The 56,573-nt window shown below is 62.3% G+C and carries 50 protein-coding genes, 12 tRNA genes and 1 pseudogene (1 of these 63 only partly in view); 47 read left to right on the top strand and 16 right to left on the bottom strand.

Annotation, left to right across the window (positions count from 1 at the left end):
- Positions 1-672, bottom strand: the 5' portion of a protein-coding gene (locus AC3RCM_RS20235) for a hypothetical protein (protein WP_064491457.1). It extends 96 nt beyond the left edge of the window; 672 of the gene's 768 nt are visible here — the first part of the coding sequence; it begins with the start codon at positions 670-672; its stop codon lies beyond the left edge, outside the window.
- 333 nt (positions 673-1,005) lie between these two features.
- On the opposite strand from AC3RCM_RS20235, the gene AC3RCM_RS20230 reads away from it, so the two are divergent.
- From AC3RCM_RS20230 to AC3RCM_RS20210, 5 genes are all read left to right on the top strand, one after another.
- Positions 1,006-1,081: transfer RNA gene (locus AC3RCM_RS20230), tRNA-Glu, on the top strand.
- 2 nt (positions 1,082-1,083) lie between these two features.
- Positions 1,084-1,159: transfer RNA gene (locus AC3RCM_RS20225), tRNA-Gly, on the top strand.
- Between the two features lie 92 nt (positions 1,160-1,251).
- Positions 1,252-1,327: transfer RNA gene (locus AC3RCM_RS20220), tRNA-Glu, on the top strand.
- 3 nt (positions 1,328-1,330) lie between these two features.
- Positions 1,331-1,406: transfer RNA gene (locus tag AC3RCM_RS20215), tRNA-Gly, on the top strand.
- A gap of 85 nt (positions 1,407-1,491) precedes the next feature.
- Positions 1,492-1,567 (top strand) — tRNA-Gly (locus AC3RCM_RS20210).
- A gap of 230 nt (positions 1,568-1,797) precedes the next feature.
- Here the strand turns inward: AC3RCM_RS20210 and AC3RCM_RS20205 are convergent.
- From AC3RCM_RS20205 to AC3RCM_RS20185, 5 genes are all read right to left on the bottom strand, one after another.
- On the bottom strand, positions 1,798-2,082 hold the full coding sequence (locus tag AC3RCM_RS20205; RefSeq protein WP_492629098.1) for a hypothetical protein: 285 nt from the start codon (positions 2,080-2,082) through the stop codon (positions 1,798-1,800).
- A gap of 204 nt (positions 2,083-2,286) precedes the next feature.
- On the bottom strand, positions 2,287-3,033 hold the full coding sequence (locus tag AC3RCM_RS20200; RefSeq protein WP_492629097.1) for a fimbrial biogenesis chaperone: 747 nt from the start codon (positions 3,031-3,033) through the stop codon (positions 2,287-2,289).
- A gap of 61 nt (positions 3,034-3,094) precedes the next feature.
- Positions 3,095-3,640, bottom strand: a complete 546-nt coding sequence (locus AC3RCM_RS20195; protein ID WP_064491462.1) for a fimbrial protein — start codon at positions 3,638-3,640, stop codon at positions 3,095-3,097.
- A gap of 188 nt (positions 3,641-3,828) precedes the next feature.
- Entirely contained in the window at positions 3,829-4,239 is a 411-nt protein-coding gene (locus tag AC3RCM_RS20190) for a PA2817 family protein (protein WP_064491463.1), read from the bottom strand.
- A gap of 79 nt (positions 4,240-4,318) precedes the next feature.
- Complete coding sequence (locus AC3RCM_RS20185; RefSeq protein ID WP_064491464.1) at positions 4,319-6,766, bottom strand: acyl-CoA dehydrogenase; 2,448 nt, start codon at positions 6,764-6,766, stop codon at positions 4,319-4,321.
- A gap of 404 nt (positions 6,767-7,170) precedes the next feature.
- On the opposite strand from AC3RCM_RS20185, the gene AC3RCM_RS20180 reads away from it, so the two are divergent.
- From AC3RCM_RS20180 to AC3RCM_RS20170, 3 genes are all read left to right on the top strand, one after another.
- A complete protein-coding gene (locus AC3RCM_RS20180; protein WP_010952921.1) occupies positions 7,171-7,794 on the top strand; it encodes a glutathione S-transferase in 624 nt (207 codons plus the stop codon).
- A 133-nt stretch (positions 7,795-7,927) separates the two neighbouring features.
- Positions 7,928-8,860, top strand: coding sequence for an ABC transporter ATP-binding protein (locus AC3RCM_RS20175; RefSeq protein WP_010952922.1), 933 nt, complete (start codon positions 7,928-7,930; stop codon positions 8,858-8,860).
- Entirely contained in the window at positions 8,857-9,636 is a 780-nt protein-coding gene (locus tag AC3RCM_RS20170) for an ABC transporter permease (protein WP_003247128.1), read from the top strand. The genes AC3RCM_RS20175 and AC3RCM_RS20170 overlap by 4 nt, the downstream gene beginning before the upstream one ends.
- Before the next feature lie 3 nt (positions 9,637-9,639).
- On the opposite strand, the pseudogene AC3RCM_RS20165 reads toward AC3RCM_RS20170, so the two are convergent.
- Positions 9,640-10,152, bottom strand: a pseudogene (locus tag AC3RCM_RS20165) (DUF2062 domain-containing protein); the annotation flags it as partial.
- 142 nt (positions 10,153-10,294) lie between these two features.
- Here AC3RCM_RS20165 and AC3RCM_RS20160 point away from each other — a divergent pair.
- From AC3RCM_RS20160 to murB, 8 genes are all read left to right on the top strand, one after another.
- Positions 10,295-12,508: a DNA internalization-related competence protein ComEC/Rec2 gene (locus AC3RCM_RS20160; RefSeq protein ID WP_336091730.1), complete on the top strand. Its 2,214-nt coding sequence runs from the start codon at positions 10,295-10,297 to the stop codon at positions 12,506-12,508.
- A 110-nt stretch (positions 12,509-12,618) separates the two neighbouring features.
- Positions 12,619-13,254 carry a MotA/TolQ/ExbB proton channel family protein gene (locus AC3RCM_RS20155; protein ID WP_026031862.1) on the top strand — a complete coding sequence of 212 codons (636 nt, stop codon included), beginning with the start codon at positions 12,619-12,621 and terminating at the stop codon, positions 13,252-13,254.
- On the top strand, positions 13,251-13,685 hold the full coding sequence (locus AC3RCM_RS20150; protein WP_010952926.1) for an ExbD/TolR family protein: 435 nt from the start codon (positions 13,251-13,253) through the stop codon (positions 13,683-13,685). The genes AC3RCM_RS20155 and AC3RCM_RS20150 overlap by 4 nt, the downstream gene beginning before the upstream one ends.
- Positions 13,685-14,686, top strand: a complete 1,002-nt coding sequence (gene lpxK / locus AC3RCM_RS20145) for a tetraacyldisaccharide 4'-kinase (protein WP_064491354.1) — start codon at positions 13,685-13,687, stop codon at positions 14,684-14,686. The genes AC3RCM_RS20150 and lpxK overlap by 1 nt, the downstream gene beginning before the upstream one ends.
- 44 nt (positions 14,687-14,730) lie before the next feature.
- Entirely contained in the window at positions 14,731-14,916 is a 186-nt protein-coding gene (locus AC3RCM_RS20140; RefSeq protein WP_003247142.1) for a Trm112 family protein, read from the top strand.
- The gene (kdsB, locus tag AC3RCM_RS20135) at positions 14,913-15,677 is read left to right on the top strand and encodes a 3-deoxy-manno-octulosonate cytidylyltransferase (protein ID WP_003247143.1); all 765 of its coding nucleotides are present in this window, start codon (positions 14,913-14,915) and stop codon (positions 15,675-15,677) included. The genes AC3RCM_RS20140 and kdsB overlap by 4 nt, the downstream gene beginning before the upstream one ends.
- The gene (locus tag AC3RCM_RS20130) at positions 15,677-16,141 is read left to right on the top strand and encodes a low molecular weight protein-tyrosine-phosphatase (RefSeq protein ID WP_064491353.1); all 465 of its coding nucleotides are present in this window, start codon (positions 15,677-15,679) and stop codon (positions 16,139-16,141) included. The genes kdsB and AC3RCM_RS20130 overlap by 1 nt, the downstream gene beginning before the upstream one ends.
- Positions 16,138-17,157, top strand: coding sequence for a UDP-N-acetylmuramate dehydrogenase (gene murB, locus AC3RCM_RS20125; RefSeq protein WP_064491352.1), 1,020 nt, complete (start codon positions 16,138-16,140; stop codon positions 17,155-17,157). The genes AC3RCM_RS20130 and murB overlap by 4 nt, the downstream gene beginning before the upstream one ends.
- 376 nt (positions 17,158-17,533) lie before the next feature.
- Here murB and AC3RCM_RS20120 read toward each other — a convergent pair whose 3' ends face one another.
- The 4 genes from AC3RCM_RS20120 to rne form a co-directional block, all read right to left on the bottom strand.
- Positions 17,534-18,592 carry an IS110-like element ISPpu11 family transposase gene (locus AC3RCM_RS20120; protein WP_104887826.1) on the bottom strand — a complete coding sequence of 353 codons (1,059 nt, stop codon included), beginning with the start codon at positions 18,590-18,592 and terminating at the stop codon, positions 17,534-17,536.
- 528 nt (positions 18,593-19,120) lie between these two features.
- On the bottom strand, positions 19,121-20,179 hold the full coding sequence (locus AC3RCM_RS20115) for an IS110-like element ISPpu11 family transposase (protein WP_098316384.1): 1,059 nt from the start codon (positions 20,177-20,179) through the stop codon (positions 19,121-19,123).
- Positions 20,180-20,707: 528 nt separating this feature from the next.
- Positions 20,708-21,766, bottom strand: a complete 1,059-nt coding sequence (locus tag AC3RCM_RS20110; RefSeq protein WP_104887826.1) for an IS110-like element ISPpu11 family transposase — start codon at positions 21,764-21,766, stop codon at positions 20,708-20,710.
- Positions 21,767-22,037: 271 nt separating this feature from the next.
- A complete protein-coding gene (rne, locus tag AC3RCM_RS20105; protein WP_492629096.1) occupies positions 22,038-25,304 on the bottom strand; it encodes a ribonuclease E in 3,267 nt (1,088 codons plus the stop codon).
- A 797-nt stretch (positions 25,305-26,101) separates the two neighbouring features.
- On the opposite strand from rne, the gene rluC reads away from it, so the two are divergent.
- The 3 genes from rluC to AC3RCM_RS20090 are packed head-to-tail and all read left to right on the top strand — an operon-like array spanning position 26,102 to position 28,732.
- Entirely contained in the window at positions 26,102-27,058 is a 957-nt protein-coding gene (rluC, locus tag AC3RCM_RS20100; RefSeq protein ID WP_003247149.1) for a 23S rRNA pseudouridine(955/2504/2580) synthase RluC, read from the top strand.
- 3 nt (positions 27,059-27,061) lie between these two features.
- Positions 27,062-27,736 carry an HAD family hydrolase gene (locus tag AC3RCM_RS20095; protein WP_010952931.1) on the top strand — a complete coding sequence of 225 codons (675 nt, stop codon included), beginning with the start codon at positions 27,062-27,064 and terminating at the stop codon, positions 27,734-27,736.
- A gap of 6 nt (positions 27,737-27,742) precedes the next feature.
- Positions 27,743-28,732, top strand: a complete 990-nt coding sequence (locus tag AC3RCM_RS20090) for a S49 family peptidase (protein WP_492629095.1) — start codon at positions 27,743-27,745, stop codon at positions 28,730-28,732.
- Positions 28,733-28,940: 208 nt separating this feature from the next.
- On the opposite strand, the gene AC3RCM_RS20085 is transcribed toward AC3RCM_RS20090, so the two are convergent.
- Positions 28,941-29,519 carry a Maf family protein gene (locus AC3RCM_RS20085; protein ID WP_020192645.1) on the bottom strand — a complete coding sequence of 193 codons (579 nt, stop codon included), beginning with the start codon at positions 29,517-29,519 and terminating at the stop codon, positions 28,941-28,943.
- A gap of 96 nt (positions 29,520-29,615) precedes the next feature.
- On the opposite strand from AC3RCM_RS20085, the gene AC3RCM_RS20080 reads away from it, so the two are divergent.
- From AC3RCM_RS20080 to AC3RCM_RS20005, 16 genes are all read left to right on the top strand, one after another.
- Positions 29,616-30,143, top strand: coding sequence for a YceD family protein (locus AC3RCM_RS20080; protein WP_010952934.1), 528 nt, complete (start codon positions 29,616-29,618; stop codon positions 30,141-30,143).
- Positions 30,144-30,156: 13 nt separating this feature from the next.
- Positions 30,157-30,339: a 50S ribosomal protein L32 gene (gene rpmF / locus AC3RCM_RS20075; protein ID WP_003247154.1), complete on the top strand. Its 183-nt coding sequence runs from the start codon at positions 30,157-30,159 to the stop codon at positions 30,337-30,339.
- A 3-nt stretch (positions 30,340-30,342) separates the two neighbouring features.
- On the top strand, positions 30,343-31,353 hold the full coding sequence (plsX, locus tag AC3RCM_RS20070; RefSeq protein ID WP_019437406.1) for a phosphate acyltransferase PlsX: 1,011 nt from the start codon (positions 30,343-30,345) through the stop codon (positions 31,351-31,353).
- A 127-nt stretch (positions 31,354-31,480) separates the two neighbouring features.
- Positions 31,481-32,419, top strand: coding sequence for an ACP S-malonyltransferase (gene fabD / locus AC3RCM_RS20065; protein WP_010952936.1), 939 nt, complete (start codon positions 31,481-31,483; stop codon positions 32,417-32,419).
- Between the two features lie 15 nt (positions 32,420-32,434).
- Positions 32,435-33,175, top strand: coding sequence for a 3-oxoacyl-ACP reductase FabG (fabG, locus tag AC3RCM_RS20060; RefSeq protein WP_003247160.1), 741 nt, complete (start codon positions 32,435-32,437; stop codon positions 33,173-33,175).
- A 203-nt stretch (positions 33,176-33,378) separates the two neighbouring features.
- Complete coding sequence (acpP, locus tag AC3RCM_RS20055) at positions 33,379-33,615, top strand: acyl carrier protein (RefSeq protein WP_003247161.1); 237 nt, start codon at positions 33,379-33,381, stop codon at positions 33,613-33,615.
- A 187-nt stretch (positions 33,616-33,802) separates the two neighbouring features.
- Entirely contained in the window at positions 33,803-35,047 is a 1,245-nt protein-coding gene (fabF, locus tag AC3RCM_RS20050; RefSeq protein WP_274140108.1) for a beta-ketoacyl-ACP synthase II, read from the top strand.
- Entirely contained in the window at positions 35,047-35,862 is an 816-nt protein-coding gene (gene pabC, locus AC3RCM_RS20045) for an aminodeoxychorismate lyase (protein WP_064491350.1), read from the top strand. Before fabF ends, pabC begins: the two co-directional genes overlap by 1 nt.
- 4 nt (positions 35,863-35,866) lie before the next feature.
- Positions 35,867-37,102 (top strand): endolytic transglycosylase MltG, encoded by a 1,236-nt coding sequence (mltG, locus tag AC3RCM_RS20040; RefSeq protein ID WP_064491349.1) that lies wholly within the window; start codon positions 35,867-35,869, stop codon positions 37,100-37,102.
- Positions 37,103-37,111: 9 nt separating this feature from the next.
- Entirely contained in the window at positions 37,112-37,744 is a 633-nt protein-coding gene (gene tmk, locus AC3RCM_RS20035) for a dTMP kinase (RefSeq protein ID WP_492629094.1), read from the top strand.
- Positions 37,737-38,723 carry a DNA polymerase III subunit delta' gene (locus AC3RCM_RS20030; protein ID WP_020192641.1) on the top strand — a complete coding sequence of 329 codons (987 nt, stop codon included), beginning with the start codon at positions 37,737-37,739 and terminating at the stop codon, positions 38,721-38,723. Before tmk ends, AC3RCM_RS20030 begins: the two co-directional genes overlap by 8 nt.
- 30 nt (positions 38,724-38,753) lie before the next feature.
- Positions 38,754-39,536: a TatD family hydrolase gene (locus AC3RCM_RS20025; protein WP_064491346.1), complete on the top strand. Its 783-nt coding sequence runs from the start codon at positions 38,754-38,756 to the stop codon at positions 39,534-39,536.
- A 973-nt stretch (positions 39,537-40,509) separates the two neighbouring features.
- Positions 40,510-41,145 (top strand): TetR/AcrR family transcriptional regulator, encoded by a 636-nt coding sequence (locus tag AC3RCM_RS20020; RefSeq protein ID WP_003247170.1) that lies wholly within the window; start codon positions 40,510-40,512, stop codon positions 41,143-41,145.
- A gap of 156 nt (positions 41,146-41,301) precedes the next feature.
- Positions 41,302-42,270 (top strand): GTP 3',8-cyclase MoaA, encoded by a 969-nt coding sequence (locus AC3RCM_RS20015; RefSeq protein WP_457251910.1) that lies wholly within the window; start codon positions 41,302-41,304, stop codon positions 42,268-42,270.
- A gap of 66 nt (positions 42,271-42,336) precedes the next feature.
- Positions 42,337-42,942 (top strand): DUF4823 domain-containing protein, encoded by a 606-nt coding sequence (locus AC3RCM_RS20010; protein ID WP_020193440.1) that lies wholly within the window; start codon positions 42,337-42,339, stop codon positions 42,940-42,942.
- 10 nt (positions 42,943-42,952) lie between these two features.
- A complete protein-coding gene (locus AC3RCM_RS20005; protein WP_020193441.1) occupies positions 42,953-43,513 on the top strand; it encodes a DUF1285 domain-containing protein in 561 nt (186 codons plus the stop codon).
- A gap of 230 nt (positions 43,514-43,743) precedes the next feature.
- On the opposite strand, the gene AC3RCM_RS20000 is transcribed toward AC3RCM_RS20005, so the two are convergent.
- Positions 43,744-43,819, bottom strand: a tRNA-Asn gene (locus AC3RCM_RS20000).
- A 62-nt stretch (positions 43,820-43,881) separates the two neighbouring features.
- On the bottom strand, positions 43,882-45,078 hold the full coding sequence (locus tag AC3RCM_RS19995) for an amino acid aminotransferase (RefSeq protein WP_010952990.1): 1,197 nt from the start codon (positions 45,076-45,078) through the stop codon (positions 43,882-43,884).
- A 284-nt stretch (positions 45,079-45,362) separates the two neighbouring features.
- Here AC3RCM_RS19995 and uvrB point away from each other — a divergent pair, with 284 nt between their 5' ends.
- Positions 45,363-47,378 carry an excinuclease ABC subunit UvrB gene (uvrB, locus tag AC3RCM_RS19990; RefSeq protein ID WP_010952992.1) on the top strand — a complete coding sequence of 672 codons (2,016 nt, stop codon included), beginning with the start codon at positions 45,363-45,365 and terminating at the stop codon, positions 47,376-47,378.
- A gap of 127 nt (positions 47,379-47,505) precedes the next feature.
- Here the strand turns inward: uvrB and AC3RCM_RS19985 are convergent, their stop codons facing one another.
- Both AC3RCM_RS19985 and AC3RCM_RS19980 read right to left on the bottom strand, forming a co-directional pair.
- A complete protein-coding gene (locus AC3RCM_RS19985) occupies positions 47,506-49,056 on the bottom strand; it encodes an MDR family MFS transporter (protein WP_492629093.1) in 1,551 nt (516 codons plus the stop codon).
- A complete protein-coding gene (locus tag AC3RCM_RS19980) occupies positions 49,046-50,101 on the bottom strand; it encodes an HlyD family secretion protein (RefSeq protein WP_049586797.1) in 1,056 nt (351 codons plus the stop codon). The genes AC3RCM_RS19985 and AC3RCM_RS19980 overlap by 11 nt, the downstream gene beginning before the upstream one ends.
- A 143-nt stretch (positions 50,102-50,244) precedes the next feature.
- Between AC3RCM_RS19980 and gltX the strand changes: the two genes are divergently transcribed.
- The 11 genes from gltX (at position 50,245) to AC3RCM_RS19925 (ending at position 55,899) form a co-directional block, all read left to right on the top strand.
- Positions 50,245-51,726: a glutamate--tRNA ligase gene (gene gltX / locus AC3RCM_RS19975; protein WP_010952995.1), complete on the top strand. Its 1,482-nt coding sequence runs from the start codon at positions 50,245-50,247 to the stop codon at positions 51,724-51,726.
- 280 nt (positions 51,727-52,006) lie between these two features.
- A tRNA-Ala gene (locus AC3RCM_RS19970) sits at positions 52,007-52,082 on the top strand.
- Positions 52,083-52,154: 72 nt separating this feature from the next.
- Positions 52,155-52,230, top strand: a tRNA-Glu gene (locus AC3RCM_RS19965).
- Between the two features lie 51 nt (positions 52,231-52,281).
- Positions 52,282-52,357, top strand: a tRNA-Ala gene (locus AC3RCM_RS19960).
- A gap of 42 nt (positions 52,358-52,399) precedes the next feature.
- A tRNA-Glu gene (locus AC3RCM_RS19955) sits at positions 52,400-52,475 on the top strand.
- Positions 52,476-52,536: 61 nt separating this feature from the next.
- Positions 52,537-52,612 (top strand) — tRNA-Ala (locus AC3RCM_RS19950).
- Positions 52,613-52,654: 42 nt separating this feature from the next.
- Positions 52,655-52,730 (top strand) — tRNA-Glu (locus tag AC3RCM_RS19945).
- A 170-nt stretch (positions 52,731-52,900) separates the two neighbouring features.
- The gene (locus AC3RCM_RS19940; protein WP_012053280.1) at positions 52,901-53,440 is read left to right on the top strand and encodes a TetR/AcrR family transcriptional regulator; all 540 of its coding nucleotides are present in this window, start codon (positions 52,901-52,903) and stop codon (positions 53,438-53,440) included.
- 15 nt (positions 53,441-53,455) lie between these two features.
- On the top strand, positions 53,456-54,337 hold the full coding sequence (locus tag AC3RCM_RS19935; RefSeq protein ID WP_020192857.1) for an alpha/beta fold hydrolase: 882 nt from the start codon (positions 53,456-53,458) through the stop codon (positions 54,335-54,337).
- Between the two features lie 104 nt (positions 54,338-54,441).
- Positions 54,442-54,876 (top strand): acyl-CoA thioesterase, encoded by a 435-nt coding sequence (locus AC3RCM_RS19930; protein ID WP_003247186.1) that lies wholly within the window; start codon positions 54,442-54,444, stop codon positions 54,874-54,876.
- A gap of 51 nt (positions 54,877-54,927) precedes the next feature.
- Complete coding sequence (locus tag AC3RCM_RS19925) at positions 54,928-55,899, top strand: tRNA dihydrouridine synthase (protein ID WP_492629092.1); 972 nt, start codon at positions 54,928-54,930, stop codon at positions 55,897-55,899.
- The last annotated feature ends 674 nt before the right edge of the window (positions 55,900-56,573 follow it).

Raw genomic sequence — 56,573 nt, 5'->3', positions numbered from 1 at the left:
GTCCAGCACCTGGGCATTGGCCCGGGTCAGCAGTTTCTCAAGATACGTCAGCTGCTCTTCATACACCTTCGGCTCCGGCTGCTTGCGCAAATACTGCACGCCGCGCTCGAAGGCCAGGCGCGCCTGGCCGGGCTGGCCTTTTTGCAGGGCCTGTTGGCCGAGGTTGTTGAAGAACTCTATATGCAGCAGCACCAGGATATGGCGGATTTCCTTGACCCAATGCTTGGCCTCGACGGCGGGCAAGAAGCCCTCATGGGCAGCGCGGGTCACCTGGTTGTGCAGCGCCTCCAGCAAGAAGCGTACGTCCTTGGCCTTGATCTCGGTGTGGATCGGGTTAGGTGGGTTGTTGACCGGGATCTTGTCACCCAGGGCAATCAGCCCTTCCAGTTCGGCGATGCGCGCCTTGAATTCGGCATTGCGCTTGTCCACCGCCAGCAGGCGCTGGTTGAGGTTCAGCTCCAGGCGGGTCAGCAGCAACTTGAGGGCCGGGGTCATGAACTGGCCGGGGAACGTCTCGGTGATCTCGCCACAGCGACGCAGGCGGTCGGCGAGCTCGATCTTCATCCGGGCGCGCTCAAGCTTGCCATTCTCGACCACATTGTTGAGGTAGCCGATCACGATCAGCAACGCGATGCCCGCCACGATGAGCAGGGTGATCAGAAGTGGTGTCACCGTTAATGCCTCATGAATAGGTTTGCATGATTGAGTGTAGGAGCGAGCGTGCTCGCGAGAGGCCCTGACAGCCATTCTCTTTTTCTATCGGCAAACTGTGCCATGACTGGATGCTGGCACATTAATGCTGACTTGACGCCAGAAAATCAACGCCAAACCCCAGCAGGCTTGCCAAAACAGCGCTGGGTGTACCCGGAAGTCATTGATTTAAATAAATTTCTACAAAGGGGTTGACGCCTTCCCGAACCATCCATAGAATGCGCGCCACTTGCAGCGTAAAGCACACAGCGAAACGCGGCAGGGAGTGAAAGCAGGCAGTAATGCCAGCAGCGTGTCCCCTTCGTCTAGTGGCCTAGGACACCGCCCTTTCACGGCGGTAACAGGGGTTCGAGTCCCCTAGGGGACGCCAATGCGGGAATAGCTCAGTTGGTAGAGCACGACCTTGCCAAGGTCGGGGTCGCGAGTTCGAGTCTCGTTTCCCGCTCCAGTTTCTCCGGCACTGCTTAACGGCGGGGCAGGAAAAGAAAATCCAGGCTGAATCGTGAGGTTCATGTTCTGGTGCACTGAAAAGTGTTGTGTGTCCCCTTCGTCTAGTGGCCTAGGACACCGCCCTTTCACGGCGGTAACAGGGGTTCGAGTCCCCTAGGGGACGCCAAATGCGGGAATAGCTCAGTTGGTAGAGCACGACCTTGCCAAGGTCGGGGTCGCGAGTTCGAGTCTCGTTTCCCGCTCCAGTTTAAATACTGTGGCGTCTATGCGGTGCAGTGGTGGTGAAGGCTGTAAAGGCGCTTCACGCCGAACGTGGTAATGCTTCAAATTGCGGGAATAGCTCAGTTGGTAGAGCACGACCTTGCCAAGGTCGGGGTCGCGAGTTCGAGTCTCGTTTCCCGCTCCAAATCAAGATCTACAGAGTCGCATGAGATTCTGTAAGTCCTCGAAAAAAGACGCTTCGGCGTCTTTTTTCGTTTCAGCGCAGTTTGCCTGAATCCATCATCAGCCTTGAAATTCAAAGTGCCACTGCTAGGCGCCCTTCGCACAGACGAACAGTGCAAAGCCTGCGGGGGCTATGAGGGCGTGGTTCTTTGTCGAAGCCGGTTTCCTTGAGCAGCCAAGGGAGTGGTTTTGTCAATCCACCAGTTTCACGGGTACGTGAGGGAACGGGATCCAGGTGAGTTTGTTGTCCACGCTGAAATAGCACAGGATGTCGATCTGAAGAGAGACCGTGAACACGCCCAGCGCTGCCGGGGTTACCGAACCTACCGTCATGATCCCTGTTGCCGACGTTACCGGGGTCGCGTCTGTGACCACGACAGGACCGTTGGGCCTTTCCTGCCCGGTCGCTTCGCTGCTGCTGGCCAGTACTTTGATTTGATTGTACGTATGCGTCGTGACCAGTGTTGGGGCGTTCACGGGTGTTCAGGTGAAACTTGTTGAACTCTCGGACGGTGCTGCGTACGGGCCTTTCATCCACCCAGAGTGTCTCTGTGGTGGCATAGTCATAGTCGATATCCTTGCGGAACAGGTTGTCCAGGCCATCGTCTATCCACTCCAGTGGTGCATTGCCACCCAGGAAGTTGTGACCGTTGCTGGAATAGGTGTAAGGCATGAGGCGTTTCATTCGCGGTTCCTGGTGTTGAGCGGCCGTTCTGGGCACGAGTTGCTGATGCCGCCGTAGTCATTGATCACCGCTACGATGGCCTGCAAGCCAGGGCCTTCCAGACTGGGTGGCAGCAGGTAGCTGAGCTCGGACATGGGGGGCACCATGTCTACACCCGGCAGGGCTTCCTGTTGCTTGCCCTTGACCAGGTCCAGCCGGTTGAAGGTGTAGTGATAGGGCGTGGGGTTGTGCAAAGTCAGGTGTGGGCGGCCGTCGCGCAGGGTTCTGACCAGGCGTAGCTCCTTGAGCCTGTGCACCGGATTACCTTGAACCTGCGTCGGGCGGTAGAACAATTTAATCCGCGTGCGCAGGGCAATGTTCAGGGTGTTCTGTTTACCGTCGATGGCCTGGGGAATTTCTTGCAGGTTGAAAAAGAACAACGATTCGCGGTCCTGGGGCAGGTCGTTTGGCAGGCCGCTGATCTGAACCGACTGGTCCTTGCCTGCAGCCAGCCTGAACAAGGCCGGGGCGGTCATGAGCGGTACGGCCGTGGTGGTGTCATCGGCCTGGGTATTGACCCAGGTCTGGGCGGCGAAGGGGCGTTGGCTGGGGTTGGCAACTACCACCGAAGCGCTGCGCTGACTGCTTTCGTAGATGATGCGCGTGCTGCTGATGGTAAGGGCGGCCTGGGCGCTGTTCAGCAAGCTGGCCAGAAGCAGCAGGCAACCGCCCAGCATCGTCGAAGTGCGGGTGACGGGGAGCATGGAAAATGACCGATTTTGAGTGACAGTGGGATCCAGGTGCGCGAAGGCACCTGGCAGGGCATCAAGGCAGCGTGATACTGAAGTTCACATCTGCGTTGGCATCACCATCGGTCACTGTGCCGGTCTTCAAGTACGAAGCGTAGAACTTGAGGTCCGTTACGCCTGTGGATGCAATGTCGTAGTCCTTGGATGGCGTTCGCGGAGCGATATTTGTGAACGTATCATCCTTGATGGTCAACGCCAGGCCCTGCGCTAATCCACCGCCGCTGCGAATGGCATAGTGAGCATTTCCCGGGCCTGCATCGCCGTGGTGAGAGTTGAATGTGACTTGGCTTTTGTAAGGATTTGGAATATTGCAGCTGCCTACATCTGCATCAACGCGTAACGCGAATGGGATGTCGGGGGTGACGGTGTTGGTGTCGAAGTATTTGACCGCGTAGTTTCCAAGCTCAACGGCGCCAATTGCGCCCGAGCCCGGTATGACAATCTCGATCGGGCAAGTACCGCCGCCGTTGATATGCCCTTTGAAAAGGATTTGGCCCCTTTCATCGGCAAAAGCCGTGGTACTTGCCAGGCCCAAGGCTAGCGTCATGAAGATCTTGTTCATGGTTCAATCCGTACGTTGATAGGTTGGCTGGCTGCGTGAAAGGCACGCAGCGTCTCAGGGTTGCCAGGGCATCCTTGAAACGAGCGACAGCGTACGGGCGGGGGGGCGAAGCGGATGTAGGGCGGAGTGCGACCAGCGTGTTGAAATGTCGACAAGCACCCGGCTAGAGCGCCGGGTGCATGGAAAGATCAGTGACGGGAGGCTGGGCCGGTTGGGCTCAATAGCTGTTTTTCAGCATGCCAGTCGAAGGGTTCGTCATTCTGCTCTGCCTCGTAGCGGCGCTCCTCCAGTTGCTGGTAAACGGACAGTTCTTCATCGGGCATGTAGTGCAGGCAGTCGCCCCCGAAGAACCACAGCAGGTCCCGTGGCACCAAGTGGGCGATTTGCGGGTAGCGCTGAATCACCTGGCATATCAGGTCCTGGCCCAGGTATTGGCTTTCCAGTGGGTTTTGCGGCAGCAGGGTCAGCAGTTCGTCGAAGCGTTCGAGGAACAGGGCGTGGCTTTCCTCCGGCACCTGCTCGGCTTCACCCAGGGCCACCAATATGGTGCGCAGGTGGTTCAGCAGTTGCAGGTGATATTCCAGGTGGGGGTTAGCCATTGGGGTGGTCCTCGAGGTGGTTGAAACGGGGCGCGGAGTATACGCCGGTTGGGGAAGGGGCCGCAAAACGGCCCCTGTTTCAGCGTATCTTGCCTTGCTCCGGCAGCAGCTGTGCCTTGTCGAAGGCATCCACGTCGATCACCGCACGGCGCGCTTGCTCGGCTGCATGCAGGCGTTGCGCCTGATCAGGCTGAAGTACACCACTGTCGACTGCCGCATCGATCACCGACTGCCCGGGCGCCGGTCGTACCTTGCCTTCCTTGATTGCCTGATGCAGCGCGTTGTGCAGCGGCGTCGACGCCTCCAGCAGGTCGCAGGCCCGTTGCAGGGCTGCCACCGGGTCGCCGTCGGCTTGCGGCCTGAAGCAACCGGCAAGCAGCTCTTCCAGCGCAGGGTCGCCTTTGCTGCGTCCGATCAGCGCTGCTACCTCGGCGTCCAGTTCATCGCTCGGCCCGGTGTGACGGCGGCCGAAGGGGAACACCAGCACCCGTAGCGCGCAGCCGACGAAGCGGTTGGGGAAGTTGTCGAGCAACCGGTCCAGGGCGTGCTCCGCCTGGCCCAGGCTTTCTTCCATGGCCCAGCGCAGCAGGGGCTGCATGTGCTCGGGCGAACCGAGATCGTGGTAGCGCTTGAGTGCGGCACTGGACAGGTACAGGTAGCTGAGTACATCGCCCAGCCGCGCACTCAGGCGCTCCCGGCGCTTGAGCGCCCCGCCCAGCAGCATCATCGACAGGTCGGCCAGCAGGGCAAAGGCGGCGGCCTGGCGGTTGAGGGCCCGGAAGTAGCCTTGGCTCAGCGTGTCCCCCGGTACTTTCTCGAAAAGCCCCAGCCCCAGGTTGAACACCAAAGTGCTGGCCGCATTGCCGGCGGCGAACAGGATGTGTTTCATCAGCAGGTCATCGAATTCCTGAAGCGCCTGATCGTGGTCTTCACGCCCGGCCAATGCCATTTCCTTGAGCACGAACGGATGGCAGCGAATGGCGCCCTGGCCGAAGATCATCAGGTTGCGCGAAAGGATGTTGGCGCCTTCGACCGTGATGAAGATCGGCGCCCCTTGCCAGTTGCGGCCCAGGTAGTTGTTCGGGCCCATGATGATGCCCTTGCCACCGTGCACGTCCATGGCGTGCTGGATGCATTCGCGGCCACGCTCGGTGAGGTGGTACTTGAGTATCGCCGACAGCACCGAGGGTTTCTCGCCCAGGTCCACGGCCTTGGCGGTCAGCAGGCGGGCACTGTCCATCAGCCAGGCGTTGCCACCGATGCGTGCCAGTGATTCCTGGATACCTTCGAAGGCTGCCAGTGGCACGTTGAACTGCTCGCGGATATTGGCGTACTGGCCGGTCACCAGGCTGGTGTACTTGGCGGCCCCTGTACCCACGGCAGGCAGTGAGATGGAGCGACCTACCGACAGGCAGTTCATCAGCATCATCCAGCCTTTGCCGAGCATGGCTTGGCCGCCAATGAGGAAGTCCAGGGGGACGAACACGTCCTTGCCGCTGTTGGGGCCATTCATGAACGCGGCGCCCAGTGGCAGGTGGCGTTTACCGATTTCCACCCCGGGGGTATCGGTGGGGATCAGTGCCAGGCTGATGCCTAGTTCTTCCTCATCGCCCAGCAGGTGGTCCGGGTCGTAGGCCTTGAATGCCAGGCCCAGCAGGGTGGCGACTGGGCCGAGGGTGATGTAGCGCTTTTCCCAGTTCAGGCGCAGGCCGATCACTTCTTCGCCTTGCCACTGGCCTTTGCAGATGATGCCGGTGTCGGGCATGGCGCCAGCGTCGGAGCCGGCCAGTGGGCCGGTGAGAGCGAAGCAGGGGATTTCCTCGCCTCGGGCCAGGCGCGGCAGGTAGTGATTGCGTTGTTCGTCGGTGCCGTAGTGCAGCAGCAGTTCGGCAGGGCCCAGGGAGTTGGGCACCATCACTGTGGAGGCCAGGTCACCGCTGCGGGTGGCCAGCTTCATCGCCACCTGGGAGTGGGCGTAGGCGGAGAAGCCCTTGCCGCCGTATTCCTTGGGGATGATCAAGGCGAAAAAGCCATGCTGCTTGATATGTGCCCAGGCTTCGGGCGGCAGGTCCAGGTCCTGGCCGATCTGCCAGTCGCTGACCATGGCGCACAGCGCTTCGGTAGGGCCATCGATGAAGGCTTGCTCTTCTTCAGTCAGCTTTGGTGCCGGGTAGGCCAGCAAAGTCCGCCAGTCGGGGCGGCCACTGAACAGTTCGCCGTCCCACCACACGGTGCCGGCGTCGATGGCTTCGCGCTCGGTCTGCGACATGGGTGGCAGAGTGCGCTGGAACCAGCGGAATACCGGGGCGGTAAAGACTTTGCGTCGCCACTGCGGGAGCGCAACCAGGGCGATCTTCAGGGCCAGCACCACCCAGATCAGCGCCAGCAGCCAGCCGGGGGCACTGCTGAAAATGCCCATCAACAGCACATAGGCCGCCACGATGCCGAGAATCTGCAAGGGCGCCAGGCGCCGGTGCGTGAGGTACGCCGCGCCGATCACCAGCACCACCAACCACAACAGCAACATAATCGGTCCTCCTTGGAACCAAGGGCTTGAGCCATTCCAGACAGCTTAGACGCAATGCTGTGAACGGCATGTTCAGAACAGTGACAGGGTGTGGCGGGGGGAGTTTCAGTTCATTTGTTCGCTTGTACCGGCCTCTTCGCGGGTAAACCCGCTCCTACGACGGTGTGGCGAGCCCCCGATCGATGTGGGAGCGGGCTTGCCCGCGAATGCGATGGTGCTGCGACGGTGAATGATCTGGGATATTGGCTGGCAGGTCCGGCCCTTTCGCGGGTGAACCCGCTCCTACGACGGTATGTGGCAACATTACAGAGCGATGTAGGGGCGGCTTGCCCGCGAAGAGGCCCGTACAGGCGGCGAAGGTCTGGAGTAGACTGTGCCACCTCCGCACTCAAAAGGATGTTGCCATGCTGAAGATCTGGGGCCGCAAGAATTCGAGCAATGTGCGCAAGGCGCTGTGGATCGCCCACGAGCTGGGCCTGGACTTCGAATCCATCGACGCCGGCGGCGCCTTCGGCGTGGTCAACGAGCCGCACTACCGCGCCCGCAACCCCAACGGCCTGGTGCCGATGCTCGAAGACGGCGACCTGACCTTGTGGGAATCCAACACCATCGTCCGCTACCTGTGCGCGGAGTACGGTACGGAGCAGGGCTGGTATCTGGCAGACCCACGCCAGCGCGCCCTGGCCGACAAATGGATGGACTGGACCACATCGTCCTTCGCTACCCCATTCCGGCCCCTGTTCTGGGGCCTGCTGCGCACGCCGGAAGACCAGCGCGACTGGGTGGCGATCAACGCCGCGCACAAGCAGTGCGCGCAATTGCTGGCCATTGCCGACGAAACCCTGGCCAGTCAGCCATACCTGTCCGGTGACCAGATCGGCATGGGCGACATCCCACTGGGTAGCTTCATCTATGCCTGGTTCGAACTGCCCATCGAGCGCCCGGACATGTACCACCTTCAAGCCTGGTATGAACGCCTGAAGCAACGCCCGGCCTACCAGGCCGCCGTGATGACCGCGCTCACTTGAACCCGCTTCGATAGTCATTATCAATAGATGTGACTGTACTTGTGCAGCCTGGCCTTGCACCATGGCTGCACTCACTGCGCCAGTGACTTTACCTGGCGTGTCCTGCACCTTTTTCTTCGGTAAGTGACCCGCTATGAGTTCCGCCCTGTCCATCCGACAGCTGACCAAGACCTACGGCAATGGCTTTCAGGCCCTCAAAGGCATCGACCTTGATGTTGCCGAAGGCGACTTCTTCGCCTTGCTCGGCCCCAACGGCGCCGGCAAATCCACCACCATTGGCATTCTCTCGACCCTGGTGAACAAGACCAGCGGCACAGTGAACGTGTTCGGTCACGACCTGGACCGCGAGCCCTCCGCGCTCAAGCGTTGCCTGGGCGTGGTGCCGCAAGAGTTCAACTTCAACCAGTTCGAAAAGACCTTCGACATCGTCGTGACCCAGGCCGGGTACTACGGCATCCCGCCCAAGCTGGCCAAGGAGCGCGCCGAGCAGTACCTGACCCAGCTGGGCCTGTGGGACAAACGTGATGTGCAGTCGCGTTCGTTGTCCGGCGGCATGAAGCGGCGCCTGATGATTGCCCGCGCATTGATCCACGAACCGCGCCTGCTGATCCTGGACGAACCCACCGCCGGGGTGGATATCGAGCTGCGCCGCTCGATGTGGAGCTTCCTCACCGAGCTGAACCAGAAGGGCATCACCATCATCCTCACCACCCACTACCTGGAAGAGGCTGAGCAGCTGTGCCGTAACATCGGCATCATCGACCATGGCACCATCGTCGAGAACACCAGCATGCGCCAGTTGCTGGGCAAGCTGCATGTCGAAACCTTCGTGCTCGACCTCAAGCAGGACCTGGCCGCCGCGCCGGTACTGCAGGGCTACCCGTGCCGGCTGCTGACCCCGCATACCCTGGAAGTGCAGGTGGAGAAGGACATCGGCATCACCGCACTGTTCGGCCAGCTGGCGCTGCAGAACATCGAGGTACAGAGCCTGCGCAACAAGACCAACCGACTCGAGGAGCTGTTCGTGTCCCTGGTGGAAAAAAACCTGTCGAAGGTGGCCGTATGAGTGTGGAACTGCGCACCAACTGGGTCGCCCTGAACACCATCGTCTACCGCGAAGTGCGGCGCTTCCTGCGCATCTGGCCGCAGACGTTGCTGCCGCCAGCGATCACCATGGTCCTGTACTTCGTCATCTTCGGTAACCTGATTGGCCGGCAGATCGGCGACATGGGTGGCTTCACCTACATGCAGTACATCGTGCCGGGGCTGATCATGATGTCGGTGATCACCAACTCCTACGGCAACGTGGTGTCGAGCTTTTTCGGCAGCAAGTTCCAGCGCTCGATCGAAGAACTGATGGTGTCGCCGGTGTCGCCGCACACCATTCTCGTCGGCTATGTGCTGGGTGGGGTGCTGCGTGGTTTGGCGGTGGGTGTGATCGTGACCATCCTGTCGATGTTCTTCACCGACCTGCAGGTGCACCACCTGGGCGTGACCGTGGTGGTGGTGCTGCTGACAGCCACCATCTTTTCGCTGCTTGGCTTCGTCAACGCAGTGTTCGCGCGCAACTTCGACGACATCTCGATCATCCCGACCTTCGTGCTGACGCCGCTGACCTACCTGGGCGGCGTGTTCTACTCGATCAACCTGCTGCCGCCGTTCTGGCAGACCGTGTCGTTAGCCAACCCGGTGCTGCACATGGTCAACTCGTTCCGCTACGGCATTCTAGGGGTGTCGGATATCAGCATTGGCACGGCGATCACCTTCATGCTGGTGGCCACTGCGGTGCTCTACGTTGTTTGCGTTCGCTTGCTGGTCAGCGGCCGCGGCATGCGTGCCTGAAGCCCTGCACCGGCATTGGCGACGACGCCACTGCCGGCCCACCCACCAGCGCCAGTAGAACATGGTGGAGAAGTAGGCAAGGATGCCCAGCACCACGCCGCACACCACCGAGCCGAGCAGGAAGGGTTGCCACAGCGTCGACAGCTGGTCGGTGATCCACTGGAAGGTCAGCTCGTCGGGCAGGGTGCGCGGCGGTACCTGCATCAGCCAGGCACCGGTCATGTAGGTGACGAAGAACACCGGCGGCATGGTCAACGGGTTGGTCAGCCACACCAGGCTGACGGCGACCGGCAGGTTGCCGCGCACCGGGATCGCCAGGGCCGCCGCCAGCAGCATCTGCATCGGGATGGGAATAAGCGCCGCGAACAGGCCCACACCCATGGCTCTGGCCACCGAATGGCGGTTCAGGTGCCAGAGGTTGGGATCGTGCAGCAACTTGCCGAAAAAGCGTAAGGATTTGTGTTCCCGAATGCTGGTCGGGTCCGGCATGTAGCGTTTGAAAAGTCGGCGCGGCATGTAGGCTCCCGGAGCGTTGACCCTGGCAGTATGCCCTTAATCCTGCTCCGACTCGTTTAGAGTTTGTGACAATTGTTGAGCAAGCGTTGCCGGCAATTGGGCTATGCCTCAGGAGGTGATTCGCCTTCTGGAGCTCTACCTCATGCGCACAGGGATGTTTGCGCTCGCGCTCGGGCTGTTGTGCCTGGGCTTTCTGCCCGCATTGCCATCGGTCGGATGGTTGATAACCCTGACAGCCTGCGCTGTCGGCAGCCTGTTTACCCGCGTATGGCCGTTGGGTTGGTTTCTGCTGGGCTTGTGTTGGGCGTGCGGGTCTGCTCAGCAGGCCCTTGATGATCGTCTGGCTGCCGGCCTGGAGGGTCGCACCTTGTGGCTGGAGGGGCGGGTGGCGGGTTTGCCGGCCCGCACTGCACACGGTGTGCGTTTCGAGCTGGAAGCGCCACGCTCGCGGCGGGCCGAACTGCCTCAGCGCCTGCAACTGAGCTGGTTTGACGGCCCGCCGCTGCGGGCGGGCGAGCAGTGGCGGCTGGCCGTGACCTTGCAGCGCCCGGACGGGCTGCTGAACCCGCATGGGCCCGACCGTGAAGCGCAGTTGCTGGCGCGACGGGTGGGCGCGACGGGTACGGTCAAGGCGGGGCAGTTGCTGGCGCCAGTCGCCGGTGGTTGGCGCGATGCACTGCGTCAGCGCTTGCTGATGGTCGAAGCCAATGGCCGACAGGCAGCGCTGGTGGCCCTGGTGCTTGGCGATGGTGCGGGCCTGGCCCGGGAGGACTGGCAGACGTTGCAGGCCACCGGCACGGTGCACCTGCTGGTGATTTCCGGCCAGCACATCGGCCTGGTCGCCGGTTTGCTCTATGGCCTGGTCGCCGGGCTGGCGCGTTGGGGGCTATGGCCGGCAAGGCTACCGTGGTTGCCCTGGGCCTGCGGCCTGGCCATGGCCGCAGCGCTGGCCTACGGGTGGCTGGCTGGCGGTGGGGTGCCAGTGCAGCGGGCCTGCCTGATGCTGGCCGTGGTGTTGCTCTGGCGTCTGCGCTTTCGCCACCTTGGCGCTTTTTTTCCGTTGCTGGTTGCACTGGTCGCCGTGCTTGTCTTCGAGCCACTGGCGGCGTTGCTGCCTGGGTTCTGGCTGTCGTTCGCCGCCGTGGCCACGCTCATCTACTGCTTCAGTGCCCGGTTGGGTGGTTGGCGGCCCTGGCAGGCCTGGACACGAGCGCAATGGGTGATCGCTGTCGGCTTGCTGCCGGTGTTGCTGGCCACGGGCTTGCCGGTGAGCCTCAGTGCGCCGCTGGCCAACCTTGTGGCGGTGCCGTGGGTCAGCCTGGCGGTCTTGCCGTTGGCGTTGCTGGGCACGCTGATGTTGCCGCTGGCGGGCGTTGGCGAGGCGTTGCTCTGGCTGGCAGGTGGCCTGCTGGATGTGCTGTTCCGCGGGCTGGCGCTGGTGGCGCAGCAGCGTCCGGCATGGGTTCCGGCGGCCCTGCCGTTGTGGGCTTGGCTGCTGGTATGTCTGGGTGCGCTGTTGGTTTTACTGCCCCGTGGTGTGCCGCTGCGCGGGTTGGGAGGGGTGATGCTGCTGGCGCTGTGGGTGCCCCGGGAGCCGGTGCCGTTCGGCCAGGTCGAGGTCTGGCAGCTGGATGTCGGCCAGGGGCTGGCGGTGCTCTTGCGTACGCGGCATCACAGCCTGCTCTACGATGCCGGGCCGGCCAGGGGGGAAAGCGACTTGGGGGAACGCGTGGTGTTGCCAACCTTGCGCAAGCTGGGGGTGGGCGGCCTTGACGTGATGGTGATCAGCCATGCACATGCCGATCATGCGGGCGGGGCCGTGGCCATTGCGCGTGGTTTGCCGATCAAGCGGATAATCGGTGGGGAAGCGCTGGTTGATGTTCCGTTGCAGCCTTGTGCCAGTGGCGAGCAATGGGATTGGGATGGCGTGCGTTTTTCGCTGTGGCGCTGGGTGGACGGGCAGAGCAGTAATGACCGTTCCTGTGTGTTGTTGGTCGAGGCGCAGGGCGAGCGCTTGCTGCTGGCGGGGGATATGGAAGCTGCTGCCGAAAGGGCCTGGCTGGCGGACACTGAAATGCCGCGTATCGACTGGCTGCAGGCGCCGCATCATGGCAGCCGCAGCTCGTCCACCGAGGCGTTCGTCCGGGCTACCGCACCGCGCGGGGTATTGATTTCGCGGGGGCGCAACAACAGCTTCGGGCACCCGCACGTGCAGGTGGTCGAACGGTATGGGCGGCATGGGGTGGTGATGCATGATACGGCGGTGGAGGGGGCATTGCGGTTGGTGCTGGGGCGGCATGGGGTAGTCGAGGGGGTTAGGGGGCAGCGGCGGTTCTGGCGGGTTCGAGGGGAGTGAGGCAGAGGCAGGCATCTGCCAGCCCAGACCCCAATTCCCTGACCTCCGGCAGATGAGCCCTCGGCGCGCCTATGGTAGAGTGGCGGCCTTTTTCCGAAGGGGCGTTTATTGTGTGGGAATTGGTCAAGTCCGGTGGTTGGATGATGCTGCCGATCATTCTGAGCTCCATCGCTGCCATGGCTATCGTCGTCGAACGCCTGTGGACCTTGCGCGCCAGTCGCGTCACCCCGCCGCACCTGCTGGGCCAGGTATGGATGTGGATCAAGGACAAGCAACTGACCAGTGACAAGCTCAAGGCCCTGCGTGCCGATTCGCCACTGGGTGAAATCCTCGCGGCGGGCCTGGCCAATTCGCGTCACGGTCGGGAGATCATGAAAGAGTGCATCGAGGAGGCCGCCTCGCGCGTCATCCATGAACTGGAGCGCTACATCAGCACCCTCGGCACCATCGCCGCCATGGCGCCTCTGCTGGGCCTGCTGGGCACCGTGCTGGGCATGATCGACATTTTCAGCGCCTTCATGGGCTCGCAGATGACCGCCAACGCCGCCGTGCTGGCCAGTGGTATCTCCAAGGCCCTGGTCACCACTGCGGCTGGCCTGATGGTCGGTATCCCGGCAGTGTTCTTCCACCGTTTCCTGCTGCGCCGCATCGATGAACTGGTCATCGGCATGGAGCAGGAGGCGATCAAGCTGGTGGAAGTGATCCAGGGTGACCGTGAAGTGGAAGTGGCCGGAGGCAAGGCGTGAAGTTCCGGCGCAATCGCCAGCGGGAGAACGTCGACATCAACCTGGCGTCGCTGATTGACGTGGTGTTCGTCCTGCTGCTGTTCTTCGTGGTTACCACCACCTTCACCCGCGAAACGCAACTTCGCGTCGAGCTGCCCGAAGCTACCAGCGCCGAGCCGGCGCCGGCCGACCCGGGCAAGCTGGTGGAAATCACCATCAGCGCCGAAGGCGTGTATTCGGTGAACAACCACCTGCTACCCAAAAGCGACCTGGCCACCCTGAGCGAGGCCATAGAGCGCGAGTCGGGCGGAGACAACAAGTTGCCGCTGGCCATCAGCGCCGACGGCAAGACCCCGCATCAGGCTGTGGTCACCGCAATGGATGCTGCCGGCAAGCTCGGTTTCAGCCAGTTGCGCATGACCACCGTCGAGGCGGCCCAGGGCACGCCTTGATGGCGTTCGCCGACCGCTTGCTCGCTGCCTGGTATGCCGGGCACCCGGCGCTGGCGCTGCTGCGACCGCTGGAGGCCTTGTATCGCCGCGTGGTCACGCGCAAGCGCGCGCGTTTTCTAAGGGGTGACAGTGCCAGCTACCGGGCACCGGTACCGGTTATTGTGGTGGGCAACATCACCGTCGGTGGCACCGGCAAGACGCCGATGATCCTCTGGCTGATCGAACACTGTCGCCAGCAGGGGCTGAAGGTGGGTGTGGTCAGCCGCGGTTATGGTGCCAAGCCTCCACAGCTGCCCTGGCGGGTGCAGGCCGATCAGGCGGCCGATCAGGCGGGCGACGAGCCGCTGCTGATCGTGCAACGCACCGGCGTGCCACTGATGATCGACCCGGATCGCTCCCGTGCCGTGCAGGCATTGCTGGCCAGCGAACCCCTCGACCTGATCCTGTGCGACGACGGTATGCAGCATTACCGCCTGGCCCGTGACCTGGAACTGGTGCTGATCGACGCTGCCCGCGGCCTGGGCAATGGCCGCTGCCTGCCGGCGGGGCCCTTGCGTGAGCCGGCCGACCGCTTGCGCGAGGCTGACGCGGTGCTGTTCAACGGCGCCAGCGAAGACCGCACCGATGGTTTCGGTTTCCGCCTGCAGCCATCCGCCCTGGTCAACGTGCGCAGTGGCGAGCGCCGTGCGCTCGACCATTTCCCCGCCGGCCAGCGCCTGCATGCGGTGGCCGGTATCGGTAACCCGCAACGTTTCTTCAACACCCTGCTGGGGCTAAACTGGCAGCCGGTGCCGCATCCCTTCGCCGACCATGCGCAGTTCAGTGCCCGGAGCCTGGCTTTCAGCCCGCCACTGCCGCTGGTCATGACCGAGAAGGACGCGGTGAAATGCCGGGCCTTTGCCGCTGACGACTGGTGGTACCTGGCCGTCGAAGCGCAGCCTACGCCGGCTTTCAGCGCCTGGTTCGACAACCAGCTGCAACGCTTGTTGCGCAAACCCTGAGCCCGTTTTCAATTTCCGGCCACCTGGCCTAAAGGAAGCCTCCAATGGACACCAAACTGCTCGATATCCTGGCCTGCCCGATCACCAAGGGCCCGCTCAAGCTGAGCGCCGACAAGACCGAGCTGATCAGCAAAGGCGCTGGCCTGGCCTACCCGATTCGCGACGGTATCCCGGTCATGCTGGAAAGCGAGGCACGCACCCTGACCGACGACGAGCGTCTTGACAAATGAGCCTGGAATTTACGGTAGTAATCCCCGCCCGGCTGCGCTCCACCCGCCTGCCAGGCAAACCGCTGCTGCTGATTGCCGGCAAGCCGATGGTGCAACATGTGTGGGAGCAGGCCCGCAAGAGCGGTGCCAGCCGTGTGGTCATCGCCACCGACGACACCAGCATCCTTGAAGCCTGCCAGGCCTTCGGCGCCGAAGTGCTGATGACCCGTGCCGATCATGAATCGGGCACTGACCGCCTGGCCGAAGTGGCCGCGTACCTCGGCTTGCCGGCTGACGCCATCGTGGTCAACGTGCAGGGCGACGAGCCGCTGATCCCGCCGGTGATCATCGACCAGGTGGCGGCCAACCTGGCTGCGCATCCGGAAGCGGGCATCGCCACCTTGGCCGAGCCTATCCATGAGCCGGAAACCGTGTTCAACCCTAACGCGGTCAAGGTGGTGAGTGACAAGAACGGCCTGGCTCTGACGTTCAGCCGGGCGCCGCTGCCCTGGGCCCGCGATACCTTCGCCAAGGCCCGCGACGTGCTGCCGGAAGGAGTGCCATATCGCCGCCATATTGGCATGTACGCTTACCGTGTCGGCTTCCTGCACGACTTCGTCAGCTGGGGCCCATGCTGGCTCGAGCAGGCTGAAGCGCTGGAGCAGCTGCGTGCCCTGTGGCACGGCGTACGCATTCACATCGAGGACGCCATCGAGGCGCCTGCCGTGGGTGTCGACACCCCTGAGGATCTGGAGCGCGTACGGCGCTTGCTGGAGGCCTGATGCGCGTCCTGTTCGTGTGCCTGGGCAACATCTGCCGCTCGCCCACTGCCGAAGGCGTGCTACGCCATCAATTGCAGGCCGCCGGGCTCGCCGACAAGGTGCAGGTGGCTTCTGCCGGCACCGGCGATTGGCATGTCGGCAAGGCGCCAGACAGCCGCACCTGCAAGGCGGCGCTGGCGCGTGGTTACGACCTGTCGCAGCAACGCGCCCAACAGGTCAAGGCATCGCACTTCGCCGAATACGACCTGGTGTTGGCCATGGATGAGCACAACCTGCGCGATCTGCGGGCCTTGCGCCCGTCCACGGCAGTGGGCGAACTCGACCTGTTCCTGCGCCGCTACGGTGCAGCCCTGGATGAAGTGCCAGACCCGTACTACGGTGGCGCCGACGGCTTCGAGCAGGTGCTGGATCTGGTGGAAGCGGCTTGCCAGGCGCTGGTACTGGAAATCAAGGGGCGTCTATGACAGTGCAGTGGCAGGAGCAGGTATCGCTCAAGCCTTACAATACCTTCGGCATCGACGTGAAGGCGCGCTATTTCAGTCAGGTGCAGGACGACCAGCAGGTGCGCCAGGCATTGGACCAGGCACAGCAAAGGGGCCTGCCGGTACTGGTGATCGGGGGTGGCAGCAACCTGCTGCTGACCCGCGATATCGATGCACTGGTGCTGCACATGGCCAGCCGCGGTCGGCGTGTGCTCAGTGACGATGGCGAGCGTATCGTGGTCGAGGCCGAGGCCGGTGAGCCGTGGCACGCGTTTGTGCAGTGGGCGCTGGCGCAGGGCTATTGCGGGTTGGAGAACCTCAGCCTGATCCCCGGCACCGTCGGTGCTGCGCCGATGCAGAACGTGGGCGCATACGGGGTGGAGATCAAGGACGTATTCGCCGGGCTGACAGCCCTGGACCGTGAGACGGGCGAGCTGCGTGACTTCGGTTTGGCAGAATGCGCTTTCGCCTATCGCGACAGCCTTTTCAAGCGCAACCCTGGCCGCTGGTTGATCCTGCGGGTGCGCTTTGCCCTGACCCGCACCCTGCACGCTCATCTGGATTACGGCCCGGTGCGCCAACGCCTGTCTGAGCGGGGTGTGACCGAGCTGACCGCGCAAGCGATCAGTGATGCAATCTGCAGCATTCGCCGCGAGAAGCTGCCAGATCCGGCAGAGCTGGGCAATGCCGGGAGCTTCTTCAAGAACCCGGTGGTAACGGCTGATCTGGTCGAGCGTATTCGCGCGCAGTATCCCGGTGTCGTGGCATACCCACAGGCTGATGGCCAGGTGAAACTGGCGGCGGGCTGGTTGATCGAGCAGGCGGGCTGGAAGGGCCATCGTGAGGGTGATGCTGGCGTGCATCGCTTGCAGTCGCTGGTGCTGGTCAACTATGGCCAGGCGAGCGGGGCGCAGATGCATGCGCTGGCGCGCAAGATTCAGGCGGATATCTTCGAGCGGTTTGGGGTTGAGCTGGAGATGGAGCCTAATCTTTACTGATTTGCCGGCTGTGAACCCCCGTAGGAGCGGGTTTACCCGCGAAAGGGCCGGGCCTGCTGGCCAATCTCCATCCGCCGTTCACCGTTGCCGCCGCTACCGTATTCGCGGGTAAACCCGCTCCTATGTATGGACTCGCCCACACTGTCTAGCTGCTTTTTTGAACATAGGAACCCGGTTGCATCTATGTATCAGGCCTGTTCGAGGAAGCTTTTTGCTTCTGGCCAACATCGTGGTGAGCTCGCAGTGTGCCGTTTACATGGAGGCCACTATCAGGCCTGTAGGAGCGGAGGCATCGGTCTGCGACGGTCTTACCTAGGGTCAATGTTCACTAGCAGGGGTTGGAGCGCCTAGCGCCCCGGTGGCATTACCCGGTTGGTCAGAGGCTCATAGCCGCCTCCGGTTTTTCGTTCGGTTTGCGTTGGTAAACCTGATCGCTCTGTAACAGGGCCCAGATAATCCGCAGATTTCGATTAGCCAGCCTGATCGCCGCCTCCTTGCGCCCAAGGCGGGATAGCCAGCGCAAGAGGCGGCGATCATCTGGCTGATCGGAATCAGGCCTTAACTGACTCAAGACAGCATGCGCGCCCTGGATCATCAGGCTGCGTATGTAGCCGTCACCGCGCTTGCTCATCTTGCCCAATCTGATTTTGTTTCCGCTGCTGTGCTGATCGGGCACGATACCGAAGAAGGCGGAATACATTCGGCCACTGGCGAAGCGGCTGGGGTCGGTCTGTTTCGCCACGATCGCCGTGGCAATGATAGGGCCGACGCCGCGAATGGTGATCAGTCGCTGAGCGACTTTATCCTCTTGGGCAGTCGCTTCGAGCCGGCGGCTCAGCGCCGTTATGCGTTCACCTAGAGACAACCAGTCCATCAGCAACTCATCGAGCAACTCGCGCAACAGGTCGGGTAGAGGCAAGGAAGCATCCTCAAGCGCCTGAGGCACATGCTTATTGATCGCGGCATCGCCCTGGGGCATGGATACGCCATGCTCGAGTAGCAAACCACGGATCTGATTACCCAGCGCGGTATGTCGCTTGATGTTACCGCGCCGGATACGGTGCAGCGCTTGAATAGCCAGTGCTGTGGTGCTCTTGATCGGTATCGAAGCGATGCTCGTATCGCGACCGGCACGCAAAATGGCATAGCAGTCGTTACGATCGTTCTTAGCACCGCTGCGATGTTCGGCGACACGTTGCGCCGGCAGGATGCGAACCGGATTACCTTTGGCCTGCAGCAGTCTGGCCCAGGCTTGTGCACCTGGACCGCACTCCATCAAGACGGCCACGGTCGTTGGCAGCCTGAGCAGGAAATCGTGGAACGCTTGGCGGGATTTGATGCGATCTTCGTAGATCACCCGACCAGTAGCGTCCTCGCCTGCTAATTGGAAGACCTGTTTGGCCAGGTCTACGCAGATGGTTGTGCAAAGCTCCACATCAGTGGAAGACAGGGAATCGTGTTTCGAACTATGCTTTTTCATGGTCTCGCCCTCGCTGCCGTTGGCTTCTTCGAACACCACCGTGGCACTGTGATGCCTCGGCGGGGGCGAGTCCATCGATTACACAGATTGGTGGTGGACACACGTCGGTGGTTGGACACAGCCCTTTGTAGGAGCGGGTTCACCCGCGAAAGGGCCGGGCCTGCTGGCCAATCTCCACCCGCCGTTCACCGTTGCTGCCGCTACCGTATTCGCGGGTAAACCCGCTCCTATGTATGGACTCGCCCACACTGTCTAGCTGCTTTTTTGAACATAGGAACCCGGTTGCATCTATGTATCAGGCCTGTTCGAGGAAGCTTTTTGCTTCTGGCCAACATCGTGGTGAGCTCGCAGTGTGCCGTTTACATGGAGGCCACTATCAGGCCTGTAGGAGCGGAGGCATCGGTCTGCGACGGTCTTACCTAGGGTCAATGTTCACTAGCAGGGGTTGGAGCGCCTAGCGCCCCGGTGGCATTACCCGGTTGGTCAGAGGCTCATAGCCGCCTCCGGTTTTTCGTTCGGTTTGCGTTGGTAAACCTGATCGCTCTGTAACAGGGCCCAGATAATCCGCAGATTTCGATTAGCCAGCCTGATCGCCGCCTCCTTGCGCCCAAGGCGGGATAGCCAGCGCAAGAGGCGGCGATCATCTGGCTGATCGGAATCAGGCCTTAACTGACTCAAGACAGCATGCGCGCCCTGGATCATCAGGCTGCGTATGTAGCCGTCACCGCGCTTGCTCATCTTGCCCAATCTGATTTTGTTTCCGCTGCTGTGCTGATCGGGCACGATACCGAAGAAGGCGGAATACATTCGGCCACTGGCGAAGCGGCTGGGGTCGGTCTGTTTCGCCACGATCGCCGTGGCAATGATAGGGCCGACGCCGCGAATGGTGATCAGTCGCTGAGCGACTTTATCCTCTTGGGCAGTCGCTTCGAGCCGGCGGCTCAGCGCCGCTATGCGTTCACCTAGAGACAACCAGTCCATCAGCAACTCATCGAGCAACTCGCGCAACAGGTCGGGTAGAGGCAAGGAAGCATCCTCAAGCGCCTGAGGCACATGCTTATTGATCGCGGCATCGCCCTGGGGCATGGATACGCCATGCTCGAGTAGCAAACCACGGATCTGATTACCCAGCGCGGTATGTCGCTTGATGTTACCGCGCCGGATACGGTGCAGCGCTTGAATAGCCAGTGCTGTGGTGCTCTTGATCGGTATCGAAGCGATGCTCGTATCGCGACCGGCACGCAAAATGGCATAGCAGTCGTTACGATCGTTCTTAGCACCGCTGCGATGTTCGGCGACACGTTGCGCCGGCAGGATGCGAACCGGATTACCTTTGGCCTGCAGCAGTCTGGCCCAGGCTTGTGCACCTGGACCGCACTCCATCAAGACGGCCACGGTCGTTGGCAGCCTGAGCAGGAAATCGTGGAACGCTTGGCGGGATTTGATGCGATCTTCGTAGATCACCCGACCAGTAGCGTCCTCGCCTGCTAATTGGAAGACCTGTTTGGCCAGGTCTACGCAGATGGTTGTGCAAAGCTCCACATCAGTGGAAGACAGGGAATCGTGTTTCGAACTATGCTTTTTCATGGTCTCGCCCTCGCTGCCGTTGGCTTCTTCGAACACCACCGTGGCACTGTGATGCCTCGGCGGGGGCGAGTCCATCGATTACACAGATTGGTGGTGGACACACGTCGGTGGTTGGACACAGCCCTTTGTAGGAGCGGGTTCACCCGCGAAAGGGCCGGGCCTGCTGGCCAATCTCCACCCGCCGTTCACCGTTGCTGCCGCTACCGTATTCGCGGGTAAACCCGCTCCTATGTATGGACTCGCCCACACTGTCTAGCTGCTTTTTTGAACATAGGAACCCGGTTGCATCTATGTATCAGGCCTGTTCGAGGAAGCTTTTTGCTTCTGGCCAACATCGTGGTGAGCTCGCAGTGTGCCGTTTACATGGAGGCCACTATCAGGCCTGTAGGAGCGGAGGCATCGGTCTGCGACGGTCTTACCTAGGGTCAATGTTCACTAGCAGGGGTTGGAGCGCCTAGCGCCCCGGTGGCATTACCCGGTTGGTCAGAGGCTCATAGCCGCCTCCGGTTTTTCGTTCGGTTTGCGTTGGTAAACCTGATCGCTCTGTAACAGGGCCCAGATAATCCGCAGATTTCGATTAGCCAGCCTGATCGCCGCCTCCTTGCGCCCAAGGCGGGATAGCCAGCGCAAGAGGCGGCGATCATCTGGCTGATCGGAATCAGGCCTTAACTGACTCAAGACAGCATGCGCGCCCTGGATCATCAGGCTGCGTATGTAGCCGTCACCGCGCTTGCTCATCTTGCCCAATCTGATTTTGTTTCCGCTGCTGTGCTGATCGGGCACGATACCGAAGAAGGCGGAATACATTCGGCCACTGGCGAAGCGGCTGGGGTCGGTCTGTTTCGCCACGATCGCCGTGGCAATGATAGGGCCGACGCCGCGAATGGTGATCAGTCGCTGAGCGACTTTATCCTCTTGGGCAGTCGCTTCGAGCCGGCGGCTCAGCGCCGTTATGCGTTCACCTAGAGACAACCAGTCCATCAGCAACTCATCGAGCAACTCGCGCAACAGGTCGGGTAGAGGCAAGGAAGCATCCTCAAGCGCCTGAGGCACATGCTTATTGATCGCGGCATCGCCCTGGGGCATGGATACGCCATGCTCGAGTAGCAAACCACGGATCTGATTACCCAGCGCGGTATGTCGCTTGATGTTACCGCGCCGGATACGGTGCAGCGCTTGAATAGCCAGTGCTGTGGTGCTCTTGATCGGTATCGAAGCGATGCTCGTATCGCGACCGGCACGCAAAATGGCATAGCAGTCGTTACGATCGTTCTTAGCACCGCTGCGATGTTCGGCGACACGTTGCGCCGGCAGGATGCGAACCGGATTACCTTTGGCCTGCAGCAGTCTGGCCCAGGCTTGTGCACCTGGACCGCACTCCATCAAGACGGCCACGGTCGTTGGCAGCCTGAGCAGGAAATCGTGGAACGCTTGGCGGGATTTGATGCGATCTTCGTAGATCACCCGACCAGTAGCGTCCTCGCCTGCTAATTGGAAGACCTGTTTGGCCAGGTCTACGCAGATGGTTGTGCAAAGCTCCACATCAGTGGAAGACAGGGAATCGTGTTTCGAACTATGCTTTTTCATGGTCTCGCCCTCGCTGCCGTTGGCTTCTTCGAACACCACCGTGGCACTGTGATGCCTCGGCGGGGGCGAGTCCATCGATTACACCTGATCGGTGGTGGACACACATCGGGGGTTGGACACAGGCCGCCGTGTAGGAGCGGGTTTACCCGCGAAGAGGCCCGTCAGGCAAACCAAAAAAAGCCCCGCCAGTTCGCACTGGCGGGGCTTTTTCATTCAGCTCTGGCTATCAGCCGTGATGAGGTTTGTGCTCATCGGCGGTTTCCAAGGCTGGTTCCTGGGAGGCTGCAGCAGCTTCCTGTGCGGCTTTGGCAGCAGCCTCGGCCTCGCGCTTACGGCGACGCACTTCACGTGGGTCGTTCGGTGCGCGGCCGTTGGCCAGCATGACAGTGGCAGGTTCGACCACTGCAGGTGCCGGTGCAGGCTCGGCCACTACTACTGGCTGGGCTTCGACAACCGGGGCAGGCTGCACGGCAACCGGAGCGACTTCGACCACGGCCGGGGCCTGTTCGATTTCACCGGCTTCTACCGCTGGGGCTTCTGCCGGGGTTTCAGTGACCACGGTTTCTGCAACCACGACCGGCTCAACAGCAGGTGCATCTTCAGCGACAGGCTGCGGGGCCATTTCGACCACAGGCTCGGCAGTTGCCTCGGCTGCGGCCACTGGCTCGGTGACCGGCTGCTCGACCGCTGGGGCCACGGACGCTTCTTCAGCTTTGGTGACCGCTTCGACCTGCTCGATCTGTTGGGCGGCTTCGCTGTTGTCGGTTTCTGCAGCGGCAGCGGCAGCGACTTCGGCGGTAGCACGCTCGGCCTGCTGGTTAGCCTGGGCTTCTGCGTCCGAGCTGATGTTGCTGCTGGCGACAGCAGCCGTCACGGCAAGGCCGGCAGCCAGTTCGGCACCCAGCTCGGTGGCCTGGTGCTGTTGTGGCTGCTCTTCGCTGCCTTCTTCTTCACTGCCGTCGATCAACTCGCCATTGGCATTGCGCTGACGCTCACGACGGTTGCTGCGACGACGCTGGCCACGGGAGCGGCGGCGCGGGCGCTCGCCATCGGTGCCTTCCTGCTCGTCTTGCAGTAGCTCTTCGCCTGGCAGTTGCTCTTCGGCCAGCTCGGCTGCCTGTTCGGTTGCTTCTTCGGCAGCGCGTGGTTGGCGCTCTTCGCGTGGTGGGCGCGCGGCGCGTTCTTCGCGTGGAGCACGCTCTTCGCGCGGTGCGCGTTCCTCACGTGGAGCACGTTCTTCGCGAGGGGCGCGTTCTTCACGTGGAGCACGCTCTTCGCGAGGGGTGCGTTCTTCACGCGGTGCGCGTTCTTCACGTGGAGCACGCTCTTCACGCGGTGCGCGCTCTTCACGTGGCGCTCGCTCTTCGCGGGCTACACGTTCTTCACGCGGCTGGCGCTCTTCGCGTTCGGCTGGCGGGGTAGCGTCCAGCGGCTCGCGCAGTTCGCGAACGCGCTCTTCGCCGCGGTTGCCACGGCGGTCTTCGCGTGGTTGGCGCGGCGCACGTTCTTCACGCGGTGCACGCTCTTCACGTGGGGCACGTTCCTCACGCGGCGCACGCTCTTCGCGTGGGGCGCGTTCCTCGCGCGGTGCACGCTCTTCACGCGGTGCGCGCTCGGCACGCTCTTCACGCGGTTTACGTTCTTCGTCGCGGCGGCCGTTGCGGTTGCGGCTTTGCTGGCGGCCGTTGCGGCGTTCTTCGTTACGCGGGCTGCGCTCGGCAGCCGGTTTTTCGGCGGCGGGCACCACTGGCGCGGCGGCAGGCTCGTCCTTGCCGGCGAACAGGCTCACCAGCGACTTCACCAGGCCTTTGAACAGGCTTGGCTCCGGAACGCTCGGGGCAGGGGCTACCGGCGCGGCAGCCTGGGGCTCTTCAGCGGCGGCCGGTACCGGTGCGTTGGCGCGGGCCGGGGCCGTTTTCACTGCGGCTTCCTGGCGTACCAGGGTGCGGGTGGCGGTCGGTTGCGGCGCTTCTTCGGCTTCGGCGGCGGCGATTTCGTAGCTGGACTGGTTGTTCAGCACTTCAGGGTTGTCGTCGCGCAGGCGCTGGACTTCGAAGTGCGGGGTCTCCAGGTGGTCGTTCGGCAGGATGATGATGCGCGCACGGGTGCGCAGCTCGATCTTGGTGATCGAGTTACGCTTTTCGTTCAGCAGGAACGCGGCTACCGGGATCGGCACTTGAGCACGTACTTCGGCGGTGCGGTCCTTCAGGGCTTCTTCTTCGATCAGGCGCAGGATGGCCAGCGACAGCGATTCGACGTCACGGATGATGCCGGTGCCGGAGCAGCGTGGGCAGACGATGCCGCTGCTTTCGCCCAGCGATGGGCGCAGGCGCTGACGGGACATTTCCAGCAGGCCGAAGCGCGAGATGCGGCCTACCTGGACGCGGGCGCGGTCGGCTTCCAGGCATTCACGCACGCGCTCTTCAACGGCGCGCTGGTTCTTCGCCGGGGTCATGTCGATGAAGTCGATGACGATCAGGCCGCCGATGTCACGCAGGCGCAGCTGGCGGGCGATTTCCTCGGCCGCTTCCAGGTTGGTCTGCAGGGCGGTTTCTTCGATGTCGCTGCCTTTGGTGGCGCGCGCCGAGTTGATGTCGATGGACACCAGGGCTTCGGTCGGGTCGATCACGATCGAACCGCCGGACGGCAGGTCGACCACGCGCTGGAAGGCGGTCTCGATCTGGCTTTCGATCTGGAAGCGGTTGAACAGCGGTACGCTGTCTTCGTACAGCTTGACCTTGCTGGCGTACTGCGGCATCACCTGGCGGATGAAGGTCAGCGCTTCTTCCTGGGCATCGATGCTGTCGATCAGCACTTCGCCGATGTCCTGGCGCAGGTAGTCGCGGATGGCGCGGATGATGACGTTGCTTTCCTGGTAGATCAGGAATGGCGCGGCGCGGTCCAGGGACGCTTCCTTGATGGCGGTCCACAGCTGCAGCAGGTAATCCAGGTCCCACTGCATTTCTTCGCTGCTGCGGCCAAGGCCGGCCGTTCGCACGATCAGGCCCATGTCACCCGGTACGGTCAGGCCGTTCAGGGCTTCGCGCAGTTCGTTGCGCTCTTCGCCTTCGATGCGGCGCGAGATGCCACCGGCACGCGGGTTGTTGGGCATCAGCACCAGATAGCGGCCGGCCAGGCTGATGAAGGTGGTGAGGGCGGCGCCTTTGTTGCCGCGCTCTTCTTTCTCGACCTGAACGATGACTTCCTGGCCTTCGCTGAGCACTTCCTTGATGTTGACCCGGCCTTCAGGGGCCTTCTTGAAGTACTCGCGGGAGATTTCTTTCAGCGGCAGGAAGCCGTGACGTTCGGAACCGAAGTCGACGAAGGCGGCTTCGAGGCTGGGTTCGATGCGGGTGATCTTGCCTTTGTAGATGTTGGCCTTTTTCTGCTCGCGCGCGCCGGACTCGATGTCCAGGTCGTAGAGACGTTGGCCGTCCACCAGGGCTACACGCAACTCTTCGGGTTGAGTCGCGTTAATCAGCATTCTTTTCATGTTGTACCGTCGGTTTCCGGGCTGCCGGAAACGGCGTTCGGCACACACGACGTCTCATGGTCGGTGCCAAGGTGCGCAAAGGGTGGCCGGGCCACCCCCGTGTCGAGCGACGTTCGGCACCAGCCGGTTGCCCAGCCTGCCGTTGTCGCGACGACGCGTCCTGTTTGCTGCGGTGCCAACAAGGCCCCGGTGGCTTCGAATAGGTATCCGAATCAACCAAGCGGGCCTTGTGCACTCAGTCAGGAGGAGGAATCAACCGTCAGCCGTGGACGCCCGGAGGGCATCTGTTCAGGACCTTATCCGCTCACCAGCCGTCAGTGGGCTGGTGGCCGGACGCGGTGCTACACGGTCCGAGGGCTGTGCATCTCCACCCTGCACGTATCCCTGATAATTCGGGTGCTGCCGCGCGCTGAATCCGCAACGGGTTGCATTTTTCGCCAGCGCTGGTTCTGCGCTGGCGCCATTCATGTCCAAGGCAGGTATTTCCGAAGCATTCGCCGGGCGATGCGTGGAAGCGACTCGCGGGCAGAGGTGCAGCGAAAAGAATCGGGTAAGCAGGTGAAACACCGCACTTGTCGTTTTTTTTCGGTCTTCTCTACACGGCGCTGGTGGCGATTCCAGGCATTTCGGTAAACTGGCGAAAACCCCGTAGGACGGCCTCGCGTCCTGGAGAATTGCGAAGGTCAGGGACCGGCAAAGAGCCTGGTGCCGCTGGCCTGCCGCTTTTGGCGGCGTTCGCGACTATAGCAGCAATGATTAAGTGCTTCAATTCCATAAAAAATTGTTATGATCTCGCAATGACGACCAATACCCCTCCGACTTCCGGCGTTCAGCTGATCGAAGTCGCGCCGGAGCTTGCCGGCCAACGCATCGATAATTTCCTCATCACGGCCCTCAAGGGCGTGCCCAAGACACTGGTCTACCGCATCCTGCGCAAGGGTGAGGTGAGGGTCAACAAGGGCCGCGTCAAGCCGGAGTACAAGATCCAGGCCGGCGACATCGTGCGGGTCCCGCCCGTCCGCTTGCCGGAACGAGACGAACCGGCGCCGGTGGCCCAAGGCCTACTGCAGCGTCTGGAAGCCGCCATTGTCTACGAGGACAAAGCGCTTATCGTGATGAACAAGCCGGCCGGCATTGCCGTGCACGGCGGCAGTGGCCTGAGCTTCGGGGTGATCGAGGCGCTGCGCCAGTTGCGCCCGGACGCCAAGGAGCTGGAGCTGGTGCACCGCCTGGATCGCGACACGTCTGGCCTGTTGATGATCGCCAAGAAGCGCAGCATGCTGCGCCACCTGCATGCCGCCCTGCGCGGTGATGGTGTCGACAAGCGCTATATGGCGCTGGTGCGCGGCCATTGGCCAACCTCGAAAAAGCAGGTCAACGCGCCGTTGCTCAAGAGCAACCTGCGTTCCGGCGAGCGCATGGTCGAAGTGAACGATGAAGGCAAGGAGGCGCTGACCCTGTTTCGCGTCCTGCGCCGTTTTGGTGACTTTGCCACCATTGTCGAGGCGCGCCCGATCACCGGTCGTACCCATCAGATCCGCGTGCACACCCTGCATGCCGGGCACATGATCGCTGGCGACAGCAAATACGGCGACGAAGACTTCAGCCGGGAAATTCGCGAGTTGGGCGGCAAGCGCCTGTTCCTGCATGCCTACGCGTTGACTGTACCGCTGCCGGACGGTGGTGAATTGAAGCTCGAGGCGCCTGTGGATGAGGTCTGGGCGAAAACCGTTGAACGTCTGAGTGCGTCCTGATCCATGAAAAAAGGCTATGAGCTACTGATCTTCGACTGGGATGGCACCCTGGCCGATTCCATTGGGCGTATCGTCGAGGCCATGAATGTCGCCGCAGAGCGTGCCGGCGAGGCGCAGAGCAGCGACGCTGCGGTCAAGGGTATCATCGGTCTGGCCTTGGACGAGGCGATCCACACCCTGTACCCGCACCTGGCGCCTGCAGAGGTTGCCAGCTTCCGCCAGCACTATGCCGATGTCTACGTTGCGCTGGATCAGCAACCTTCGCCGTTGTTCGATGGCGTGGTCGAGTCGCTGGATGCCTTTCGCGCCGAGGGTTACCGCCTGGCGGTGGCCACCGGCAAGGCCCGTCGCGGGCTGGATCGGGTGCTCAAGGCCAATGGCTGGGAGCGGTTCTTCGACATCACCCGCGCGGCTGACGAGACCCGTGGCAAGCCACACCCGCTGATGCTTGAGGAAATCCTCGGGCATTGTGGCGTCGAACCGTCGCGTGCGCTGATGGTCGGAGATTCGGCATTCGACCTGCAGATGGCCAGCAATGCCGGCATGCATTCGGTGGCGGTTGGCTATGGTGCCATGTCGCTGCAGGCGCTGGCCGAGTTTGGCCCGCAGGTATGCATCGATCACTTTTCCCAGTTGCGCGAGTGGCTGGGTGGTTCCGCAATTCCACTTCCAAGGTAGGTAAGCATGGCAGACGAATGGAAAGCCCCTGAGGCCGAGCCCGGGGAGCGCGAAGAGCGCAACAGCTGGAAGCTGCTGGAAAAGACCTTGCTGGCCAGCGTGCAGGAGCAGCGACGGTCGCGGCGCTGGGGGATCTTCTTCAAGCTGCTGACCTTCGTCTACCTGTTCGGCATTCTGGCGTTGTTCTCGCCGCTGATGGACATGGACAAGGCCGCTTCGCGCAGTGCCAGCCATACCGCGCTGGTCGAGGTGCGCGGGGTGATTGCCGATCAGGAGGCTGCCAGCGCCGATAACATCGTCAAGAGTCTGCGCGAAGCGTTCAAGGACGACAAGACCAAGGCTGTGGTGATGCGCATCAACAGCCCGGGTGGCAGCCCGGTGCAGGCAGGTTACGTGTATGACGAAATCCGTCGCCTGCGTGCTGAATATCCCGCCATCAAGCTGTATGCGGTGATCGCTGACCTTGGGGCTTCCGGTGCCTATTATATCGCCAGTGCGGCGGACGAGATCTATGCCGACAAGGCCAGCCTGGTGGGTTCCATTGGGGTGACGGCGGCGGGTTATGGCTTTGTTGGTGCCATGGAGAAGCTTGGGGTCGAGCGGCGTGCCTATACATCGGGTGAGCACAAGGCGTTCCTTGATCCGTTTTCGCCGGAAAAACCAGAAGAGACCCGGTTCTGGCAGGGCGTGCTGGATACCACGCACCAGCAGTTCATCGCCATGGTCAAGCAGGGGCGGGGTGAGCGCCTGAAGGATAAGGAGCACCCGGAGTTGTTCAGCGGCCTGATCTGGTCGGGTGAGCAGGCCAAGGCGCTGGGGCTGGTGGATGGCTTGGGCAGTGCCAGCTATGTGGCGCGTGAGATCGTGGGCGAGAAGGAATTGGTTGACTTCACTGTTCAGGAGTCGCCTTTCGATCGCTTCTCCAAGCGCGTGGGTGCCAGCGTGGCTGAGCACCTGGCGATGTGGATGGGGTTCCAGGGGCCGCAGTTGCGTTGAGTTCGTCGCAGTTCTTGTGGTGTTTGGCAGATCAAGCGCCGCCCGCGCGGCGCGTTGCGCGCAGGTTCGCTCATCGATCAGGGTGCCCAGCGGTGCGTTGTAGGAGCGGGTTTACCCGCGAATAGGCCGGACCCGCCGTCCAATATCCCCGATCGTCCACCCTCCCGGGCGGCGCTTGATCTGCCGGGCGCCCAAATCCCCAGCCAGGTTACGGAACCATCACCCCTTCCTTTGTCAGCATATCCACCAGCCGAATCAGCGGCAGCCCGATCAGGCTGGTCGCGTCGCACCCGTGCGTGCTCTGGAACAAGCTCACCCCCAGCCCCTCCGCTTTGAAACTCCCTGCGCAATCCAGCGGCTGTTCTGCTGCCACGTAACGCTCGACCTGCTCCCTGCTCAGTTCACGCAGTGTCACGGTAAAAGGCACGCAATCTACCTGGCAGTGCCCGGTGGTGCTGTTCAGCAGCGCCAGTCCGGTCAGGAAGCTCACCTGTTGCCCGCTGCACTCCAGTAGTTGCTCGCAGGCGCGCTCGAACGTATGCGGCTTGCCCAGCACCTGCTCGCCCAGTACCGCAACCTGGTCCGAGCCTATGATCAGGTGTCGGGGGTGGCTGCCTGCCAATGCCTCGGCCTTTTGCCTGGCCAGCCGGCGCACCAGCTCTACGGGCGGTTCGCCATCCAGGCGTTGCTCGTCTATATCGGGGCTTGCCCAGGTGAAGGGCAGGTGCAGGCGTGCGAGCAGTTCGCGGCGATAGGCAGAGCTGGAAGCCAGTAACAAAGGAAGCATGGTAGACTCCGGGTTCGGTTGAACCAATTCTATCACGCACGATGCCGCCTAATTTCCTTTGACAGGGGCGGGGGGCATCCCTAGAATGCTGCGCCTATGTTGAATGACCCGATTCCACCTCACGTTGACCCGCGCAAATTAGCCGATCGTGGCGTAACCCTTAACGGTTCGCTGCAACTCGCTGATTTGGAAAGACTCTGCGACCCGCTTTCCGACAATGTCGGTACGGTGCAGGCGAAGTTCGATTTTGAACGAGATGAACAGCACGTGGTGGTTATCCACAGCGAGCTGGACGTCGAAGTCAAGATGGTTTGCCAGCGTTGTCTTGAGCTGGTCACCCTACCGATCCACAGCGAATGTACATACGCCGTGGTGAAGGAGGGTGCGAATACCCAGTCGTTGCCGAAAGGCTATGACGTGCTGGAACTGGGCGAAGATCCTTTGGATCTGCAGGCATTGGTCGAGGAGGAGCTTTTGCTCGCCTTGCCAATCGTGCCTGCTCATCATCCGGAAGAATGCCAGCAGCCGGCGGGCGCAGACGAGCCCGAATCGAGCAAGGACGAGGTATCGCGGTCCAACCCGTTCAGTGTTTTGGCGCAGTTAAAGCGTGACCCAAACGTTTAGGAGTTAATCAATTATGGCTGTTCAGCAGAACAAAAAATCCCGCTCTGCCCGTGACATGCGCCGTTCGCACGACGCCCTGTCGGAAAACGCGCTGTCGGTAGAGAAAACCACCGGTGAAGTTCACCTGCGTCACCACGTTTCGCCAGAAGGCGTATACCGTGGTCGTAAAGTGGTCGACAAGGGCGCTGACGAGTAATCCTTGTCCGCTCAGGTCATCGCGATCGACGCAATGGGCGGGGACTTCGGTCCCCGCAGCATTGTCCAGGCTAGCATTGCCTGCCTTTCGGCTACCCCCTCGCTTCATCTGACCCTCGTCGGTCAACCCTCCCTCCTTGAAGATCTCGTCAGCGGCCTGCCAGCTGCGGATCGCGCGCGCCTGCAGATTGTCGCCGCCAGTGAGGTAGTCGGCATGGACGAGCGGCCATCCCAGGCGTTGCGTGGCAAGCCGGATTCGTCGATGCGCATCGCCCTCGAACTGGTGCGCGACGGAAAAGCCCAGGCCTGTGTCAGTGCCGGTAATACCGGGGCGCTGATGGCGTTGTCGCGCTTCGTGCTCAAGACCCTGCCGGGTATCGACCGGCCGGCCATGGTGGCGGCGATCCCGACCCAGACGGGTTACTGCCAACTGCTCGATCTGGGCGCGAATGTCGACTGCAGTGCCGAAAACCTCTACCAGTTCGCGGTAATGGGCTCGGTGGCCGCTCAGGCCCTGGGTGTGCATCGGCCACGCGTGGCGCTGTTGAATATCGGTACCGAGGACATCAAGGGTAACCAGCAGGTCAAGCTGGCTGCCACGCTGTTGCAGAACGCCCGCGGCCTCAACTACGTCGGTTTCGTCGAAGGGGATGGCCTGTACCGGGGTGAGGCAGACGTGGTGGTGTGCGACGGTTTTGTCGGCAACATACTGCTCAAGTCCAGCGAGGGCCTGGCGACGATGATCGGTGCGCGCATCGAAAAACTGTTCAAGGGCGGTGCTTTTGCCCGCATTGCCGGGGCTGTTGCCATGCCGCTGCTCAAGCGTCTGCAGGCCGACCTGGCGCCGGCGCGGCATAATGGGGCGAGCTTCCTGGGGCTGCAGGGCATCGTCATCAAGAGTCATGGCTCGGCGGGTGTGCAGGGCTTTCAGAGTGCCATCCAGCGGGCGCTGATCGAAATTCAGGAGAACCTGCCGCAGCGGCTGCACGGCCGCCTTGAAGACCTGTTGCCTTAGGCATTTCGCCGATGAAGTGCTTAAATGTGACCGCTTGGTCTATGTTTCCATCCAAGTTTTCAGATTCCGCGCCTGGCTTCGGCCCTGGCGCACACTATCCGACGACAAGATCATAAGGGCTTGTTCAATGTCTGCATCCCTCGCATTCGTCTTTCCCGGTCAAGGTTCCCAGTCGCTGGGCATGCTCGCCGAGCTCGGCGCCGAGAAGCCAGTGATCATCGAAACCTTCAAGGAAGCGTCCGAAGCGCTCGGCTACGACCTGTGGAAGCTGGTCCAGGACGGCCCGGAAGAGCAACTCAACCAGACCGACAAGACCCAGCCGGCAATCCTTACTGCGTCCATCGCACTGTGGCGCCTGTGGCTGGAAGAGGGCGGTGCCAAGCCTGCCTTCGTTTCCGGGCACAGCCTGGGTGAATACAGCGCCCTGGTCGCCGCTGGCAGCATCAGCCTGAAAGATGCCGTTCGCCTGGTCGAGCGCCGCGGTCAGCTGATGCAGGAAGCCGTACCGGCCGGTCACGGCGCCATGGCTGCCATTCTCGGCCTGGACGATGCTGTGGTCGTGGAACTCTGCGCCGAAGCCGCTGAAGATGAAGTGGTCAGCGCCGTGAACTTCAACTCGCCTGGTCAGGTGGTCATCGCCGGTAACAAGGCGGCGGTAGACCGCGCCATGGAGCTGTGCAAGGCCAAAGGTGCCAAGCGCGCCCTGCCACTGGCGGTGAGCGTCCCGTCGCACTGCGCCCTGATGAAGCCAGCTGCCGAGCGCTTTGCCGAATCGGTCAATGCCATCGAATGGAAGGCCCCGCAGATTCCGGTGGTGCAGAACGTCACTGCCGCCGTCGCCGCCGACCTCGATGCCCTCAAGCACGACCTGCTGGCACAGCTGTACCAGCCGGTACGCTGGGTCGAGTGCGTGCAGACCCTGGCCGCCAACGGTGCGGTCAACCTGGTCGAGTGTGGCCCGGGCAAGGTCCTGGCTGGCCTTAACAAGCGTTGCGCCGACGGCGTGACCACCTACAACCTCAACACCCCTGACGCCGTTGCTGCCACCCGCGCGGCACTGGCCTGATTTGGAGAAGCTTGCATGAGCCTGCAAGGTAAAGTTGCACTGGTTACCGGCGCCAGCCGTGGCATTGGCCAGGCCATCGCCCTCGAGCTGGGCCGCCAGGGCGCGACCGTGATCGGTACCGCCACTTCGGCGTCCGGCGCCGAGCGCATCGCTGCCACCCTGAAAGAACACGGCATCACCGGCACCGGCATGGAGCTGAACGTGACCAGCGCCGAATCGGTTGAAGCCGTACTGGCCGCTATTGGCGAGCAGTTCGGTGCGCCGGCCATCCTGGTCAACAACGCCGGTATCACCCGTGACAACCTGATGCTGCGCATGAAAGACGACGAGTGGTTCGATGTCATCGACACCAACCTGAACAGCCTCTACCGTCTGTCCAAGGGCGTGCTGCGTGGCATGACCAAGGCACGTTGGGGTCGTATCATCAGCATCGGCTCGGTCGTCGGTGCCATGGGTAACGCGGGTCAGGCCAACTACGCGGCGGCCAAGGCCGGTCTGGAAGGCTTCAGTCGCGCCCTGGCGCGTGAAGTGGGTTCGCGTGGCATCACCGTCAACTCGGTGACCCCAGGCTTCATCGATACCGACATGACCCGCGAGCTGCCGGAAGCTCAGCGCGAAGCCCTGCAGACCCAGATTCCGCTGGGCCGCCTGGGCCAGGCTGACGAAATTGCCAAGGTGGTTTCGTTCCTGGCGTCCGACGGCGCCGCCTACGTGACCGGCGCTACCGTGCCGGTCAACGGCGGGATGTACATGTAATACTGCAACTCAATGTGACGGGTTTCGTAAAAAAAGAGTCATACTGCGAGCCTAAAATCCGTTATAAAGCTGCAACCAGATTCCAGGCAGCGGGTGTGGTGACTAGCCTGAAGGTGCGTTTAGCTTGAAAAGCGAACGTCTTTCTATAAAATTAGCCACCGGCCAGCTGCCTGACATATATCCATTAGGAGTGAAAACTAGGTATGAGCACCATCGAAGAACGCGTCAAGAAAATCGTCGCCGAGCAACTGGGCGTCAAGGAAGAAGAAGTGACTGAGACTAAGTCCTTCGTCGATGACCTGGGTGCCGATTCGCTTGACACCGTTGAACTGGTGATGGCTCTGGAAGAGGAATTCGAGACCGAAATCCCTGACGAAGAAGCCGAGAAGATCACTACCGTTCAAGCCGCCATCGACTACGTCAAAGCCCACCAGGCCTAAGACGCGACAGTCGACGTTTCTTGTCGGGGAAAACCGCACTGCCTTCGCCGGCGTGCGGTTTTTTCTTTGCGAGCGCCTCGCATTTATCAGGCGGCTTCGTTCACCGCGCACCAAGAGCTTGTTGCCATTTCATTCCAGCACTTGAATGCAATGGCAAGAGACTCTGTTATTAGAAAAGGAGAGTACTGTGTCGCGTAGACGCGTCGTGGTCACCGGTATGGGTATGCTGTCGCCACTGGGTACCGATGTACCGAGCACCTGGCAGGGCATTCTGGCTGGCCGCAGTGGCATCGGTCCGATCGAACACACGGACCTGTCTGCCTACTCCACCCGTTTTGGCGGCTCGGTGAAAGGCTTCGAGGTTGAGCAGTACTTGTCGGCCAAAGAGGCCCGCAAGCTCGACCTGTTCATCCAATACGGCCTGGCGGCTGGTTTCCAGGCCGTGCGTAATGCCGGCCTGGAGGTCACCGATGCCAACCGCGAGCGTATTGGCGTGGCCATGGGCTCGGGTATCGGTGGTCTGACCAACATCGAAGAAACCAGCCGCACCCTGCACGATTCAGGGCCGCGCCGCATTTCGCCGTTCTTCGTGCCGGGTTCGATCATCAACATGATCTCCGGTTTCCTGTCGATCCACCTGGGTCTGCAAGGGCCGAACTATGCCATCGCCACTGCGTGCACCACTGGCACCCATTGCATCGGCATGGCCGCGCGCAATATCGCCTACGGTGAGGCTGACGTGATGATCGCAGGTGGCGCCGAGATGGCCGCTTGTGGTCTGGGCATGGGCGGTTTTGGCGCTTCGCGCGCACTGTCTACCCGCAACGATGAACCCAGCCGGGCCAGCCGCCCGTGGGACAAGGGTCGTGACGGCTTTGTATTGTCCGACGGTGCCGGAGCCCTGGTGCTCGAGGAGCTGGAGCACGCCAAGGCCCGCGGTGCGACTATCTATGCCGAGCTGGTTGGCTTTGGCATGAGCGGCGACGCCTACCACATGACCTCGCCACCCGACTCTGGCGAGGGCGCTGCCCGCTGCATGGCCAACGCTTTGCGCGATGCCGGTATCCAGCCGGAAGACGTCAGCTACATCAACGCCCACGGCACTTCTACCCCGGCGGGCGATGTGGCCGAAGTGGCGGCGATCAAGCGCGTGTTCGGCGAGCATGCCTACAAGCTGGCGGTCAGCTCGACCAAGTCGATGACCGGTCACTTGCTGGGCGCCGCGGGCGCGGTGGAGGCGATCTTCAGCGTGCTGGCCATCAATAGCCAGATGGCCCCGCCGACCATCAACCTGGACGAGCCGGACGAGGGGTGTGACCTCGACTTCGTTCCCCACCAGGCGCGCAGCATGCCGATCGACGTGGTGCTGTCCAACTCGTTCGGCTTTGGCGGCACTAACGGCTCGCTGGTATTCCGCCGGTTTGCCGGCTGATGCACAGCTGGATCGACGGCCAGCCGGCGACTGCACTCAACCTGCAGAACCGCGGCCTGGCCTACGGCGATGGCCTGTTCGAAACCATCGCTGTGCGAGGCGCCCGGCCCAGCTTGCTGGACGGCCACCTCGCACGCCTGGCACTGGGCTGCCAGCGTCTGGCGATCAACGCCGATCTGGCGCTGGTGCGCGACGAGCTGCTGCGCTACGCCAGCCAGCTGGGTGAGGGTGTCGTCAAACTCATCCTTACCCGTGGCGATAGCCAGCGTGGCTATGCGCCAGCTGTCGATGCAGCGCCGCGGCGTATCCTGCAAGGCAGCCCATTACCCCGTTATCCTGTCGAGCATGCTGAGCATGGCGTGCGTTTGTTCCCTTGCCAGACCCGGCTTGGGGAACAACCACTGTTGGCCGGCCTCAAACACCTTAACCGCCTGGAGCAGGTGCTGGCCCGTGCCGAATGGCAGGACAGCGACCATGCCGAAGGCCTGATGCGTGACGCGCAGGGCAGGGTGATCGAAGGGGTATACAGCAATCTGTTTCTGGTGCGCGATGGCGTGCTGCTTACCGCCGACCTTAGCCGTTGTGGCGTGGCGGGCGTGATGCGTGCCGCACTGCTGGAACAGGCCCCGCTGCTGGGTATTGCGGTACAGGTCTGCGACCTGTCGTTCGAGGCGCTTGAGCAAGCGGATGAAGTATTTGTTTGCAATAGCGTTTACGGCATTTGGCCCGTGTGTGGCGTAGCCGCGCTAAACTGGTCGCCGGGCCCGCTCACTCGTAAACTGCAGGCCGTTGCCCGTACGTTACTGGAAACCTGAATTCGTGAGACGTAAATTCCTGCTGTTGCTGGAAATGGGCTTGATCCTTGCCGGCCTGGCGTTTGGCTGGTCGGCCTGGAAGGTCAACTCGGTCCTGGAGCAGCCCCTGCACGTCACGCAGGAGCGCCTGCTGGATGTGCCCAATGGCACTAACCCCAACCGCATGTTCTACAGCATGCAAAGAGAAGGGTTGCTTGACGATGCTGTCTGGTTGCGTTTGTACTGGCGCTTCAACATGGCCGGCACCCCCCTGCACACCGGTGAGTACCGTCTTACCCCTGGCATGACCGTCGAGCAATTGTTCGACGCCTGGCGCCGTGCCGACGTGGTGCAGTACAACCTCACCCTGGTCGAAGGCTGGACCTTCCGCCAGGTGCGTGCGGCCGTGGCCAAGCATGAAAAGATCAAGCATACCCTGGAGGGCTTGTCGGATGCCGAGGTCATGGACAAGCTCGGCCATACCGGTGTGTTCCCCGAAGGCCGTTTCTTCCCCGACACCTACCGCTTCGTGCGGGGTATGAGTGATGTCGAGTTGCTGCAGCAGGCCTACATGCGTCTGGACGAAGTGCTGGCCAAGGAGTGGGCCGAGCGGTCCACCGACCTGCCGTATCGTGACCCGTACCAGGCGCTGATCATGGCCTCCCTGGTAGAGAAGGAAACCGGCATTCCGCAGGAGCGCGGGCAGATCGCCGGCGTGTTCGTGCGGCGCATGCGCCTGGGTATGATGCTGCAGACCGACCCGACGGTTATCTATGGCATGGGTGAACGCTACAACGGCAAGATCACCCGCGCCGACCTGCGCGAGCCGACGCCCTATAACACCTACACCATGACCGGCCTGCCGCCGACCCCGATCGCCATGGTCGGCCGCGAGGCGATTCACGCGGCGCTGAACCCATCCAATGGCACCAGTCTTTACTTCGTCGCCCGCGGCGATGGCAGCCATGTGTTTTCCGACGACCTCGACGACCACAATTCGGCAGTGCGCGAGTTCCAGCTCAAGCGCCGGTCGGACTACCGCTCCAGCCCCGCGCCGCAGCAAGAGGCCAAGCCAGGTGCCGATGATGCCGAACAGGCATCGGGCGCCGACGATGCGCAGCGCCCTGAGCCCCCAGCAGCGGACCCGTCAGCAGCGGACGAGCCAACTGCGCAGCCAGCCCCCGATGAAGCGCCCGCGCAGGATGCCCCTGCCGGCGGTGCGCAAGCGGCCGAGCGGCCGACGCCTGACGAACAACATTAAGGACTGCCTGTGAGCGGCTTGTTTATTACTTTGGAAGGCCCCGAAGGCGCGGGCAAGAGCACCAATCGCGACTACCTGGCCGCGCGCCTGCGCGAGCACGGCCTGGACGTGGTGCTGACCCGTGAGCCAGGCGGTACGCCGCTGGCGGAAAAGGTGCGTGAACTGTTGCTGACACCCAGTGACGAAGGCATGGCGGCCGACACCGAGCTGTTGCTGGTGTTCGCCGCTCGCGCCCAGCACCTGGCGCAGGTCATCCGCCCGGCGCTGGCCCGCGGGGCTGTTGTACTGTGTGATCGTTTCACGGACGCCACCTATGCCTATCAGGGTGGCGGGCGTGGTCTGTCGGTCGAGCGTATCGCGGTTCTGGAACAATTCGTCCAGGGCGACCTGCGCCCGGACCTGACCCTGGTCTTCGACCTGCCGGTGGAAGTGGGCCTTGCCCGCGCCGCCGCCCGTGGCCGCCTGGACCGATTCGAGCAGGAAGGGCAGGCGTTCTTCGAAGCGGTGCGCCAGGCGTACCTGAAGCGCGCCCAAGGCGCGCCACAGCGCTACAGCCTGCTTGATGCGGCACAATCCCTGGCGGCGGTGCAGCGTGACATCGACGTACTGCTGCCAGGCATTCTGGAGCGTTGCCGTGGCTGAGGCCTACCCTTGGCAGCAGGCGCTGTGGCAGCAACTGGCCGGTCGCAGCCGCCACGCCCACGCTTACCTGCTGCATGGGCCGCAGGGTATTGGCAAGCGGGCCATGGCCGAGCGTCTGATGGCGCGCCTGTTGTGCCAGCAGCCGCAGGGCCTGGACGCTTGTGGGGCGTGTAAGTCGTGCCTGTTGCTCAAGGCCGGCAGCCACCCGGACAACTTCGTCCTCGAGCCGGAGGAGGCTGACAAGCCGATCAAGGTCGACCAGGTACGCGAGCTGGTGGCCTTTGTGGTGCAGACCGCGCAGTTGGGCGGGCGCAAGGTGGTGTTGATCGAGCCGGTGGAGGCGATGAATGTCAACGCCTCCAACGCCCTGCTCAAAAGCCTTGAAGAACCTTCCGGTGATACCGTGTTGTTGCTGGTGACGCACCAGCCCAGCCGTCTGTTGCCGACGATCAAGAGCCGCTGCCAGCAGGTGGCCTGTCCGCAGCCCAGTCTGGCCCAGAGCCAGGCATGGCTGACTGGCGCGTTACCCGACTGCGACGAGGTCGAGCGCGATGAACTGCTGACGCTGGCGGCAGGTTCGCCATTGATGGCGGTCAGCCTGCAGGCGCAGGGGGTTCGCGAGCAACGCGCGCTGGTAACCGACGGGGTGAAGAAGCTGCTCAAGCAGCAGCAATCGCCCAGCCAGCTGGCCGATGCCTGGAGCGGTGTGCCGTTGTTGCTGCTGTTCGACTGGTTCTGCGATTGGACGCACCTGATCCTGCGCTACCAGTTGACCCAGGACGAAGAAGGGTTAGGCTTGGCCGATATGCGCAAGGTCGTGCAATACCTGGCGCAGAAGAGCCGCCAGGCCAAGGTGCTGGAGGTGCAGGCATGGATCCTCGAACAGCGCCAGAAGGTACTGGGCAAGGCCAACCTCAACCGCGCCTTGTTGCTTGAATCGCTGCTGGCTCACTGGCTGCAACTGCCGGGTGCCCGCTGATTTTCCATTTTTCATGTGTGCCGTTATCCCATGCTCGTAGATTCCCATTGCCACCTCGACCGTCTTGACCTCACTGCTCACCAGGGCTCCCTCGATGCTGCCCTGCAGGCGGCGCGTGAGCGTGGGGTCGGGCATTTCCTGTGCATTGGCGTCAGTGCCGAGAATGCGGGTGCAGTGAAGGCGCTGAGCGAGCAGTACGCTGACGTCGACTGCTCGGTGGGCGTGCACCCGCTGGACCTGGCCCCTGGCGAAACCCCGGCGTTGGAATGGCTGTTGCGCGAATTGGCCCACCCGCATGTGGTGGCGATTGGTGAAACCGGGCTGGATTACCACTACGAGCCGGAGGCTGCTGAGCTGCAGCAGGCCTCGTTCCGTCTGCACCTGGAGGCTTCCAGGCAGACCGGCAAGCCGGTGATCGTGCATACCCGGGCGGCGCGTGCCGATACCCTGGCGCTGCTGCGTGAGGCCAACCTGCCGCAGGCTGGCGTGCTGCACTGCTTTACCGAGGACTGGGACATGGCCAAGGCCGCGCTGGACCTGGGTTATTACATCTCGCTGTCGGGCATCGTGACCTTCCGCAATGCCGAAGCGTTGCGTGAAGTGGCGCGGCAGGTGCCTGTCGATCGCTTGCTGGTGGAGACCGATTCGCCGTACCTGGCGCCGATTCCGCATCGGGGCAAGCCGAACCTGCCGCAGTATGTGCGGGAGGTGGCGGAGTATGTGGCTTCGTTGCGTGGGGCCAGTTATGAGCAGTTGGCCGAGCAGACTACCGCCAACTTCAAGCGGCTGTTCCCGTTGGCGCGGGTGGCTTGATTTACCGGGGTTAAAGATTGTGTGAGGGGCACAAGGTGCCTGCCACAACCCTTGCAGCGCCTGTGAGATCGAGCGCCGCCCGCGCGGCGCTTCGCGGGTAAACCCGCTCCTACGTTTGTTTCGGGCCAGTCCGTCCTGTGCCAGGCGCGCGCGGCCGCCTTGTTAGTACGACGCGATATCGAGGCGTGCGCCAAGGCGTTCGCACGCAAATCCCACAGGCCTAATTGGCCCGAAACAAACGTAGGAGCGGGTTTACCCGCGAAGCGCCGCGCGGGCGGCGCTCTTCTGTGCCAGGCGCGCGCGACCGCCTTGTTTGTGCGACGCGATATCGAGGCGTGCGCCAAGGCGTTCGCGCGCAAATCCCACAGGCCTAATTGGCCCGAAACAAGCGTAGGAGCGGATTTACCCGAGAAGCGCCGCGCGGGCGGCGCTCTTCTGTGCCAGGCGCGCGCGACCGCCTTGTTTGTACGACGCGATATCGAGGCGTGCGCCAAGGCGTTCGCGCGCAAATCTCACAGGCCTAATTGGCCCGAAACAAGCGTAGGAGCGGGTTTACCCGCGAAGCGCCGCGCGGGCGGCGCTCGATTCCACAGGCGCTGAAAATCTTGCGGCACGCACCTGACAGCCGTCACACCATTCTCCCCACAAAAACACAAAAAAAACCCGGGTTCTGGGGGAGGAATCCGGGTTAAGACCATTAGGAGTAAAACAAAGGTACGCGGTCCCTGAGCACCTTTATCGGCGCGCCACTGGGGGGGATGCGCCGCGCCAACACTTCAAGTATTGGTCAGGTTTGGCGCAGTGCCAGTGCATATTGGACGTTTTTTAAACAGATTTGGAATACGTCAACGTTTCGTTCCTCCCGCAGCGCATGGCCGTATGCATCGTGAAACATAGACATGCGTGGATGATCCGTGCAATTTCCCGCAAGTTAGGCATAATAAACCGCTTCGATTGTCATCCAGTCCTTCCCATGCAGAAAGAACCTCGTAAGGTCCGTGAGTTTCGCCGTCGCGAACAGGAAATCCTCGATACCGCGCTCAAGCTGTTTCTCGAGCAAGGTGAAGACAGCGTCACCGTCGAGATGATCGCCGACGCCGTGGGCATCGGCAAAGGCACGATCTACAAGCACTTCAAGTCCAAGGCGGAGATCTACCTGCGCCTGATGCTCGATTACGAGCGTGACCTGAACGAGCTGTTGCACTCGGCCGACGTCGACCGTGACAAGGAAGCGCTGTCGCGCGCCTACTTCGAGTTCCGCATGCGCGACCCGCAACGCTACCGGCTGTTCGACCGCCTTGAAGAAAAGGTGGTCAAGGGCAATCAGGTGCCGGAAATGGTCGAGCAGCTGCACAGCATCCGTGCCTCCAACTTCGACCGCCTGACCCAGCTGATCAAGGGCCGTATCAGCGAAGGCAAGCTCGAAGACGTGCCGCCGTATTTCCACTACTGCGCTGCCTGGGCGCTGGTGCACGGCGCTGTGGCGCTGTACCACTCGCCGTTCTGGAGCAACGTGCTGGAAGATCAGGAAGGCTTCTTCCAGTTCCTGATGGACATTGGCGTGCGTATGGGCAACAAGCGCAAGCGCGACCCGGAACCCTCGAACTGAGCATTTAGCGAAACGGCGTCGTGCGTCCTCTGCGCGGCAGTGCAGCCCGAAGCGTTTGGCTATCGTTTGGAAATTCGGCATTGCGCATTGGGGCTTGCAAAAACCTGATTTATGAGTCAGGTTTTGCCGGCCCCTTCATCCATGCCGGAGTCATTCATGATTGTCGATCGTCAAGGCAGGCGCTTTCGCAACCTGCGCGTCAGCCTGACGGCTGCCTGCAACTACGCCTGTACCTACTGCGTACCTGACGGAAAGCGGCTGGTGGCGGCGCAGGACGAGCTGTCGGCGGATGCCTTGGCCCGTGGCGTGGCCTATCTGATCGAAGCCGCCGGCATCGAGCGCCTGCGGATTACTGGCGGTGAGCCACTGGTCAGCCTGCGCCTGGATGCCTTTCTGGCTGCCGTGGCCAAACTCGACCTTGATGACGTCTCGCTGACCACCAACGGCCAGTTGCTGGCGCGCAAGTTGCCACAACTGCAGGCGGCCGGGATTCGTCGGCTGAACGTTTCCCTCGACACCCTCGATCCGCTGGCTTTCCGCCAGATTGCCCGTGGCGGCGACCTGGGCACTGTGCTGGATGGAATGGAGCAGGCCGGCGCCCTGGGTATGCGAATCAAGGTCAACATGGTGCCGATGCGCGGGAAAAACCTTGATCAGGTACTGCCGCTGCTGGATTACTGCCTCGCGCGCGGCTTCGAGCTGCGCTTCATCGAACTGATGCGCATGGGCCACCTCTCTCACGATCGCAACGCCTTCCTCCAGCAGTTTGTAGGCCTCGACCAGCTGCTTGCGCTGATCGGCGGCCAGCATACCTACGCCCAGGTGAGTGCGCCGCTGGACGCCACTGCCATGCGTTACCACATCCCCGGCAGGGGCCACTTCGGCGTCATTGCCAACGAAAGCGTGCCGTTTTGCCGTACCTGCTCGCGGTTGCGCCTGTCTTCTACGGGCTGGCTGCATGGCTGCCTGTCGTCAGGTAACCGGCACTTCGTCGGCGACCTGCTGGAAAAACCGCGTCATCAGGCGCTGCCGGCCTTGCAGAGGTTGTTGGTCAAGGCTTTGGCTGACAAGCAGGACGTGGCCTTTTCCGGCGGCGTGACCGTCATGAAGGTGATCGGTGGCTGAAGCTGGCGCAAAAGCTGCATCCGCCGGCTATTCGCCGGTTTTTCGTCGCCGGCCACTGGAGGAAAGATGCGTAGCCTGGTCTTGCTGCTGGCGCTGATGGCGCTGGGCGGCTGCATGAATGTCAGCGATATGGGCGAAGGCGTCCGCTATCACATGAGCGATGCCGGTCTGCTGGACCACAGCGAAACCCGTCGCTCCTTGTCGATCCGCCTGCAGCCTGATTCGTTCATCTTCATTGGCCAGGGTGCATTCGTGCCGCCGGGCGAGGGGCCGGTGCCTCGGCAGAATGCAGTGGCCCAGCAGGCCTTCAAGAGCTTCGTCGAATACTTCCCGATGGTACGTCGCGCCCAGGGCCCGCTGGGCCTCGAAGAGGCCATCGCCCAGGCGCGCGCGGTGGGTGCGGACTACGTGTTGTACACGCGCTTCGCTCGTACCGACGATCGCATCGGCAATGGTGACGAGTGGTATGACGAGCAGGCCGTCGACCGCTTGGGCTGGGACACTGGCGTGGTGCAGATGATGCTGATCGAAACCAGTACCCGCTACCTGATCGACACCGCACGCATCAAGAGCCGTGGCGGTTTGTTGACGTTCCACGACAACACCCCGGAGGATTTGCTTGGTGCGCCGATGCGCGAGTACGCTCGTAGCCTTCTGGGTATGAGTGAATGAGGCAAGCGTGATGAGCGACTCCGGCAAGGCCAATGACCTTCTGGCGCAGATCCCCAAAGCCAAGGGGCTGCCGCCGGTGCACCTATGGAACCCGGAATTCTGTGGTGACATCGACATGCGCATTGCCCGCGATGGCACCTGGTACTACCTGGGCACGCCGATCGGGCGCAAGCCGATGGTGCGGCTGTTCTCTACCATCATTCGCCGCGACGGCGATGACTACTTCCTGATTACCCCGGTAGAGAAGGTCGGCATTCGTGTTGACGATGCGCCGTTCGTGGCCGTGTTGCTTGAAGTGCAGGGCGAAGGCGAGCAGCAGGTGCTGCGTTTTACCAGCAATGTCGAGGACCAGGTCGAGGCGGGGCCGGATAACCCCCTGCGGGTGGTGATCGACCCGCTGACGCAGGAGCCATCACCGTATGTGCTGATGCGCAGCAACCTGGAGGCGCTGATACATCGCAATGTGTTTTACCAACTGGTGGAGCTGGCGGTGCCGCATGTGATAGACGGGGAGGAATGGCTTGGGGTGTGGAGCCGGGGGGCGTTTTACCCGATTGGGCGCAGTGATTGAGGCCTCTGTTGGCGATGCCGGCCTCTTCGCGGGTAAACCCGCTCCTACACCGGATCGGTGGTGGACACACATCGGTGGTTGAACACAGGCCGTCGTTGGCGCGGGTTTACCCGCGAAAGGGCCGGGCCTGCTGGCCAATCTCCGCCCGCCGTTCACCGTTGCTGACCAATAATTCCAGCGCAACGAAAAAGCCCCCGGTTGCTTGCGCATCCGGGGGCTTCTTCAATGTCTGGCTCCGCGACCTGGACTCGAACCAGGGACCCAATGATTAACAGTCATTTGCTCTACCGACTGAGCTATCGCGGAATCTGCGCGTATCTTACTGATTGCCCGGGAGAAGTCAACCCACCCCCAGGCAAAACAATGAGTTACAGCACTTCCACGATCGCTTTGGTCACCACGTGGATGTTGCTCTGGTTCAGCGCGGCCACCGCGATACGGCCGGTGTCCAGGGCATAGATGCCGAAGTCGTTCTTCAGGCGGGTGACCTGTTCAACGGTCAGGCCCGAGTAGGAGAACATGCCGACCTGGCGGCCAACGAAGCTGAAGTCGCGGTTGGCACCGTATTCGGCCAGCAGCGATACCATCTGCTTGCGCATGCCGTGGATGCGCTCGCGCATTTCGGCCAGTTCGGTTTCCCACATCTGGCGCAGTTCTGCGCTGTTCAGCACGGTGGCAACAATGGTTGCGCCGTGGGTTGGCGGGTTGGAGTAGGTGGTGCGGATCACGCGCTTGACCTGCGACAGCACGCGGGTGCTCTCGTCCTTGGAGGCGGTGACGATCGACAGTGCGCCGACGCGCTCGCCGTACAGCGAGAACGATTTGGAGAACGAGCTGGAAACAAAGAACTCCAGGCCCGACTCGGCGAACAGGCGCACGGCGAAGGCGTCTTCGGCGATACCGTCACCAAAGCCCTGGTAGGCCATGTCGAGGAACGGCACGTGGCCCTTGGCCTTGACCACTTCCAGAACGTTCTTCCAGTCGTCCAGGTTCAGGTCGACGCCGGTCGGGTTGTGGCAGCAGGCGTGCAGCACCACGATCGAACCGGATGGCAGGGCGTTGAGGTCTTCGAGCATGCCCGCGCGGTTGACGTCGTTGGTCGGCGCATCGTAGTAGCGGTAGGTCTGCACCGGGAAGCCGGCCGATTCGAACAGCGCACGGTGGTTTTCCCAGCTAGGGTCGCTGATGGCAACCACGGCATTGGGCGAGAGGCGCTTGAGGAAGTCGGCACCGATTTTCAGCGCGCCGGTACCACCGACGGCCTGCACGGTGACCACGCGGCCGGCGGCCAGCAGTGGCGACTCGGCGCCGAACAGCAGCTTCTGCACAGCCTGGTCGTAGGTGGCGATGCCGTCGATCGGCAGGTAGCCGCGCGAAGCGTGCTGGGCGGCACGCTGGGTTTCGGCTTCGATCACGGCGCGCAGCAGCGGAATGCGGCCTTCCTCATTGCAATACACGCCTACGCCCAGGTTGACCTTGTCGGTACGTGGGTCGGCGTTGAATGCTTCGTTGAGGCCCAGAATAGGGTCGCGGGGTGCCAGCTCGACAGCGGAAAACAGGCTCATTGTTACCTTGGCTCTGATTGGAGTGTGATAGGGCGTACACGCTCCAGCCGAATGCACTGAAGCGGTGCACAAACGGGGAGTCAGTATAGTGATACCGATCGGTCACCGCGACACTCTGGCGCAGCTTTTGGGGCTATTTGCGCAAATATTTTTCGACCATTGGTCTAAATGCCGTGTCCACCGTTGCATGCGCCCACACCTGTGCCTTGAAAGCGCCCCCGAACGGGCGCATTTGGGTATAGACTACTGGCTAAATTTACAGCTGCTGCACCGCGAGGTCCTTCATGTCCGAGTTCCAGCTCGTCACACGTTTCCAGCCGGCTGGCGACCAGCCCGAGGCTATCCGCCAGTTGGTCGAAGGCATCGAGGCGGGGCTGTCGCACCAGACGTTGCTCGGGGTGACCGGTTCGGGCAAGACCTTCAGCATTGCCAACGTCATCCAGCAGGTGCAGCGCCCGACGCTGGTGCTGGCGCCCAACAAGACGCTGGCCGCCCAGTTGTACGGGGAGTTCAAGGCATTCTTCCCCAACAACGCGGTGGAGTACTTCGTTTCCTATTACGACTACTACCAGCCGGAAGCCTACGTGCCGTCGTCGGACACCTTCATCGAGAAGGACGCCTCGATCAACGACCACATCGAGCAGATGCGCCTGTCGGCGACCAAGGCGCTGCTGGAGCGGCGTGACGCGATCATCGTGACCACTGTGTCGTGCATCTACGGCCTGGGCAGCCCCGAGACCTACCTGAAAATGGTCCTGCATGTGGACCGTGGCGACAAGCTCGACCAGCGCGCGCTGCTGCGCCGCCTGGCCGACCTGCAGTACACCCGCAACGAAATGGACTTTGCCCGCGCCACCTTCCGGGTACGCGGCGACGTGATCGACATCTTCCCGGCCGAATCGGATCTGGAAGCCATCCGCATCGAGCTGTTCGATGATGAAGTGGAGAACATCGCCGCCTTCGATCCGTTGACCGGCGAGGTTTTCCGCAAGCTGCCACGTTTCACGTTCTACCCCAAGAGCCACTACGTGACCCCGCGGGAAACCCTGCTGGAAGCGGTGGAGGGCATCAAGGAAGAACTGAAGGAGCGTCTGGAATACCTGCACAAGGCCAACAAGCTGGTCGAAGCGCAGCGTCTGGAGCAACGCACCCGCTTCGATCTGGAGATGATCCTCGAGCTTGGCTACTGCAACGGCATCGAAAACTACTCGCGTTACCTGTCCGGGCGCCCGGCCGGGGCGCCGCCGCCTACCCTGTACGATTACCTGCCGCCCGATGCGCTGCTGGTGATCGATGAATCACACGTCAGCGTTCCGCAGGTCGGCGCCATGTACAAGGGCGACCGTTCACGCAAGGAGACACTGGTCGAGTACGGCTTCCGCATGCCTTCCGCGCTGGACAACCGGCCGATGCGTTTCGACGAGTGGGAGGATGTCAGCCCGCAGACCATTTTCGTTTCGGCCACTCCGGGCCCCTACGAGGCTGAGCATGCCGGGCGCGTGGTGGAGCAGGTGGTGCGCCCGACCGGGCTGGTCGACCCGCAGGTAGAGGTGCGCCCGGCGCTGACCCAGGTCGACGACCTGCTGTCCGAGATCCGCAAGCGTGTCGCGGCAGGCGAGCGAGTGCTGGCGACCACGTTGACCAAACGCATGGCCGAGGACCTCAGCGATTACCTGGCCGACCACGACGTGCGGGTGCGCTACCTGCACTCGGACATCGATACGGTGGAGCGGGTGGAGATTATCCGCGACCTGCGCCTGGGCACCTTCGACGTGCTGGTGGGCATCAACCTGCTGCGCGAGGGCCTGGACATGCCCGAGGTGTCGCTGGTGGCCATCCTCGATGCGGACAAGGAAGGTTTTCTGCGTTCCGAGCGCTCCCTGATCCAGACCATTGGCCGCGCGGCACGTAACCTCAATGGCCGGGCCATCCTGTATGCCGATAACGTCACCGGCTCCATGCAGCGAGCCATCGACGAAACCGAGCGCCGCCGCGAGAAGCAGATCGCCTTCAACGAAGCCAACGGCATCGTGCCCAAGGGCGTGGTCAAGGACATCACCGACATCATGGAAGGTGCCACCGTGCCCGGTGCGCGCAGCAAGAAGCGCAAGGGCATGGCCAAGGCGGCGGAGGAGAGCGCCCGTTACGAGGCCGAACTGCGTACGCCGGGAGAGATCACCAAGCGCATCAAGCAGCTGGAAGAGAAAATGATGCAGTTCGCCCGCGACCTGGAGTTCGAAGCTGCGGCGCAGTTGCGTGACGAGATTGCGCAACTGAGGGAGCGGTTGATTAGCAGCTGAAGCCGGGCGCGGGCCCTGTGGGAGCGGGCGTGCCCGCGAAGAATTCAACGCGGTGGCTGGCACCGGCTGCGCCGGTGTTCGCGGGCATGCCCGCACCCACAGGGACCGCATCTAATCTGTAATAGCCTCAATGGGCTTCCCCAGCCTTCAGCCCTTCCGGCAACTTGCGGGTCATCAACACCGCCACCATGCTCACCGCCAACCCGATCCCGACAAAGTGGAAGGCATCGTTGTAAGCCATGATCAGCGCCTGCTGGTGGGTAATCTCGCTAAGTTTGCCCAGCGCCGCATTGTCATTGCCCAAGCGCTCCGCCAATTGCGCCAGCCGCTCAGCCACCTGTGGGTTGCTCGGCACCACCGATTCGCGCAGGTAGTCGAAGTACACCTTGGTGCGCGCATCCAGCAGGGTGGCCAGCAAGGCAATACCAATCGCGCCACCGAGGTTACGCAGAATATTGAACAGGCTCGACGCGGACCCTGCATCCTGTTGTTGGATATACGCGGTGGCAATCAGCGAGATGGTCACCATGATCATCGGCTGGCCCAGGGCGCGGATGATCTGGATATGGTTGAACTGCGGCCCGGCAAAGTCCGGGTTGAGCACCCCCGAACCGAAACTGGCAGCGCCGAACAGGCAAAACCCCAGCGCGCATAGTACCTTGGGCGATATCACCTTCATCAGTTGCGGCACCAGCGGGATCAGGAACAACTGCGGAATACCCATCCACATGATCACCTCGCCAATCTGCAAGGCGTTGTAACCCTGTACCTGCGCCAGGTACAGCGGTAGCAGATAGATCGAACCGTACAGGCCCACACCCATGCCCAGGCTGGCGATGCTCGACAGGCCAAAGTTGCGGTTGCCGAGGATACGCAGGTTGATCAGCGGGTGTGGCTTGGAAAACTGCAGGATGACGAAGGTGATCAGGCTGACCAGGGCAACGCTGCCCAGGCCGACGATCAGGTGCGACTCCAGCCAGTCCTTGCGATGGCCTTCCTCGAGAAACACCTGCAGGCAGCCCAACCCAAGGCCGAGCGTGACGATGCCGGCGTAATCGGTACTTTTCAGCAGCTCCCAGTGCGCCTCCTTCTTCTCAAGCCCGTATAACAAGCCGGCGATCATTAGCAGGCCCGGTGGGATATTGATGTAGAAGATGTATTCCCAGCCCCAGTTCTCGGTCAGCCAGCCGCCCAGGGTGGGGCCGATGGAGGGGGCAAAAGTGGCGGTCATGGCGAACATCGCCATGCCTTTGGCGCGGTGGTGCTCGGGCAGCTTGATCAGGGTCAGGGTGAAGGCCAGCGGGATCAGCGCGCCGCCGGTGAAACCCTGCAAGGCACGGAACAGGATCATGCTCTCCAGGTTCAAGGCCATCGAGCACAGCAGCGACGACAGCAGGAAACCGCCGGATACCCACACCGCCAGGCGCCGCGCCGACAACAGCTGCACCAGCCAAGCCGTCAGCGGGATCATGATGATTTCCGCCACCAGGTACGAGGTGGAAATCCATGAGCCTTCTTCCAGGGTCGCCGACAGAGCGCCCTGGATGTCCTTCAACGAGGAGTTGGTGATCTGGATATCCAGCACTGCCATGAAGGCGCCGAGCATCACGCTCATCACCGCGATCCAGTCGCGTCGGGTTGGCTCCGCCGTAGGGCGCAGCAGCTGGTCACCGGCCATTGTGGCCTTCGTCTTCGCTGCGCAGGTCGACGGTGGCGGTCACCGACATGCCGGGGCGAATACGCCCATGCAATGGGTTGTCGGCGTGGAACGTGAGTTTTATCGGGATACGCTGCACAACTTTGGTGAAGTTGCCGGTGGCGTTGTCCGGTGGCAGCAGGCTGAACTGCGCACCGGACGCGGCGAACAGGCTGTCCACCCGGCCTTCGATCGGTGTGTCGGGGTAGCTGTCGAACAACAGCTCCGCGCGCTGGCCGGGGTGCATGCGGCCGATCTGGGTTTCCTTGAAGTTGGCCTGCACCCAGATGTCTTCATCCGGCACGATCGACAGCAGGTAGGCGCCGGCCTGCACCACCTGGCCATTGCGCGCATTGCGCTGGCCGATGGTGCCGCTGATCGGTGCATGGATTTCGCAGCGGGTCAGGTTCAGTTCGGCCTGGGCCAGGTCGGTGCGGGCATTGGCGATTTGCGCATCGAGGCGCTTGAGCTCGGCGTTCAGGGCGGTGACCTGTTGGCGCTGGCTTTGCAGGTCGGCGCGGGCCTTGTCGACCTGGGAACCGGCGACATGGCTGTCCGCCGACAGGGTAGTGACCCGCTCTTCAGAGACAAAACCCGGTTTGCGCAGCTTCTCGGCGCGGCTCAGGTCCAGCCGCGAACGGTCGAACGTGGCCTGGGTCGCCGCCAATTGGGCCTGGCCGGCGGCAATCAGGCTGCCTTGCTGGGTGAGGCGGCTTTGCGCTTGTGCGTACTCGGCTTCGCGGGTGGCCAGGGCGGCACGGGCGCGTTCGACCGCCAGCTCGAAGTCGGCGGCTTCCAGGCGCACCAGCAGGTCGCCCTTGCTGACGTGCTGGTTGTCCTCGACCGGCACCGTTTCGATACGTGCGCCAAGCTGGCTGGAGATACGGGTGATCTCACCCTGCACGTAAGCGTTGTCGGTGCTCTCGTAGAAGCGGCCCTTGAAGTACCAGTGGCCCAGGAAGGCGAGGGCGATGATGGCCACCAGGGCGAAGAAGAGCGTCAGGCGGCGTTTGAGTTGGGCAGGCATGGGGACTATCGTTCCAGAAATGTAAACAAATTTAACAGCGGCACAGGGCCCGTCGACAAGTGACGTTCGCGCCATTGCTGGAGCCCGGTGCCCGCCTCCTGCTAACATCCCGCCTTTGTTTCATCTTTCGTTCGAGACTCTCCATGACCACCGTACGCACGCGTATTGCGCCATCGCCTACCGGCGACCCCCATGTCGGCACTGCCTACATCGCCCTGTTCAACTACTGCTTTGCCAAGCAGCACGGCGGTGAGTTCATCCTGCGCATCGAAGACACCGATCAGCTGCGCTCCACGCGCGAGTCGGAGCAACAGATCTTCGACGCCCTGCGCTGGCTTGGCATTGAATGGAACGAAGGCCCGGATGTCGGCGGCCCACATGGCCCTTACCGGCAGAGCGAGCGTGGCGAAATCTACGCCAAATACGCCAAGGAACTGGTAGACGCCGGCCACGCCTTCTACTGCTTCTGCACCGCCGAAGAGCTGGAACAGATGCGTGCCGAACAGCAGGCCCGCGGCGAAACCCCGCGCTACGATGGCCGTGCGTTGCTGATGAGCGCCGAAGAAGTGCAGCGCCGCCTGGACGCTGGCGAGCCGCACGTGATCCGCATGAAGGTGCCGAGCGAAGGGATCTGCGTGGTGCCGGACATGCTGCGCGGCGATGTCGAGATCCCGTGGGACCGCATGGACATGCAGGTGCTGATGAAGAACGACGGCCTGCCGACGTACTTCCTGGCCAACGTGGTCGACGACCACCTGATGGGCATCACCCACGTGCTGCGTGGGGAAGAGTGGCTGCCATCGGCGCCCAAGCTGATCAAGCTGTACGAGTACTTCGGCTGGGAGCAGCCCAAGCTGTGCTACATGCCGCTGCTGCGCAACCCGGACAAATCGAAACTGTCCAAGCGCAAGAACCCGACCTCGGTCACCTTCTACGAGCGCATGGGCTTCATGCCTGAAGCGATGCTCAACTACCTTGGCCGCATGGGCTGGTCGATGCCTGACGAGCGCGAGAAGTTCTCGCTGGCCGAAATGGTCGAGCACTTCGACCTGTCACGTATCTCGCTGGGCGGCCCGATCTTCGACATCGAGAAGCTGTCCTGGCTCAACGGCCAGTGGCTGCGCGAGCTGCCGGTAGAGGAGTTTGCCGCACGCCTGCAGAAGTGGGCGTTCAACAGCGACTACATGATGAAGATTGCCCCGCACGTGCAAGGCAGGGTCGAAACCTTCAGCCAGGTTGCCCCGTTGGGCGGGTTCTTCTTCGAAGGCGCGCTCAAGCTGGACGCCAAGCTGTTCGAAAGCAAGAAACTGTCGGCCGACCAGGTGCGCCAGGTGATCCAGCTGATCCTGTGGAAGCTTGAAAGCCTGCGTCAGTGGGAAAAAGAGCGCATCACCGGTTGCATCCAGGCCGTGGTCGAAGCGCTGGAGCTGAAGCTGCGTGACGCCATGCCGCTGATGTTCGCCGCCATCACGGGCCAGGCCAGCTCGGTTTCGGTGCTGGACGCCATGGAAATCCTCGGCCCCGACCTGACGCGCTACCGCCTGCGCCAGGCCCTGGACCTGCTGGGTGGGGTGTCGAAGAAAGAAAACAAAGAGTGGGAAAAGCTGTTGGCTTCCATCGCCTGATTCAGCTTTGCACCTAACTTGTGGGAGCGGGCGTGCCCGCGAATGCAATGGTAAATTCAATACCGCATTCGCGGGCACGCCCGCTCCCACAGGCCAACTAAGCCCCAAAAAACCGAGGTAGGGCGGTAAGTGATTGTTATCTGTGAAAAAATTTTTGGATATTTTTAAAAATTAGTTTGACAGCCCTGCAATCCGAACTTAATATGCGCCCCGTCCACAGCGATGAACGAAAACGAAACGCCAGGCACCCAGCCAGTGGTTCAGTTCAAAGCGACATTGTGGGGCTATAGCTCAGCTGGGAGAGCGCCTGCATGGCATGCAGGAGGTCAGCGGTTCGATCCCGCTTAGCTCCACCAAATTCCGCTTAGCAGCCAAGGCTGATAAGCAAGACCGGGTCCAGCAACCAGGTCTTGAAGGTAAGAAGGTTCGTCCCCTTCGTCTAGTGGCCTAGGACACCGCCCTTTCACGGCGGTAACAGGGGTTCGAGTCCCCTAGGGGACGCCAGTTTTACACAAGCGATGTTGTTATGTCGCTGGGCCGCGAGGCTAGAAATCCGGGGCTATAGCTCAGCTGGGAGAGCGCCTGCATGGCATGCAGGAGGTCAGCGGTTCGATCCCGCTTAGCTCCACCAATTTTGCCGCGGTTCGCGTTAGCGGATCGGCACGAAGGTTACGTCCCCTTCGTCTAGTGGCCTAGGACACCGCCCTTTCACGGCGGTAACAGGGGTTCGAGTCCCCTAGGGGACGCCACTTTTCCTGCGTTTTGCAGGGCTTTAAAAGGCTCGTCGACTATTGATGAGCCTTTTGTTTCGGGGCTATAGCTCAGCTGGGAGAGCGCCTGCATGGCATGCAGGAGGTCAGCGGTTCGATCCCGCTTAGCTCCACCATTTCTGCCAGGGTTCACGCAAGTGGATCTTCGCGAAGGTTACGTCCCCTTCGTCTAGTGGCCTAGGACACCGCCCTTTCACGGCGGTAACAGGGGTTCGAGTCCCCTAGGGGACGCCACGTTTACCCGCGTTTTGCGGGACTTTAAAGGCTCATTCGCTTATTGAATGGGCCTTTTGTTTTTTCCCTTCTCAATAATTTGCCCCCGACAAACGGCCGCACATTTTGCTTGCCAAAAAATATGATGGGAATAATATTTCGATCATCATATTTTGTGTGGTGTGTGCCAGATGAGCGACAAGAAGAGCAAAACCCGCGAACGCATTCTGGAAGCTGCGCGCAGTGCGCTGATCCAGCACGGCCCGGCCGAGCCCAGCGTCAGCCAGGTGATGGGTGCGGCAGGCCTGACCGTCGGCGGCTTCTATGCGCACTTCGACAGCAAGGATGAGCTGATGCTCGAGGCGTTCCGCCAGTTGTTGGGTGAGCGCCGTGCCTTGCTCGCTCAGGTCGACCCCAATCTCGATGGCGCCGGGCGGCGAGCGCTGGCCGGGGCCTTCTACCTCTCGCGCAAGCACCGGGACTGCGAAGTACATGCTTGCCCGCTGCCTAACGCGTTGGGCGAAATGCAGCGCCTGCCGGAGGTCTTCCGCGAGGTGCTGGCCGAGCACATCGAGTTGATGACTGCCGCGATGGTCGACCGCCCTGAGGATGCCGACAAAGCGCTGGCCGACCTGGCCCTGATGGTGGGAGGGCTGGCGCTGGCCCGGGCCTTGGGGACCAGTGACCTGTCTGACCGTATTCTGCGCGCCGCCAAATCGGCGGTGCTTTAACCCTGGAGCATGGCGATGACCACCCTGAGCTGGATTCGCGGTGTCAATGGCACCTTGGGCCGCCTGGCCCCCGAGCATGTCGCGGGCAAGATGCGCCGTGCCTTCATGACCCCGCGCAACCTGCCGCCGCGGGATTGGGAGCTGCCTGTGCTGGCCAGCGCCGAGCGCATTACACTGCGCTTCGGGCTGTCTGCCTTGCGCTGGGGGCAAGGGCCGACCGTGCTGCTGATGCACGGTTGGGAAGGGCGCCCGACGCAGTTTGCCGCCTTGATCGAGACCTTGGTTCAGGCGGGGCATACGGTGGTGTCGCTGGAAGGGCCTGGGCATGGTCGTTCGCCTGGCGAGCAAGCGAATGTGGTGCTGTTTGCCCGGGCGCTGCTTGAGGCTGCGGCTGAGTTGCCGCCCTTGCGTGCAGTCATTGGCCATTCCATGGGTGGGGCGAGCGTGCTGCTGGCTTTGCAGATGGGGCTGCGTACAGAGGCGGCTGTCAGCATTGCAGCGCCGGCGCGGTTGCTCGGTGTGTTGCGTGGTTTTGCCCATCGCCTGGGGCTGCCAGCCCGGGCACGGGCAGCGTTCATTCGCCAGATCGAGCGCGATGTGGGCATGCAGATTGCGCGGCTGGATGTCACGGGTTACCAGCTGGAGCTGCCGGGGCTGGTGGTGCATGCTGCCGATGATGCTCTCGTGCCCGCAGATGAGGCACATGTCATCCACAAGTCCTGGTTCGACAGCCGGCTGATGCTGCTGGAAGAGGGTGGTCACCAGCGAGTGCTGGCCGACCCGCGGCTGAGTGAAGCCGTGCTCGAATTGCTGGCTCGGGCTGAAGCGGTTAGTGTCGGGGCGGCTTCAGCCGCGAACATCGGTATCGCCGCCGGTGCCATCCGCCGCGGTGTCTGATTCGCGGGCAAGCCCGCCCCTATAACGACTGCCTCAGGCCCACAGGGGCTGGACATTGCCCCGCAGATCGCTGCTAAATCGCCTTTTGCGCCAAGGAAGCGAAAATGAGCTGGGACCTGGCAACACCCTTCGTCATCGACCTGCGCGTCGGCAGCGAGGACATCGACGGCCTTGGCCATGCCAACAATGCCGTCTACGTCACCTGGCTTGAGCGCTGCGCCTGGCGCCACTCCCAGCGTCTGGGGCTGGACCTGGCCGAGTACCGGCGCCTTGACCGGGCGATGGCTGTGGTGCGCCACGAAATCGACTACCTGGCCGCCGCGTATGAAGACGACGAGCTGCAACTGGCCACCTGGATCATTGACTGGGACCAGCGCCTGCGCATGACGCGGCGGTTTCAGCTCAAGCGTCCGCGCGATGGTGTGACGCTGCTGCGCGCGCAAACCACCTTCGCCTGCATCGAGCTGTCCAGCGGCAAGCCCAGGCGCATGCCGGCGGAGTTCGTCGAAGGTTACGGTCCGGCGCTGATCGGCGCCTGAGTGGCCGGCATTTTTTGTTAAACTGCCGGCTTTTTCCGCTGAGACCCCGACATGCAAATTGCCCTGGCCCCCATGGAGGGGCTGGTCGACAACATCCTGCGCGACGTATTGACCCGTGTGGGCGGTATCGACTGGTGCGTCACCGAGTTCATTCGCGTGTGCGACCGCCTGCTGCCGGCGTCCTCGTTCGACAAGCTGGCGCCTGAACTGCGTCAGGGCGCGCGCACGGCTGCCGGTGTGCCCATGCGCGTGCAATTGCTGGGTTCTGACCCGGTATGCCTGGCGGAAAACGCCGCACTGGCTTGCGAGCTTGGGGCGCCGGTGATCGACTTGAACTTCGGTTGCCCGGCAAAGACGGTGAACAAGTCGCGTGGTGGTGCGGTACTGCTCAAAGAGCCGGAGTTGCTGCACGCCATTGTGCGTGAAGTGCGGCGGGCGGTGCCGGCGAATATCCCGGTGACCTCGAAGATGCGCCTGGGCTTCGACAGCCCCGACGGGGCACTGGAGTGCGCCACGGCTTTGGCCGAAGGCGGTTCGGCACACCTGGTGGTGCACGCTCGGACCAAGGTTGAGAGCTACAAGCCGCCAGCGCACTGGGAGTGGGTGGCGCGGGTACAGGATGTGGTCAAGGTGCCGGTGTTCGCCAATGGTGAGATCTGGACGGTCGATGACTGGCGGCGTTGCCGCGAGGTCAGTGGCGCTGAAGACATCATGCTCGGGCGTGGGCTGGTATCGCGCCCGGACCTGGGCCTGCAGATTGCGGCGGCGCGGGACGGGCGCGACTATCAGCCGATGAGCTGGCAGGACTTGTTGCCCCTGTTGCGTGAGTTCTGGCGCCAGGCCCAGGCCAAATTGTCGCCGCGTTATGCGCCGGGGCGGATGAAGCAGTGGCTGGCGATGCTGACTCGCAGTTACCCTGAAGCGGTGGTGTTGTTTGCCGAGTTGCGCCGGGAAGATGACTGCGCGCGGATCAGCCGGTTGCTGGGGGTAGAGGCTCAAGCCTTGGAGGCTTGCGTCGCCTGAGCAGGTCGCTGGTACTGCACCTGTAGGAGCGGGTTTACCCGCGAAAGGGCCGGCCCTGCTGGCCAATCCCCACCCGCCGTTCACTGTTGCCGCCGCTACCGTATTCGCGGGTAAACCCGCTCCTACGCAGATTGGTGGTGGACACACCTCGGGGGTTGGACACAGGCCGCCGTAGGACCGGGTTTACCCGCGAAGAGGCCGGGCCTGCTGGCCAATTACCACCCGCCATTCACCGTTGCCGCCGCTACCGCATTCGCGGGTAAACCCGCTCCTACGCCTGATCGAGGATGGACACAGGTCGGTGGCTGGGCACAGGCCGCCGTGTAGGAGCGGGTTTACCCGCGAAAGGGCCGGGCCTGCTGGCCAATTTCAACCATCCGTTCACCGTTGCCGCCGCTACCGTATTCGCGGGTAAACCCGCTCCTACGCCGGATCGAGGGTGGACACAGGTCGGTGGTTGGGCACAGGCCGCCGTGTAGGAGCGGGTTCACCCGCGAAAGGGCCGGGCCTGCTGGCCAATTTCCACCCGTCGTTTACCGTTGCTGCCGCTACCGTATTCGCGGGTAAACCTGCTCCTACGCCGGATCGGTGGTGGACACAGGTCGGTGGTTGGGCACAGGCCGCCGTGTAGGAGCGGGTTCACCCGCGAAAGGGCCGGGCCTGCTGGCCAATCC

Source organism: Pseudomonas sp. GW823-FHT05G12, from assembly GCF_058795575.1.
The sequence above is the reverse complement of the archived record's forward strand: the minus strand, read 5'-3'. Positions and strand labels throughout refer to the sequence as shown.

Bases quoted from the DNA above. Each gene is read 5' to 3' on its own strand.
- AC3RCM_RS20200 (WP_492629097.1), bottom strand. From the start codon at position 3,033: ATGCTCCCCGTCACCCGCACTTCGACGATGCTGGGCGGTTGCCTGCTG.
- AC3RCM_RS20195 (WP_064491462.1), bottom strand. From the start codon at position 3,640: ATGAACAAGATCTTCATGACGCTAGCCTTGGGCCTGGCAAGTACCACG.
- AC3RCM_RS20190 (WP_064491463.1), bottom strand. From the start codon at position 4,239: ATGGCTAACCCCCACCTGGAATATCACCTGCAACTGCTGAACCACCTG.
- AC3RCM_RS20185 (WP_064491464.1), bottom strand. From the start codon at position 6,766: ATGTTGCTGTTGTGGTTGGTGGTGCTGGTGATCGGCGCGGCGTACCTC.
- AC3RCM_RS20180 (WP_010952921.1), top strand. From the start codon at position 7,171: ATGCTGAAGATCTGGGGCCGCAAGAATTCGAGCAATGTGCGCAAGGCG.
- AC3RCM_RS20175 (WP_010952922.1), top strand. From the start codon at position 7,928: ATGAGTTCCGCCCTGTCCATCCGACAGCTGACCAAGACCTACGGCAAT.
- AC3RCM_RS20170 (WP_003247128.1), top strand. From the start codon at position 8,857: ATGAGTGTGGAACTGCGCACCAACTGGGTCGCCCTGAACACCATCGTC.
- AC3RCM_RS20160 (WP_336091730.1), top strand. From the start codon at position 10,295: ATGCGCACAGGGATGTTTGCGCTCGCGCTCGGGCTGTTGTGCCTGGGC.
- lpxK (WP_064491354.1), top strand. From the start codon at position 13,685: ATGGCGTTCGCCGACCGCTTGCTCGCTGCCTGGTATGCCGGGCACCCG.
- AC3RCM_RS20140 (WP_003247142.1), top strand. From the start codon at position 14,731: ATGGACACCAAACTGCTCGATATCCTGGCCTGCCCGATCACCAAGGGC.
- kdsB (WP_003247143.1), top strand. From the start codon at position 14,913: ATGAGCCTGGAATTTACGGTAGTAATCCCCGCCCGGCTGCGCTCCACC.
- AC3RCM_RS20130 (WP_064491353.1), top strand. From the start codon at position 15,677: ATGCGCGTCCTGTTCGTGTGCCTGGGCAACATCTGCCGCTCGCCCACT.
- murB (WP_064491352.1), top strand. From the start codon at position 16,138: ATGACAGTGCAGTGGCAGGAGCAGGTATCGCTCAAGCCTTACAATACC.
- rne (WP_492629096.1), bottom strand. From the start codon at position 25,304: ATGAAAAGAATGCTGATTAACGCGACTCAACCCGAAGAGTTGCGTGTA.
- rluC (WP_003247149.1), top strand. From the start codon at position 26,102: ATGACGACCAATACCCCTCCGACTTCCGGCGTTCAGCTGATCGAAGTC.
- AC3RCM_RS20095 (WP_010952931.1), top strand. From the start codon at position 27,062: ATGAAAAAAGGCTATGAGCTACTGATCTTCGACTGGGATGGCACCCTG.
- AC3RCM_RS20090 (WP_492629095.1), top strand. From the start codon at position 27,743: ATGGCAGACGAATGGAAAGCCCCTGAGGCCGAGCCCGGGGAGCGCGAA.
- AC3RCM_RS20085 (WP_020192645.1), bottom strand. From the start codon at position 29,519: ATGCTTCCTTTGTTACTGGCTTCCAGCTCTGCCTATCGCCGCGAACTG.
- AC3RCM_RS20080 (WP_010952934.1), top strand. From the start codon at position 29,616: ATGTTGAATGACCCGATTCCACCTCACGTTGACCCGCGCAAATTAGCC.
- rpmF (WP_003247154.1), top strand. From the start codon at position 30,157: ATGGCTGTTCAGCAGAACAAAAAATCCCGCTCTGCCCGTGACATGCGC.
- fabD (WP_010952936.1), top strand. From the start codon at position 31,481: ATGTCTGCATCCCTCGCATTCGTCTTTCCCGGTCAAGGTTCCCAGTCG.
- fabG (WP_003247160.1), top strand. From the start codon at position 32,435: ATGAGCCTGCAAGGTAAAGTTGCACTGGTTACCGGCGCCAGCCGTGGC.
- acpP (WP_003247161.1), top strand. From the start codon at position 33,379: ATGAGCACCATCGAAGAACGCGTCAAGAAAATCGTCGCCGAGCAACTG.
- pabC (WP_064491350.1), top strand. From the start codon at position 35,047: ATGCACAGCTGGATCGACGGCCAGCCGGCGACTGCACTCAACCTGCAG.
- AC3RCM_RS20025 (WP_064491346.1), top strand. From the start codon at position 38,754: ATGCTCGTAGATTCCCATTGCCACCTCGACCGTCTTGACCTCACTGCT.
- AC3RCM_RS20020 (WP_003247170.1), top strand. From the start codon at position 40,510: ATGCAGAAAGAACCTCGTAAGGTCCGTGAGTTTCGCCGTCGCGAACAG.
- AC3RCM_RS20015 (WP_457251910.1), top strand. From the start codon at position 41,302: ATGATTGTCGATCGTCAAGGCAGGCGCTTTCGCAACCTGCGCGTCAGC.
- AC3RCM_RS20010 (WP_020193440.1), top strand. From the start codon at position 42,337: ATGCGTAGCCTGGTCTTGCTGCTGGCGCTGATGGCGCTGGGCGGCTGC.
- AC3RCM_RS20005 (WP_020193441.1), top strand. From the start codon at position 42,953: ATGAGCGACTCCGGCAAGGCCAATGACCTTCTGGCGCAGATCCCCAAA.
- AC3RCM_RS19995 (WP_010952990.1), bottom strand. From the start codon at position 45,078: ATGAGCCTGTTTTCCGCTGTCGAGCTGGCACCCCGCGACCCTATTCTG.
- uvrB (WP_010952992.1), top strand. From the start codon at position 45,363: ATGTCCGAGTTCCAGCTCGTCACACGTTTCCAGCCGGCTGGCGACCAG.
- AC3RCM_RS19985 (WP_492629093.1), bottom strand. From the start codon at position 49,056: ATGGCCGGTGACCAGCTGCTGCGCCCTACGGCGGAGCCAACCCGACGC.
- AC3RCM_RS19980 (WP_049586797.1), bottom strand. From the start codon at position 50,101: ATGCCTGCCCAACTCAAACGCCGCCTGACGCTCTTCTTCGCCCTGGTG.
- gltX (WP_010952995.1), top strand. From the start codon at position 50,245: ATGACCACCGTACGCACGCGTATTGCGCCATCGCCTACCGGCGACCCC.
- AC3RCM_RS19940 (WP_012053280.1), top strand. From the start codon at position 52,901: ATGAGCGACAAGAAGAGCAAAACCCGCGAACGCATTCTGGAAGCTGCG.
- AC3RCM_RS19935 (WP_020192857.1), top strand. From the start codon at position 53,456: ATGACCACCCTGAGCTGGATTCGCGGTGTCAATGGCACCTTGGGCCGC.
- AC3RCM_RS19930 (WP_003247186.1), top strand. From the start codon at position 54,442: ATGAGCTGGGACCTGGCAACACCCTTCGTCATCGACCTGCGCGTCGGC.
- AC3RCM_RS19925 (WP_492629092.1), top strand. From the start codon at position 54,928: ATGCAAATTGCCCTGGCCCCCATGGAGGGGCTGGTCGACAACATCCTG.